Genomic DNA, 57,671 nt, shown 5'->3' on the forward strand with positions numbered 1-57,671 from the left:
AAAAAAGAGGTGTTAATCAATGAGTGCTTTACATATAAACGAAGTGATTGATAGGAGTCGCTTTAGCGCCTTCCATCTCTCCATTATCTTTTGGTGCTTTTTTATTATTCTTATGGATGGATACGATGTAGTCATCTATGGATCGGTTATCCCATCTTTAATAGAAGAATGGGGGATTTCAACTGTTACTGCGGGGGCCATTGGGAGTTATTCAGCCGCTGGGACAGCAGTAGGAGCAATTATTTTTGGACTTTTAGCCGATAAAATCGGCAGAAAAAAAGTAATTATCATTTGTACCGTAATGTTTAGTCTCTTCACAGCAATATCTCCTTTTGCAGGAGGTCCTGTCCTATTTGCCATCCTTCGCGTTATTGCGGGTCTTGGACTAGGAGGCGTTATGCCGAACGTCATTGCGCTATCTACGGAGTATGCTCCTAAAAAAATTAGAGGGGCCATTGTTTCATTTATCTTCTGTGGCTATTCGATCGGGGCGATTGCAGCAGCTTTATTCAGTAAGTCTCTATTACCGACAGTGGGCTGGAAACCAATTTTCTGGATTGCCGCTCTTCCACTTTTAGCATTGCCATTTCTAGTAAAACAGCTTCCAGAATCGGCAAACTTCCTTTTAGCGAAAGGAAAAGAAACAGAAGTAAAGAAAATCCTTGGGAAACTCAACCCTGAAATGTCATTTTCTCAAGACGTAGTACTAGCAAAACCAGCAGCAAAAGCACCAGGCTCTCCACTTGTGAAGCTTTTTGAAAATAAATTAGCACTTAGTACGGTCATGTTTTGGATATCTTGCTTTTCTTGTTTCGTCCTTATCTACGCGATGAACGTATGGCTGCCAAAACTAATGGTTGAAGCTGGCTATAGTTTAAGTAATAGTCTTTTATTTGTTGTTGCTTTAAATATGGGAGCTATTGTAGGTACGATTGCGTTCGGGCGTTTAACGGATAAATTTGGCTTTAAAAAAGTAATGGTACCACTCTATTTCGGAGGGGCACTTGCACTAGCTGCGGTTGGATTAACAAACAACACAGTACTTGCGTATGTATTAATTGGGATTATTGGCGCAGCATCAATTGGTGTGCAAAATATTAGCAATGCCTTTGTATCACAGTTCTATCGACCAGAAATTCGTTCAACCGGTGTGGGAGCGGCCATGGCATTTGGACGAGTTGGCGGTATTTTCGCACCAACATTTGTAGGAATTCTCTTAACAATGAACCTGTCTGCTCAAATGAACTTTACTCTTCTTGGCACAGCCGCTCTTTTAGGAGGAATCGCTATTTTATTTGTTCAGGAAAAACATGCTTTTTATCGCCCAGGTGAGGCTATTGAAGCAGAAAGTTCTTCTCAATCATCAACGGCTGAAATTACCCATTCCGTTTAATTTCAGATAAATTCACATGCACCAATGGCTATCTGATTTTTTCAGATGGCTTTTTGCAGTCTTTATTCAATGACGGTTTGCAGTTCTAATTTCTCTTATTTTATCGTACACTTGCCATGATGCATATTCTTTAATAGGAGGTAAAGATTTGTCTGAACCATTTGAATTCAAGGTATCTGCAGACAAAATTCCACAACCGATACGTGAAGACGGAGCAGGTGCTACTGATCCTGGGCCACGTGATATTTTACGCGCATTAGAAAACCCAAATATGCTTGTACCGCCGGAAACGGATGCGGGAACGGTGCCAAATCTACGCTTTTCTTTTTCTGATACAAATATGACCTTAAAATTTGGTGGCTGGTCGAGACAAATATCGATGCGTGAGCTGCCGGTGGCTACGACGATCGCTGGTGTTAATATGCGTTTAACTCCCGGCGGCGTAAGAGAGCTACATTGGCATAAAGAGCTAGAATTTTGTTTTATGACTGTAGGTAGAGCAAGAATTACAGCGGTCGATCAAAACGGAAAAAACTTTATTGCCGATGTAGGAGTGGGTGATTTATGGTACTTCCCTCCAGGTATTCCCCATTCCATTCAAGGACTTGAAGAGGGCTGTGAATTTTTATTAATGTTTGATAATGGAATGTTTTCAGATTTAGATACGTTCACAATTTCCGACTGGTTTGCCCATACCCCAAAAGATGTTCTATCTTCTAACTTTGGGGTACCAGAGAGCGCCTTCTGAAATATTCCAAAGCAGGAAAAATACATTTATCAAGGTGAGGTTCCTGGTCCTATTGAGGAAGTGGCAATTCCAGATCCATTCGGCACAAGAAATTTCACACATAGTTTGCTTGATCAAGAGCCAATTCTTTCACCGGGAGGATCAGTTCGTATTGCAGATTCAACAAATTTCCCAGTGGCACATGAAATTTCAGTGGCGCTCGTTGAAATTCTACCAGGGGCAATGAGGGAACTACACTGGCATCCAAATAATGATGAATTCCAGTATTTCTTATCTGGTCAAGGTCGTATGACAGCATACGCCGCTAACGGAGTAGCACGGACTTTCGATGTGAGGTCAGGAGATGTAGGCTATATCCCTTTTTGCTATGGACATTATATCCAAAACACAGGCAATGAAACCCTTTGGTATTTAGAAGTATTTAAAAGTCCTAACTATGAGGATATTTCATTAACACAATGGATGGCGCTAGTTCCTAAACAAATCGTAAGTAGCAATTTAAATGTAGGACCAGAATTAATGGACTCGTTACGTAAAGAGAAATGGGCTGTTGTTAAATTCCCTGGGTATACTTATCAAGATTTTGAGTAGTTCATACACAAAGGCGGTTTAGAAATATCTCTAAACCGTCTTTTTCTAGTTACATCTATTTTATTTCAATCGCCAAACGCAAATTCGAGATAACTCCAATAAGCAATACTAACGAACAAACCATTTTTTCAAAAGGCGTTCCAAACAATCGTTGTATAAATCCAAAGGACCAAAGTACAACAAAAAACCAACATATAAAGGTTATTCCTCTTTTGTATTTATTTAATTTAATTCTCCCGACAATCAATGTAAAAACTACTCCAATAATAGAGATAACGATATTTATAACAGTTATTGGTAGCTGTTCAGCGAATGATTCAGACCTTCCGCCATTAACCCATGTGAATGGAATAATTTTGTTTAAAATAAGAAGGTGGATTAAAATCGTCAAAGAGTAAAAAATAATCCCCATAAATACAGCAGTTTTCATATTGATTTTCCTGAGTTTTTCTAAAATAAATTCACCTCAATTTCTTCCTGCTTTCATTTTATTAATCCAGTAATATACTATGCCTATAAATAATTATTTTATTTTTTAGTAAGACATTAAACGAATCTGTTCATTTAGTGCCTTTTGAGTTAACATAGCGTCAATTTGGAACAAATCTTATTAATGCTACAACAGATAAAGCAGAAGATATAAAAAAAGAGTAATACAGACCAGCTGTTTACTCTCTAAATGAAGAAATTAATATTATTTTTAAACATTCACAAGCTTCATCTCGAATTTAACTCAATTGCTCATAAGCCTCTTCAAATTCACGGTTAAACATATCTTTAAATTCCAATGATTTGAAAAACTGAACATCCAATCGAGAGTTTACTATGAGTAAAATTACTTTTAATGAACATCAACGCATAGATTATTAAGCCTTTTTCTTAAGTAATCCAATCGAAACAGCTGCTACTGCTGAACCTATCAAAATAGCTGCTAAGTAAAGTGCTGCTTTCCCAAGACCACCGTCTACAAGACCCATTACGAAAATACCACCATGCGGCGCGCGTAATGCGATGTCAAACATGATTGTTAATGCCCCCGCGATTGCAGAACCAAGTACAAATGAAGGAATCACACGAACAGGGTCTGCTGCCGCAAATGGAATGGCACCCTCGGATATAAAGCATGCCCCAAGAACATAAGCCGTTTTCCCTGCCTCACGCTCTTGCTTCGTGAAACGGTTTTTAAAGAATGTTGTTGCTAAACCTACTGCTAATGGAGGAACCATACCGCCGGCCATTACTGCAGCCATAATGTTATAGTTTCCGCTTGCCAGCATCGCGATTCCAAATGTATATGCGGCTTTATTGAGCGGACCACCCATATCAATTGCCATCATCCCGCCTAATAATAAACCGAGAAGAATTGTGTTCGTACCACTTAAGCCTTCCAGGAAACTAGTAAGCCCCGTGTATAGTTTCGTAAGCTGAGGGTTTACTAGCATCATCGCAATACCTGTTAATCCAATACCAAACACCGGAAGGAATAAAACTGGTTTTAATCCTTCAAGCTGTGAAGGTAATTTTTCGAATACCTTTTTAAGACCTAATACAATATAACCTGCTAAGAAACCAGCAAGTAAACCACCTATAAAGCCTGAGTTGGCCCCTGCATCATTTGTCACTGTAATGGCCAATAAACCACCAACCATACCTGGTGCAAAACCTGGACGATCGGCAATACTCATCGCGATAAATCCTGCTAAAACCGGCACCATCAGGAAGAATGCGTTACCGCCGCCGATTGTGTTAAGCATTGCTGCTAATTCGTTGTACGAAGGGTCGTTCGGATTCGATGAGTTGATGCCCCAAAAGAATGAAAGTGCGATTAAAATACCGCCACCCACAACAAATGGAAGCATGTTCGATACCCCATTCATCAAGTGTTTATAAAACTCGAAACCGCCCGTTCCCTCTGAATGCTCATTTGAAACGTCTCTGCCACCTTCATGCGAATATACTGGCACATCGCCAGAAATTGCACGGTCAATTAATGCATCAACCTCGTAAATTGCTTTACTCACTTTTGTTTGAATGACTTTTTTACCATTAAAACGTGCCATCTCGACTTTCGTGTCGGCTGCAACGATAATTACGTCAGCATCTGCAATTTCTTGCGATGTCAGACGATTTTTTACACCGCCTGAACCATTAGTTTCCACCTTCATTGCAACATTTTTTTGTGCAGCCGTTGTTTGAAGCTTTTCTGCTGCCATAAATGTATGTGCGATGCCTGTCGGGCATGCTGTTACAGCTAAAATACGCTTGCCTATTGTAGTTTCTATTGGCGTCGTTGCTTCTACTGGAGCATCTTCTGCCACCTCGACACCTTCTTTTGCTTCAATTGCTGATAAAATTTCTTCTTTTGTGGAAGCTGTCATCATTTTTTCGTTGAATTGTGGGTCCATTAAAAATGTTGCAAGTTTTGATAACGTTTCTAAATGATCATTATTTGCACCTTCATTTGCCGCAATCATGAAAAACAATTTTGCTGGTTGACCATCCAGTGAATCATAATCAACCCCTGCTAATTGGCGCCCAAATGCAATCGCTGGTGCAGAAACTGCTTCTGACTTTGCATGTGGAATGGCTATGCCTTCCCCAATACCTGTTGAACTCTGTGCTTCTCGCGCTTGTAAATCCGCAACATACACTGCTTTGTCGCTAACTTTGCCGGCATCTACTAGTACTTGTGCTAATTCTTCAATGATTTGATCCTTTGTCGCTGCTTGTATGTTTAATTTAATCGTGCTTGCGGTTAATAAGTTTGTAATTCGCATAAAACTATCCCCCTAAAGTTTTTTAACAATCACCTGTTTTACTAGAGCTAAGATATCTTGCTGCTTGCATAAATCTAGTTGAAAGGCTGTTGCACTCCCCGCTGCAACGCCATGCCTGAACGCCTGCTGCCAGTCCCCCGTATTACAATACATCGCGATTGTAGCCGCTACGACTGAATCACCCGCACCTACAGTATTTACAACCTTGCCCCTTGGTGCAGCTGCATAATACACATCCTCGGCACTAACAAATAAAGCTCCATCGCCCCCAAGTGATACGATGACATGGTGTACACCTAATTCAATGAGCTGCTTCGCATAAGGAATCGCTTCGTCTACCGTTAATAAAGTAGTATTAAAAAGGTCGCCAAGCTCTTCTAAATTTGGCTTCACCAATACAGGTCGATACGGGACGATTTCATGCAACACCTGACCTGCAATATCTGCAACAAGCTGGATACCTTTGCTGGAAAGTACATTAAGTAACGCCGTTAAATCAAAGCCAGCTGGCACTGTGCCTGATAGGACAAACCAGTCATTTTCTTCTAATAACTCTACCTTCTTCAATAATTGCGCGTACATGTCACTAGTAATTGTCGGTGAAGGACCATTAAGCTCGGTCTCTACATCCGATTTAATTTTCACATTGATACGCGTAATTTCATTTGTCTCTATGAAATCGGTCCTGATGTTCTGCTCATGCAAAATTTGCTTTAAGTAAGCACCTGTAAAACCACCAACATAACCGAATGCTGTTACTTCTGTTTGAAGTCTGCTTAATACGCGTGCAACGTTAATACCCTTGCCGCCCGGTAAATAATTCACTTCAGCTGTCCGATTTAATTTCCCTGTTTCGAAATGATCGACATAAGGCGTGTAATCAATCGCTGGTGCAAACGTACAAGTATAAATCATGCGCGCAACACCTCCGTTTTTCTATCGATTTGCTCGTATTCTGCATCTGTTAATCCTGCTGTAATTAAAATCGCTTCATGTAAATCGCCGAATTTCACAAATTGACTAAGTCCAAATTTCGAACGATCGGCAACAACATACGCCTGCTTTGACTGCTTAATCGCAAGTTGCTTTAATGTCGCTTCCTCTAAGTCTGCTGTTGTATAGCCTTGCACCTCTGAAAATCCATTAGCTCCAATAAAGGCCCGGTCAAAATAATATTCCTGAAGCTGAGAAATTGCCTTAGATCCAATGATAGCTTGCGTTTTCGCCTTCACCTGACCTCCAATGATAACGGTTTCAATATTTTGTTCGATTAAAAGTGGCACATGCATTAAACCATTAGTCACAACTTTAACCTGTTTATTCGCGATATGAGGTATAAGATGTAATATCGTAGAACCTGCATCTAAATAAATACATTCACCGTAACGAATATGCTGTGCTGCAAGCTGCATAATTTGCTGTTTTTCAGCTAGCGATTCAACAGACTTCTCAAGTAAGCTTTTTTCACCAAGCATCGGGTTTCGCAAAGTAGCTCCCCCGTGAAAACGATCAATGAATTGCTTCTTATCAAGCTCAGTTAAGTCACGACGTATTGATGATTCCGATGAATGAGTAAAATCAACAAGTTGTTGTAAGGTAGCTGTACCATATTGCCGCAAATACGCTAAAATTTGCTGTTGACGTTCTGTAAAAATAATCGTATTCACCTTCTCACTAAACACCATAAAAATGTAAAATATGGAGTTTTTATTGGTTTTAAGTTGATTTTAAACGAAAAATTCTGTAAAATCAATCACATATCATTCACAAACGTTCAAATTGTTAATGTTATACCAACAAAACAATCAAATTCATTCAAATATGGAGGTTTTTATTATGTCACAAAAAACATTTACAATCAAAAGCAATGAAGGTTTACACGCACGTCCAGCTAGTGCATTGGTAAAGGTTGCATCCGGTTTCTCTTCTGAAATTTACTTACAATACGGTGAGAAAAACGTGAACTTAAAATCAATTTTAGGCGTTATGTCACTTGGCGTACCTGCAGGCGGAAATATTACAATTACAGCAACTGGTTCTGATGAAGAAGTAGCTCTACAACAATTAGACGCAATATTAACAGAGCAAGGACTGATTTAATGAAAATCCAAGGAATTGCCGCTGCAAGTGGAATTTCGATTGCAAAAATCGTAAAATTTGAATCTGTTGCAATACTTGACCAAACAGAAATTGGCACAACTGATCAGGAGTTAGCTAAGCTAACGCAAGCAATAGACGATTCAAAAATCGATTTACAGCAGCTTGAAGCCCAAACAGCTGAACGTTTAGGAGCATCTGAGGCAGAAGTTTTCGGTGCACATTTACTTGTATTACAGGACCCTGAATATATTGGTGCGATTGAAGCACTTATTCAAGAGGGAAGTGGTGCTACACAGGCGATTGAAGCGGTTCAAAATCAATTTATGGCGCTTTTCTTAGCACTTGATGATGAGTATATGAAGGAACGTGCAGCGGATGTAAACGACGTTTCTCAACGATTAATGCGTAAAGTTACAGGTACAAATGAAAGCGTTTCCGATTATATAGAACCCACTATATTAGTGGCCCATGATCTAACACCTTCAGATACAGCAAAATTGAATGCAGAATTCACACGTGGATTTATCACGGAAAAGGGTGGTAAAACTTCGCACTCTGCCATTTTCGCACGCTCATTGCAAATTCCGGCTATCGTCGGTGCTACTGGCATCATGTCTGAAGTGCAAAATGGTGATATCGCGATTATGAATGGTGAGACAGGGGAAATTTTCATTAACCCAACGGCCGAGCAACTTGAACATTATGAGGCGCTTAGCAAAGCACAACTTGAAAAACGCCAAGGTTTACAGGCTTTATTGCACGAAAATACAGTAACGAAAGATGGGCATCATATCGAACTTGCTGCAAATATTGGGAGCTTAGACGATGCTAAGAAAGCACTTGAGCAAGGTGCAGAAGGCGTTGGCTTATTTCGAACAGAATTTCTGTATTTAGAGCGAGACACTGCGCCTACTGAACAAGAACAGTTCGAAATTTATCGTGATGTTTTAACTGTTATGGGTGAACGCCCAGTCGTGGTACGCACACTTGATATCGGTGGCGACAAAGCGATCCCTTATTTAAATATGCCAAAAGAGGACAATCCATTTTTAGGCTTACGTGCAATTCGTTTATGCTTCGCAAACGAAGAACTATTCCGTACACAGCTTCGAGCATTACTACGTGCGAGTAGCTTTGGTAACTTAAAAATTATGTTTCCGATGATTTCGTCGATCGATGAATTCCGACAAGCTAGGCAGTGGCTGGATGAGGAAAAAGAAGCATTAATTGAACAGGATGTAGAAGTAAGTGACTTCGAAATCGGCATCATGGTTGAAATTCCGAGTGCAGCAATTTTATCACCTGTTTTTGCTAAAGAAGTTGACTTCTTCTCAATCGGCACAAATGACTTAATCCAATACACATTGGCAGCTGATCGAATGAATGAAACCATTTCACATTTATATGAACCATTCCACCCTGCAATTGTCACGCTTGTGAAACTTGTAATTGATAGCGCCCATGCACAGGGGAAATGGGTTGGCATGTGCGGTGAAATGGCCGGAGACTTTGCTGCGATTCCTTTACTTGTCGCACTTGGTCTCGATGAATTTTCAATGAGTGCCCCATCGGTTTTAGCTGCGCGCAAGCAAATTAACAGCTTATCGAAGGATGCGCTACAAGAAAAATTACAGCAAACATTCCAGCAATCTACCGCAGAAGGCATACGCGCTATTTGGCACTAAACAAATCAAACCCATCTCGGTACATTTGTGTACCTGGATGGGTTTTCAATTTCACGAACAATTAGTGTGGAGACCCCTACTAAGGATATTTCGAGCTTATGATTTCTTGACGAATCATATCATTAAGGTTTTTAGCTTGGGGACTTTACTTTCTATCTGCCGGTGTCAGGTACTTCATTCCTAATATACGTTTCATCTCCTCGCTCACCCAGTTGCGTAAAGCAATGTTTCCATAACTTCTTGTTTCATCGTATCCCCTAAACAATATAAAATAGTAGGTCATATAATCATCAGATTTTTGCTTTTCAATTTTACATCCTTTCCTATATAAAAAGTCCCTTAACTTTTTAAATTCATGAAAGGTTTCATTTATTTTGGAATCGTACCACTCTTCCAGTACGTCCCTCATTTTTAATTCGGAAATGCAATCTCTATCACGCTCGAGTGTTTTTAAAAATAATTCCAGTACAATGTACCGGTGAATGTCATCGCTAAGTTTCATGAATTCTTTATGCATATAGACCACTCGCTTTACTGATTGATGGATATACCGCTATTTCTATTCTATACAAGAACACTTGTTTGTATGCGTTAAATTATTGAATTTATCCATCTGGTGGAAAAACTTTCAATCGAATAATTGAGTATTTTTCATCGCTGTTTAAGCCATTCTAACTTTTGTTAAGGAGGTGAACAGCTGTGGAAAATAATAAACTTAATATTAAACGTCAGCGAAATAACAACAACAACAATAATAATGAATTTGAATTCGGTGAAGATTTCAACTTCGAAAATTTAAATAATCATAATCAAAATAATCGCAACAATAATAACAACAATAACTTCAATAAGAATAACAAAAATAATAACAAGAATAAGTAATAATACGGACTCCCTTTAGTGGAGATTGTATTATTATAACGATCCCCCAACATATATATATTAACTAAGCAGCCCTTTACCTCCCCACTGGTAAAGGGCTGCTTAAATATTGAAATAAAAATCATTTTTATAGTTGTACGAGTCCCTCTATCTGAATAAGATGCACAGACATCATTTTAAGGAGGACGATTATTGAACTCAATAGCTGCTTACATTTTTTTAGGTGTATCTTTAGCTGCGCCTATCGGTCCTGTCAACGCAGCGCAGCTTGATACAGGGATAAAAAACGGGTTTTTACATGCACTTATTTTTGGCATCGGCGCTTTAACCGCCGATATTTTGTACATGATATTGGTTTATTTCGGAATTGGCCAAGTGATTGAATACTCCCCAGTAAAAGTATTTCTTTGGTCATTTGGCTGTTTTGTACTAACATATACCGGGATAGAGAATTTACTTTCTCTGCATAAAATTGAGTTAGCTTTAAAATCCAACAAAAAAACTACTCGTCTTAGACAGTCATTATTAACAGGCTTTCTCATGTCATTATTGAATCCGCTCACTATCCTTTTTTGGCTTGGAATCTATGGCTCAGTTCTTGCAGAAACAAACAAAGTCAGTACGGAAAATCAAATAATTATTAATAGCCTTGCCGTCATCATTGGAATCATGTTGTGGGATACGATAATGGCCGCTATCTCCAGTGGAGCCCGTAAATTATTATCTACCGGGTTTATAAACATCATTTCCATCATCTCATCGTTTGCAATGATTGGGTTCGGTATTTACTTTGGGATTCAGGCTTATAACGCATTATTTTGAGGTTCTTCCTTCTTCCATCGTTTTCGCATAAAAAAGACGATACTCCCGATTACTGCGAGAAATACTAAACTGATAAAAAATCCTGGACGACTTGTCTGATGGAATAGTGTTCCGCTAACCGCTGAACTGATTAGTAATATTCCAATAATTCTTTTCACTTTATCGAAGGTAGTCGTCTTAACCAACCTCGGGTATATGAATAAAATAAAGAGCCAGTTATAAAGTAGCATTAATGCCGCTGCAGTCGTTATATATTCGTATACTTTGTCCGGCAGTAATAAAGACGTAATGATAGAAAGTACAAGCCCCAAAGTTGTTAAAGTAATTGTAATGGCATTTTGAGCTTCTTTTTCTTCTGTTTACTGAAGATTTTAGGAGCGTCTCCGTCCTCTGATATTGTCACAAGTATTGTCGTAACTGAGAACAAGGATGCAGACATGGTTGAAAACCCGGCAATAATAATAGCTGCTATAAATACATGAGGGAAAAATTCAATATTATGGGCACCTGATAAAGCCTCAACAAAAGGACTCTTGCTCTCCTTGAACTTATCATACGGCTTCAGTAATAGAGCTAATATAAGTGCCGTTACATAAATAATTCCAAGCAGCCCCAGCATCACTTTACCCGATTTAGGGGCATCCTCTTTATTTTTAAGATGAATCGCCATTATACTCATTACTTCGATTCCGCCATGGGCATAAAACGCAAATATAAGAGCGCTCCAAAACCCGATGAAGCCTTTCGGGAAAAATTCATTCACGGATTGCGGGATGTCAGGAGTTGACTTTCCACCAATTACTCCTGTCAGCGCTAATATTGCAATGATTATAAACATAAAAATAGCTGCAATTTTCATCACAGCAAATACGCTTTCCAATTTCCCAAATGCTTTCGCTCCTATAAATAGAACAATGAGACCGAGAACCGCATAAATTGCTGCGAATATCCACAATTTAATATTAGGAAACCAAAACTTAGTTAATAATGAAATTGCGGTAAGTTGGCTACCAATAATTAATATTTCTGAACACCAGTAAACCCAACCGCTGCTAAAACCCGCCCAACGTCCGTATGCTTTTTTCGCATAGGTACGAAAAGATCCTTTCTGTGGATCAGATGCAATCATTTTAGCAAGAGCCTCAAAAACAATATACGTAGCAGTAGCTGCCATTATAAAGGCTAGAATAACAGAAGGACCTGTCATTTTAATCGCTATACTTGACGCAAGGAAAAAGCCTGTACCAATCGTACAACCTACCCCAATAAGCGATAACTGCCACCAAGTAAGATTTGCTTTTTCATCGTTAGCACCCGACGCTTTTTTTCCCATTTCTTCACCTCCACATGAAAATAGCCTTCCACAAAAAAGTGGATTTATGTGCTATTGAGATGATGAAAGCACTTCTAATAAGGTAATAAGTTGGTCATTCCTAAAACCCTATAATTGTATAAAAAGAGTGAGTGTTGAGTAGAATGAATTCGCTTAATACTTTCTTGTAAAATTTTGATACGACAATTGGAGTTGATATTAATTAAGGTAATTTCTAGTATGAGCAACTATCTTGAAGAATGACTTAAACAGGAATAATATAGTTATTGTAACTTAATCTCACTATTCGGAGGGGTTTAATATGAATAAAGCACCAATAACAGTTAACGCTATTATTAATGGCGAAAAAATACAAACAGATAAAAAAATTACGCGTGAAAATCCAACACACCCTGAGCAAATTGTTGGTTACGCTCCAAATAATACGAGAGAGGAAACAATCCAGGCAATCGACGCGGCATATAAAGCCTTTAAAAATTGGGCTTGGAGTGATGTGGAAGATCGTATCGCAAGAATGCAACGTGCCATTCAGAAAATAAAAGACGCAACACCTGAAATCGCTGAGTTATTATCTCGCGAACATGGGAAAGCGTTATATGATGCCCAAGGAGAAATTGCTGTTTCACTTATGTGGATGGAATTTGCCGTTGATAATGTGAAAAAAGTGACAGCTCCCGAGGACAGCAAACATGAAACTGGTCGAACAATTATTACACATGACCCAATCGGTGTTGTATCAGCGATCACGCCTTGGAACTACCCGATTTCTCTTTCAACAATCAAAATCGCTCCTGCTTTGTTAACAGGTAATACAATGGTATTAAAACCAAGTCCATTCGCTCCTTTAGCGGTAAGTCGTGTAGCCGAAATCATTGCTGACGAATTCCCTGCAGGTGTACTGAACTTAGTTAACGGAGATGCAGAAGTTGGAATTGAACTTACATCTAACCCGAAAGTTGCGAAAATCGCTTTTACAGGTGGTACAAATACTGCTAAACATATTATGAAAGCAGCATCTGAAACGATTAAAAAAATGACCCTGGAACTTGGCGGTAATGATGCAGCAATCGTATTAAATGACTTTGATGTTAACGATGAACGTGCATTACGAAGAATGGTTATTGCCAACTTCCTAACAGCTGGTCAAATTTGTATGATTGCAAAACGTGTCTATGTCCACCGTTCAATTTACGATGCGTTTGTTGAAAAATATATAGAAGCCGCGAACAAATGGATTAAAGTAGGCGACCCATTCCATCCAGATGTTACAGTCGGTCCAGTAAATAACAAAAACCAAGTAGAATATGTAAAAAGTTTAGTGGAAGATGCCAAAAATAAAGGGGCAAAAATTATTCCATTAGGAACAATTCTAAACCCTGAATTAATGGATAACGGTTACTTCTTACAACCGACACTCGTGTTAGGTGCAGATGTTCATGACCGTGTAGTAGTGGAAGAACAATTTGGCCCTACTGTACCAATCCTTCCATATGACGATGAAGAACAAGTTATTCAATTACACAATGAAAGCATATACGGTTTAACAAGTTCTGTTTGGGGCGAAGAAGAACATGCTATAAAAGTGGCTCGTCGTATTGAAGCAGGTACAACGATGATTAACACTGCCGCAATTCAAGGGTTAGATGTTCGTTTCCCATTTGGCGGAGTTAAACAATCAGGCGTAGGTCGCGAATACGGATTAGATGGCATCAAGTCTTATACAGAAACTCATGTCATCAACCTGCCAAATGACTTAGAATTACCTTATATTCCTGAATAAAAGTATTTCAAAAGAAAAGAGCATTAATCCCCAATTGGTTAATGCTCTTATTTTTGTCTATTTACTTATCTGTGCCCTGTGCTTTCAGGATCTGATATGGGAAATTTAATTTTAAGCACCCTGGCTTAACCATTACTGCTACCCTTCACTTCTTCGCCTGCTTCTTTGACTTTCCCTACAGTCTTAGCTTCATCACCAATTTCTTCTGCAATTTTGCGTATGCAGGGTATGGAACATCAACGAAATATGGGATTGATTCTATTAATGGTGATGTATGAGGATGTGATAAGCATGCATAGCCATTTTCAGAGAGATATTTTGCGAATTTTCCATTTTTATCAATTTATGAGGAATATCTATAAATCTCTATCCAAAATTATTTGATTTTTATTATATTTTTATATAACAGTTTTCACTACATAATGTTTGTTTATCTATATTTTATTTGCATATTTATACTTTTAATCGATATTTATACTGAATTTTCTAAAAACTTTGTTTACAAACGTAGTCTTCCATTACTATAATTTGAGTTATCAGAAATATTGGAGGAAGATATATGTATACACTTCTTGGTTCGATCGCTCTATTAATTGTAGGGTATATCGTATATGGAAAGTTTATTGAAAAGGTGTTTATTGTTAATGATGCAACGCCGACCCCAGCTTATACAAAAGCTGATAATTTAGATTATATGCCCATGCCTGCCTGGAAGGGCTGGATGATTCAATTATTAAATATCGCAGGGCTTGGACCTATTTACGGTGCCATTGCAGGTGCACTGTATGGACCCGTTGCCATGATTTGGATTGTATTTGGTTGTATTTTTGCCGGTGCCGTTCATGACTATTTTGCAGGGATGTTATCATTACGTCATGGAGGCGCACAATTCCCAGCACTTGTTCAACGTTATTTAGGTAAAGTAATGCGTGTCTTCACTGATATCGTTTCAGTAGTATTAATGGTTTTAGTAGCAGCTGCCTTTACTGCAGGACCTGCTGCTGTGCTTTCGTCAAAATTAGGAATTACATTTATGACAGCACTTATTGCGATTTTCATCTACTTCTTATTAGCAGCAATTTTACCGATCAATCAAATTATCGGTCGTATTTATCCAATATTTGGTGCAGTATTAATCATTATGGCCGGTGCGGTATTAGTATCACTAGTCACTTCAGGTATTGCGATTCCTGAAGTATCTTTAACTAATATGCATCCGAATGATTTACCGGTTTGGCCATTATTAATGATTACGATTTCTTGTGGCGCAATCTCTGGCTTCCACTCTACACAAAGCCCGATAATTTCAAGAACAATCAAGAAAGAATCGGAAGGTCGTAAAGTCTTCTACGGTGCCATGATTGGTGAAGGTGTCATTGCATTAATTTGGTGTGCGGCTGGTATGAGTTTCTATGGCGGTACAGATGGATTATTACCAAAAATCTCCGAAATTGGTGCAGGTGGTGTAGTAGACGAAATTTCAATTGCATTACTTGGTACATTTGGTAGTATTTTAGCAATATTAGGGATTGTAATTTTACCAATTACAACAGGTGATACTTCATTACGTTCAGCACGCATGATTGTGTTAGACTTTTTAGGCTCTCGTTTTTCAAAAAATAGTACAACACCAATTTTAGCAACAGTTGCAGTTGCAGCACCCGCATTTTTCCTATCAACAATTGATTATCAATTCTTATGGCGTTATGTAGGGATGACGAATCAAATGGTTGCAACAGTTATGCTTTGGGTTGCAACATCGTATTTATTGAAATCAGGCAAGTTCCACTGGATTGCAGGTTTACCAGCCCTATTCATGACCTCTGTAGTATTTGTATACTTAATGGTAGCGCCAGAAGGATTTGCGCTTGCTTATGAAACAGGTGTCGTCATTGGTTTAAGCTTTACAGTCCTAATTTCTTTCATTTATATTTATCAAATCTTTAAGCATAAAGCTTTTACAAATCCGGTATTTTTAACAGAGAAATAAGGGATTCAGACTTTTGCTAACTATAAAATCTCGCATTTTTATAATTCCTAAAAATGCGAGATTTTTGTTTTGAGCATGCTTTCGATTTTATACTAAATGAATTCAAAATCTAAATTAATTTTACGTTAATCATTTAAAATTTCACGGAAGCTAAGCACCTTGGCTTTACCCATTACTGCCACCCTTCACTTCTTCGCCTGCTTCTTTCACTTTCCCGCCAATATCTTTTAAATCCGTTGTGGCATCTTTTGCATGTGAAAGAATTTCACTTGATTCTTCCGTTACCATAGTAACTGGTTGAATAATGTTGTTGTTTACTTTTTCATAAAGATTTTGAGCATCGCTTATCGCTTCTTTCAGTACGGAAGAAGCCGATTTTAGACGCTCCTGCAAGTCATCTTTTACTTCAGAAGGATTGTTTTTGACTTGGCTATACATATCCATTGTTGAATCTTTCATATTTTTTGTTGTCTCAGTAACTTTATTTCTAGTAGTTGAGTCAAGCATTGAAAGCGCACCACCGATAACTGCCCCAATTACCATTCCTCTTAAAAGCTTACCATTATTATCATTTTCAGTTGTTGTCGATAAATTATTATACGAATTTTGTGTCATAATGAATGCTCCTTTTTGTTTGAATTTGTTAACTTATACCTTAGTTGCCCGATATTTTTTTCATTTAAACATTTTCAAAACCAGGATATTCTAGGATTTATAAACTATATGAGAATATATCATCCATAAGGCACCTTAACTCGATCGTTCATATTTATCGTTTTCACTAGTATTCAGCCACTACTGAAAAGGCACATTTCTTGTTAAGAAATACGCCTCATGCAAACCCTTATTTGAGCAAGTTTTATGTATTGCAATTTTTGTTACTGCTTAAATTCTTTAATAGCTGGGAAAGTTCTAAATAATCATCAATTATTGCATCAACTTTTACATCAGTCCCTTGATCATCTTTTTTCCAAACACTTGTCATTCCTACATTTTGAGCAGCTTTCACATCATTATCAGGATGGTCTCCAATAAATAGACTCTCTGATGGTTCGACATTTAATTTTTCTAATGCGTTTAAAAAGATTTGGGGATCAGGTTTCTTGATCCCTTCCCATTCGGATACTAAAATCACGTCAAAATAACTTTCAATATTCAAAGCTTTAATGTTATCCATTTGGAAATGACCATATCCATTTGTAATCATACCTAAAGCGATTTTATTATTTTTTAACTCCTCCAGCATTTCATTAATATGAGGAAATCCTACACAATGGTGACTGAAATTGTCCAAATAATCTTCGAGAAGTTCTTCCCAAGTTACTGAAGATATATTAAATTCCTCAATTAGTTGTTGGTACACTTTATCTTTCCAAACATATCCATGATTATCAAGTTCAATAAATCGTGAAACATACTGCTCTTTTGGAATATGAGAAAGTATCTTATTCAGTCTTTCATATTGGTGGTTAATAAAAAGATCTACTGACTTATCGCGATTCAGTAACGTTCCATCTAAATCAAATAATACAGCTTTAAACATGTTGAACTCCCCCAATGCGTATTAACTAATGTTATTCCACTATATAACTCTATAATTGAATAAAGCACTTATCTTTTTTACGAAAAGCGCATGATTGCGGAAATCTGATTCTGGGTATCAAGATATCAAGCTACTACTTGAGAGCCTATTTCTCATGTAGCATTAATGAAAAACCTTCCTTTTGCAGCTTTAATCTCAAAGAAATATTTTTCACCATTCTTAAGCCCTTCTAATTTCGCACTTTTTCCAGGTGTTATCTGAAATTCATTTACTACTATTTCTCCATTTATATCTTTTACCCTCATGAGTATATTACCTGCACTGTTTGCGTCATTCGTAACTTCCTTTCTCCAAAAAATGCTATTATAGGTCATGTCTTTTTGGGCGTTAAAACTTATACGTTCCCACTCTTCCATTCCATCTGACGAATCCACAATAGCTGTAACCATTGGAAAAAATATTTGATTGACGGAACCTACATTTTGAATAACTAAACTACAAGTAATTACTACTACTGTCAGTGCAAATGCAATAATAGAAAATAATAAACTTTTCTTCAATTTCATCAAGTACCCCCATTCATACTTCATCTCTTTTATTTCAATAAAGAATGGTCTAAATCCTTCTTAACTCTTCACTGGTTATAGCAATCAACGTCTATGAACACTCTATTGCTAATTAAAATAAATATTCGATAACTAGTTTATCTTACAAAAAAGCACAATTCTTTTTTCAAGAATTGTGCCTGGTATGTCGTTATTTTGAAGCCCGGTTATGTAATTTATATTATGTATTATCGAGCAGTACCTCGCCATTTTTGTAAATGCCCCTCTACTGTATACGTACTATTAACAAGATCCAATACTTCTGAACTCATTGCTAATTCTTTTGCTTGCACTACTTTTTGAACGGACATGGTTACTTCTACTTTTTGATTATTTTTCTCTTCTACTATCATTGCTTTGATTGTGTGTGCTTCTACACTGTTAACATTCATGTGACGTTAGTTCCTCTCGATTACTATCATTTTCTTAATATTCATACTTTTAAAGTATAGTCCCCTAACACGACTTTTGTCTCAGTTATTTCTGTGTATATTTTCTCACTTATGTATGTTTTTCAACTCATCCGCCAATCAGTTAGGTTATATAAACTACTCATAGAATTTATATCACCAAATTTTGTGTAATATTTTAATTCGAAAGAAGTGATATAAACCGGTATTTGGCAGAACATAATTCCCCCTCCTATAGACCACCCATTTCATTTCAGTTATTCAACAGTATAAATATAATCACTTTGGTAAAAGCTTATCTAAAGTTGGAGAGATTAAGAAGAACGTAGACAAGGAGAGCTTGCTATTCAAGCGATGAGTAACTATGAAAAACTTGTTCAAAATCAAACATATGTTGTTGGTTATTTTATTATTAAATCTAATTGATGGCATTTGTACGGCTTGGGGACTCAGTAATGAATGGATTGAAGAAGCGAACCCACTGATGAGTTCGTTTTCACCCTTAACAATCCTTGGAATAAAAGTCACTTTATCTGGTGCCATTTTGTTACTGTGGAAATCAGATTTCCCTACAAGATTAACGAATGTTTGGCGAGTAGTTCTTACTTTCGTCATGTTCTTATATACTGGGATCTTTGTTATGCACATAACCTGGATTTCAATGTTGTAGTATGTCTTCAAAAAAAAGAAAAGTGCTGCAAACCCTTAATACTAAGGAATTTGCAGCACTCTTTAATTTATTGTTCTTTCTTTATACTTTCTTGTGCCATTTTAATAAGCTCCTTAACCATGCTGCCACCAATTTTCCCGCCTACTTTTCCAGCTTCAAAAGAAGTAAGTTCGCCGTTATATCCTTCATTTAGAGAGATGCCTAATTCCTTAGCTACCTCTAGCGCTGTTACTTCAGGATTGCTAGAACCGGTTACTTTCGCTTTTAATAGATCTAGCTCTTGTCTAGCTTCAGGTACAAGAATTTTATTTCGATTTTTCTTTGCCATTTGATTGCTCCTTTTAAACTAGCATAGGCAATTACAAGCAAAAAATACTAGCAGATAATGTTAATGATTAATTCACTTTAAAAAGGAATTCTCAAATTCTTCAATCGGACATGGTTTGCCAAAGTAAAAGCCTTGAATATATCGGCAATTTTCTTTTAGAAGGAAATCCAGTTCTTCTTTTGTTTCAACACCTTCAGCGATCACTTCTAACTTTAAAAGTTGCGCCATTTTTATCATTGCAGATGTAATGGTGGCGTTTTCAGGTTTGTGGGAAATATCCCGGATAAACGATTGATCTATCTTTACACCGTCTATTTTAAATATCTTCAAATAGTTGAATGATGAATAACCCGTTCCAAAATCATCGATAAAAATTTTAACACCCATTTCTTTTAAATCCAAAAGTGTTTTCTGAACATTTTCTTCATTGAGCATTATCGAGTTTTCGGTAATTTCGATTTCTAACCATTTGCCTTCTAACTCGTATTGTTCTAATAATTCACTGATTTCTTCAGCAAACCCTTGCTGTAAAAATCGCTTGGAACTAATATTTACACTTATCGGAACAAGCGGCAGCCCGGCATTTCTCCATGCAACTAATTGTTCACAGACTCTTTTCTTCATCCATTTTCCGATTGCTATTATTAAACCTGTTTCTTCAGCAATCGGAATGAATAGTCCTGGCGAAATTAAACCATGTTCCGGATGATTCCATCGTACAAGCGCTTCTGCACTCACGATTTTGCCTGTTAATGCGTCTACTCTTGGTTGGAGATAGGCAACAAATTCTTCGTTCATAATTGCTTTCCTTAAATCTCGCTCCATCACGAATGACTGGTAATTTGCCTGGTTCATCGAAGAATCATAAATTTGATACATATTTCGACCGATCTCTTTCGCCTTGTAAAGTGCAACATCCACCCTTTTCATCAGTTCCGTTACATTTGCATCATTCGATGGGTAAAAGTCAATTCCGATACTTGCTGTCAAAAGCAATTCAGAACCTTGAACATAAAAGGGATTTTTTAAGCTTTCTAATATATTTTGTGCAATATCAATTACTTCATCTTTCGTTTCGACAGTCGGGCAAAGAAGCATTAATTCATCACCGCCCATACGAGCTACATGAAACTTGTCTTTATACGTGTTGGCATTTAATCTCACTGCGATTTGCTGTAATAACTCATCGCCTACAGCATGTCCTAATGTATCATTAATTGATTTAAATCGGTCCAAATCTAGAGATAATATCGCCATCTTCTTTTGATTTTCTTCTGCCAGTTTTAGAGAATCCCGAATTTTTTGTTCCATCCATCGACGATTCGGTAAACCCGTTAATTCATCATGATGAGCTAAAAAGGCATTGCGTTCTTGCACAAGTTTTTCCTCTGTAATATCTTTCCCAATTGAATAGATCACGTCTATTTCATTATCCATAACCATTGGAACTAATGTTACATTTAAAAATCTTCTTTGCCCGTTATTCTTAACTTCAAACTCAAAAAATTGAACTTCTCCGTGTAATGCCTTCTCAAAGTAGGCTGCAATAAGTGGGCGTTCTTCTTCAACAGTAACATCGATAATACTCATTTTTCCAAACACGGTTTCCTCTATTCCGAGCAGCTCCAATGTTTTCGCATTCATATGTACAATGGTACCTTCTTTATTCAGCATTGTAATATATTCATGACTGTAATTCATTAAAGACTGGTATCGTTCTTCATTTACTTTTAATTGCTTTTGAACTTCTCTAAATTGTGAAAAATCGTGAACGGTTCCAACGATCTCTGTTACTTCCCCGTTATGCCGAATGGGCTCGATATCGACGAAAATAAGTTTGCCGCCTAACTCTATCTCATACTGTACTTTCTTACCTTTGAGCGCTTTTGTATACATTTTTTCTTTCATTTTTGCAATGTCTTGTTCAAATACATCAAAAGGCGATTTGGATAAAATCAGTTCTGCACTCGCGCCAATTTCATCCATTAACTTGCCTTCTGACATGATATATTTCAGAGTACCATCTTGATCTTTTCGTACTTTGAAAATTCCATTTTGCAGGTTTTGAAATGTTCGAATAAAATTCATTTTAAACTGAGTTTCCATCTGCTTATTTTCTGTAATATCAGTTTGGAAACTAATGAAATAATACGGCTGTCCTTCCTCATCAAGGATTGGCACGATGATTTCAAATACCCAGAAAACAGTGCCATCCTTGGCTCTATTTTGAATTTCACCGCGCCAAGTATTACCGCTCCTAATCGTTTCCCATAGGTGTATGAAAAACTCTTTCGAATGAGATTCAGAATTGACTATTCGATGGTTTTGCCCTATGATTTCTTCCTTTTCATATTTTGATAGTCGGCAAAAATTATAATTCACATAAAGTATTGTGCCGTCATAATCTGTAATCGTTATATTTGTTGTTTCATTCATAGCATTTAAAATATCATCCAGCATTTTATGGACTATATTAGATTCGCTGATCTTTTTGGAATCAAAAGAGGCAATGAAAAAATCGCTAATTTCCTCCCTGATATTTGATATTTCTTTTGTATTAACACTCATCTCATCACCTATTGTTTCGCAATATTTCTAATTTACTATATTATTCTTTATTATTTTACTTAATTTAACCTATTAATGCATTAAACAATTTAGTAATTTATTACGTAAGACATTACAAATAAAAAAACTGTACCCCAATTGTCAAATGTTCCTAACAATTGGGGTACAATTCACATGTACTCTATATTATGGCATTGTTAATTAATTATTTTTTCTTTCCAGTTTTCTCGTAATTGATATTTTAATATTTTCCCTGATACATTTCGCGGTAAAGATTCTACATATATAAAGTGACGCGGCAGTTTATAACCCGCTAAATGACCGCGGCAATAGGCTTTAATATCTTCTTCATCGATCTCAATCTCTTCCTTTTTAACGATTACCGCTGTTACTACCTCACCCCAGTTCGGATCAGGTAAACCGATAATAGCACATTCTACAATGCCTGGGTAACCATTTAAAATTTGTTCAACTTCTACCGAATAAACATTTTCTCCGCCTGAGATAATCATATCCTTCTTACGGTCTACAAGTGTAATATAGCCCTCGTCATCTATTGTCGCTAAATCACCCGTTAAAAGCCAACCGTCTCGGAATGTTTGCGCTGTTTCTTCCGGTTTTTTATAGTATTCTGTCATAACCGATTCTCCGCGCATAATGAATTCTCCAACTTCACCAGGCATTACATCTTCCATATAATCATTTACTACACGAACGTCCAGAAAAGTCATCGCTTTTCCACTCGCACCAAGCTTTGTCTTATGTTCTTCAGGCGTGAGATAAACCCCTCCTGGTCCACCTTCCGTTAAACCACACGCATTATAGAACTGGTCTGAACCTAAATACTCTACAGCTTTTTCAATCATACTTGGTGACATTGGTGCCGCTCCGTATACATAACCCCGAACTGTTGATAAATCATACGAACCTTTGGGAACCATGAAAAAGGCATTGTACATAGCAGGCACACCAAAGAATAGCGTTACTTTATGCTGTTCTATCGCCTTTAAAGATTCTACAGGATGGAAGTCTCGCATCATGACAACCGTTGCACCGGCAAAGAAGCAAGATGTGAGCACCATATTTAAACCCGCAGAGTGGAATGCTGGCGCTACGAGTAAATAAACGTCATCATAGTTTAATTTCATCATGACGGTTTGTGCACTATTCAAATTTGTAACATTACCATGTGTAAGGAGTGCCCCTTTTGGCTTGCCTGTTGTACCTGATGTATATAGAATTTGCGCAGCATCTGCAGCAGTAATTGGCACAACCGGGTTTTCGGTTTGTGAAGTATATATTTCTTTTATAGAGACAATTCCTTCCTCAGCATCCCCAACACTGTATATGACCGGCTTTGCAGTAATATCAGCAATGGCGTTTTTAACTAATTCTGTTTGATCCTCATCTGTAATAACAGCGATTGAATCAGATTGATCCACAATATAATTGAGTTCTTTAGCCGTTAGACGGAAGTTAATAGGAACAATGACACCTCCTGCTTTCATAACGGCATACGCACAAATGACAAACCAATGGGAATTTTTTAAAAATAGACTGACTTTATCGCCTTTTTTTAAACCTTGATTAATGAACCCATTACTATATCGATTAATCTCATCGTTTAACTCTTTATACGTGTACGTGTAATCTCCAAATACTAGTGCTTTTTGATTTGGCATTCTACTTGCGTGCGATAAAATCGGTTTTATTAAATCCAAATACTCATCCTCCTAATACTTTCTTTGGAATAATATATTCTCCCGAAATTTATTTATAACTAATACCTTACAAAGTATATTTTCTAGATCAGTTCACCTTATAGTTACTAGCAATCGCTTTATATCGATTGCTACTTAAAATATTCTGGTCAGTAAATGAAAACAAGCGCTGATTCTTATTAAAGAATCGCGCTTTATTAACATTAAATATAAGTAGAATTCCTAAAATAGATTTAACAAATACCTGAACTTTCAATTATTCGTTTACCAATGCATTGATTGTATGGGTATGTTTAATCTCATTAATAGATAAAAATAATTCATAGTTTCCATATTCTAAAACCTTATCTAATAATGCATTTAATTCCTCCTGTTTACCTACTTTTACTTTTAGATGATAACAGCCCCCGCCCGAAATACGATGGGCTTCAGTGATTTCTTTTTCACCTGCAATGAATTGTTTGAATCGATTATGGTCCGTTGTTTTCATAAAAATAATAATAAAAGCGGTATACGTAAGTCCTAGCTTACTTTCATCTACCATGACCGAATAAGCTTTAATCGCCCCACTATCCTCCAATTTTTTAATTCGATTCCCTACTGCCTGGCCCGACATGTGAATTATTTCGCCGAGATCCTTCCACTGAATCCGAGCATTTTGCGAAAGCAATTGAAGGATTTGAATATCAATATTATCTAATTTCATAATAACTCCTTTCACCGTGAAACAGGGATGACTTAAACTCTTTCACGAACTTATCGAAACTACTTTTTTTATTTAGTATCCTTTAATTAGTTATAGTTTACTATAACAATAATACAATGAGGTGATTTCAATGAATACTGCATTACTTATCATTGATATTCAAAATGATTATTTTCCGAATGGAAAAATGGAGTTAAACAATCCTGAACAAGCTGCAATAAATGCTGCAAAGGCATTAACTTGGTTCAGACAAAACAACAAAGACAATATTTTTCATATTCAACATCTTGCACATGACCCTTCTGTAGGCTTTTTCCTGCCTGAAACAGAAGGTGCTGAAATTCATGCAAGTGTAGCACCAATAGCTTCTGAAGATATTACCGTTAAATATGCACCGAACAGCTTCTTAAACACAGATTTAGAAAATAAGCTAAAAGATAAAGAAGTTACAAAATTAGTAGTTGTCGGTATGATGACACATATGTGTATCGATAGTACGGTTCGTGCAGCTGCTGACCTAGGTTTTGAAGTTACAGTACTAGAAGATGCATGCACTACACGCGCATTAAGCTATGACAATATCGAAGTAACTGCTGAACAAGTTCACTATTCATACATGGCTGGCATTCATGGGGTATTTGGACAGGTTATTAAAACAGATGATTTTTTAAACCAGAACAAGAACTCATAATTAAAAGACTGGAATAAAAACAGCCAGTATAAGTCGGAAAGGATACCGAGCTTATACTGGCTGTTTTGTTGTATTTAAAATTTTTATCGATCATTCGAAAATTGCTGTTCGATTCTGAATCAATATTTCTATGATTTTTAAATAGTTTTATTTCTTGATAAACATTTGTGTCCAGTAGTTACCATCTTCAACGTAGCCTACACCAATATGCGTAAATTTCGCATCCATAATGTTTGCTCGGTGGCCTGAACTATTCATCCATGCTTCCATTACTTGCGCAGCCGATTTTTGACCTTTTGCAATATTTTCACCTGCTGCTGTATAGCTGATACCGAATTTTTTCATCATATCAAATGGTGAGCCGTATGTAGGGCTTGTATGGCTGAAGTAATTTTTGTCGTGCATATCTTGAGATTTATATTTCGAAACACGTGCTAGCTCCCAATCGATTTGAAGTGGTGCTAACCCTTGCTGTGCGCGTTCTTTGTTTACTAGACTTACTACTTGCTCTTCTACTGCTTGTTGTTCATTTTCTGAAATAGTAATTTTATCTCCGACATAGATCATATCCGGATTTTTTAATGTAGGGTTTAAAGCAATTAATTCGCTTAGACCGATTTGATTTTTAGAGGCAATCTTCCAAAGCGTGTCCCCACTTTTTACTGTATAAGTAGCTGCAGATGCAGTAGCTGGTAGCGCAAATAGCATCATACTAAAGAACAACACGATACTTTTTTTCAACATTATTAAATCAATCCTTTCTAGATGTCTGTTACAAGCTTACTAGAGAATTGTGGTGATTTCATTAGGGAATGAATGGCGCTTCTTTTGCAATTCCATAACAAACATTACAAATGTGACAATTCCACTGTAATTAACCTCTGTTAAATAAAAAAAACGACATGCTGCGCATGCCGGTTTTTTCAGTGGATTACTAATGTTCCGGTTCCATTGACTTGTAAATACTTATATTCACAATGGAGCCGATTCGCTCAACCTTTACATAAATACCTAGCCAGACAATTATATAACAGTCTGTACCATCACAAGATTTTTCCGTTATTTTATGCTCGAAATCAATATCGACGATCCCTTCCTTCTGTCCGGACGCAGTGGCACGGAACACATTAGTTCCTGGATCTCTAGTAACTGTCACCATTTGCTCAGCATTTTTTGTTCTTGTTGTATGTTTGCCTATATTGTATTTGGCCCCCATATCAATTAAATCAGAAAGTTGTTCTTTAACAACTTTGATATCATAATTGAAGCTGGTCTGATTCGGTTTAGCTTCGATTCCATACCTCACTTCTTCTCCATCTTTAAAATAAACGGTTGCAATAAACTGACCTTGCTGTTTAATATCAAAACAAACCGAATAGCCATATTGGCAATCTTCGAACTTTAGACTTGAAGACACATGCTTACCATCCATTGTATAAAGAGTTATTTTTTCGACATCTTGACTTGACCGATTTCGTGATTCATCAAAAACTGATAACTCTACTGGAGTAGCATGGGAGGTATCTTTTTCCTCCAACGTCGGTTTCAATTCGCCGTTCTCTTTTTTTATATGAACATAATATTTTTTATTGACCGTTTTGTTTGCCTTTAATCCCCGGACAATTAGCGTACCCGTACCTTCTTTCAATGGTACTATCTGAATTTTATCTTCAGTTTTGCCCGAAGTTAGTACATTACCTTTCACCAGTATCCCGTGAAATACGGCAGAATCAATTTTATCATCTTCTATCCATTCTATCTCTTCCAAATCGATTTCAGCTGGCCCTATTGTCACCATTGGCGGTTTCAAATCTTCCGTAGCTTTCAGCATTTTTGCAGCTTGTCCCCTTGTGATAAAAGCATTTGGACTGAATTTGTCAGGGGAAGTTCCTCCAACAATGCCAAATTTATAAAGGATTAAAATATTATCGGCATGCGATCGTAAATAGTAATACGGTATAACGTCTTTGAATGGGTTGACCATATCATGCCCCGATATATTATAGCGTGGCAGATCGAACGCTTTGACAAGTATTGAAGCCATCTGTCCCCGTTTGATAGGATCGTTCGGCCCATATCGTCCATCCCCGTAGCCGCTGATTATCCCATGTTCAGCCATTGCTGCAATCGACTTATAGTAACCGTTTGAAGTTGTGACATCTTCAAAACCCGGATTCTTTACGTTGGAAGTGTCCAAGTTGATCATCTTCGTAATGATAGCGGCTGCCTGTCCTCTTGTAATCGTGTTTCCGGGTTTAAATGTACCATCCGGATACCCTCCAATAATGTTTCGTTCTGCCAATTCATAAACAGCTCCGGCGTAATATTTTGATGACGGTACATCTGAAAATTGCTTAGTTGATGCGGCAAATGTGCTGGCTAAAACGAGGTTACACGCTATAAATAGTACCGTGAATATGGTCGTTAATCGTTTCTTCATTCTCTCGCTTCCTTTCGTTTCGTAAATTTTATTATCCATTTCCCTGATTTATAGGGTTTCACTCGCTTCTACTGGTAACCTGACTGTTTTTTGCGTATTTTTGGCAGCGAGCAATTTCATCTTATTTTTTTACAGAGTCTCCCCCAATCAGTAATGTGCTGTACTGACGGAAAAAATGGAAATTAGTTTCACTTTTTTAACTTTTTAAATTGTAGGAAAGAATCATATCCAATTAGATTGTATGGAAAAAAGCGCTGATTCCTTTTACAAAAACCGCGCTCGCTTAATTTGGTATTTGCTATACCCCATAGCATCATTATTTTCATCAAAATAAAGGATAAATGCCTACTAGTTATTTATAGAACAAAAGCGCTAAAGCGCCCGTTCAACTCCGACAGTCATTGGAGGGCCGGACGCAAAAGTAAAGGCTTCACTACTTTTGCACGAAAGGGACCTAATGATGCGAGGAGTTGGCGCTTTAGCCTAGACGTAGTCAGTCGTTTCGTTCAAAGTGTTCCACCATGCCCAAATCTAAAATTTCCTTAACAACAAAAAACTGTATGAGCAGCTAATTCGCTACCCATACAGTTTTATGCTGACTATTCATTTGAAGAGCTCATGTTGCAAGAGTACCATGCAATATCCAAACGAATACCTACCCACCCGACTATTTAAAAGCCTGAGCTGCCTTAACCGCTTTGCCCCAGCCTGTGTATAAAGCTTCGCGCTCTTCTTCGCCCATTTCAGGCTCAAATTTGTAGTCTAAATTCCAGTAGTTTGAGATGTCATCTAATGTCTCCCAATAGCCTACAGCTAAACCTGCCAAGTATGCTGCGCCTAAAGCCGTTGTTTCGTTGACAACCGGGCGATCTACCGGCGCATTTAATAGGTCTGACTGGAACTGCATTAAGAAGTTATTTTTCACTGCGCCGCCGTCTACACGTAGCGTACTTAACGGAATTCCTGAATCCGCTTCCATTGCACTTAATACGTCGCGTGTTTGATACGCAAGTGACTCAAGTGTAGCACGTACAAAATGTTCTTTTTCCGTACCGCGCGTTAAGCCGAATACTGCACCGCGCACATCTGAATCCCAGTAAGGTGTACCTAGGCCAACGAATGCCGGCACAACATACACACCTTCTGAAGATGTTACACGAGCTGCATATGCTTCACTTTCCTCCGCTTTACGGAACATACGTAAGCCGTCGCGCAGCCACTGGATAGCAGAGCCCGCTACGAAAATACTTCCTTCTAGCGCATACGTTACTTTGCCGTCTAACCCCCATGCGATTGTCGTTAATAAACCATGATCAGATTTTACCGCTTTTTCACCTGTGTTCATTAACATAAAGCAACCAGTGCCATATGTATTTTTCACCATTCCTTGCTCGAAGCAAGCTTGCCCGAATAATGCTGCTTGTTGGTCGCCCGCAATACCTGCGATTGGAATTTCTTGACCGAAAAATTTATCTGCATCTGTATGACCGTATACTTCAGAAGAAGATCGAACTTCTGGAAGCATCGAAGCTGGAACTGTTAAAATATCAAGTAGCTCTTCATCCCATTTCAAATCGTAAATGTTGAACATTAATGTTCGGGATGCGTTTGAATAATCGGTTACGTGAACTGAACCATTCGTTAATTTCCAAATAATCCATGTATCGATCGTACCGAATAAGAGATCCCCATTTTCCGCTTTTTCACGAGCGCCATCTACATTGTCCAAAATCCATTTCACTTTTGTTCCTGAGAAATACGCATCAATAAGTAATCCTGTTTTATCGCGGAACGTATCATTTAAACCACGCGCTTTTAAATCTTCACAAATTCCCGCTGTTTGTCTTGATTGCCAAACGATTGCATTGTAAATTGGTTGACCCGTATTTTTATCCCATACGACTGTCGTTTCACGCTGGTTTGTAATACCAATTCCTGCGATTTGACTTGCGAGTACATTTTTCTCCGATAACACTGCCGCGATACATGAAAGCACGGAAGACCAAATTTGTTCCGGGTTATGCTCTACCCAACCTGATTCCGGGAAATATTGCGGGAACTCCTGCTGTGCTGTATGAAATACCGTACCATTTTTATCAAATAAAATTGCACGAGAACTAGTTGTACCTTGGTCTAGCGCCATCATAAATTTTTCTGTCATCCTCAAATCCTCCTACTCTTCTACTCTTCTACAGCCGATACTGTCATTTGTGCAGCTACGAAAACCGCCGCCACTACTACACTGAAAATCCAGAATAATGTTGCATCTGCTCCATTCCAGATGAAGCTGAAAAATACTGCTCCGTAAACACCGCCGATGATTGGGGCAACTACAGGTACCCATGCATACCACCAAGCTGAATCTCCTTTACCTGGAATCGGTAAAAGCGCATGTGCAATACGTGGACCTAAGTCACGAGCCGGGTTAATCGCATAGCCAGTTGGACCACCCAATGCCATACCAATTACAACAATTAAAATACCGACTAAAAATGGATTTAATCCTGCTGTCATTTCGTTTGTCCCTAACGCTAAAATCCCTAATACTAATGCGAATGTGCCGACCATCTCTGCAATCATGTTGGATGGAATATGTTTTACTGCTGGAGTTGTTGAGAATACACCAAGTTTTGCCCCTTTGTCTTTTGTGCCTTTCCAATGCGGTAAATAAACAAAGTACACTAACACAGCACCTAAAAACGCTCCAATTAGTTGTGCAACGATAAACAATGGCACATCTGCCCATGGAAAATTGCCAATTGTTGCGAATGCAATTGTTAATGCCGGATTTAAGTGTGCCCCGCTAATGCCCCCTACTGCATAAGCTGCCATCGCTACGGCAAAGCCCCATGCAAAAGTGATTACGACCCAACCGCCACCTTCACCTTTTGATTTGTGCAATGAAACACCTGCTACAACCCCGCCACCGAATAATATTAGCAGCATAGTGCCGACTAACTCGGCTGTAAATGTTGACATTCCATAACCTCCTTAGCTCATGTATATTCCGTTAATAAAATACTTAGAAGAAAAAAAAAAGTCCGCAAGTAACAATTGTTTTACGAATTCACGTAAAACAATGATACATGCGGACTCCTTTACTCAACCACGTATTTATCGACTTAGTAATCATAATAATTTGAAATTACTCATTAGTCAATAACTTTTTGAAAACGTTTCCACAATTCTTTATTAGAGGTAGTAATAGCAATTGCACCTGCATCAAATGCCTGCTTAATTTGCTCATCCGTCCGAATTAGGCCCCCAGTAATAACAGAAATACCTGTTTGCTTAGATACTTCCTTAATCATTTCGGGGATAACACCTGGAAGTAATTCAATAAAGTCCGGGGCCGTTTGTTCAAGGAGCGAATAACTTTTTTCAAGCGCAATTGTATCAATTAAAAAGACACGTTGAATCGCCAATATACCACGGGATTTCGCTTTTAAAATCATATTGGAGCGTGTAGAAATAATGCCTGCCGGGCGAATATCGTTACATAAATAATCCGCGGCAAAATTATCTGTCTTTAAGCCATGAATTAAATCCGCATGAATAATTAATTTTTTTCCATGACGATCGGCCTCTTGTTTTAGCGAGCGCAAATGGCTTAAATGCACTTCAAGCAATACGATATATTCGAATTCACTTTTTACTACTTTATCAAACTGTTTAATTGTTCGGGCAGCAGGAATAATTTTCTGATCATTAAACGGCATAACATCCTCCTAAATTTAGAAATCTGTTTATATTAATATGGCTCATCGGGTGCGTTAATTCAAATCTCCCACGCATCCGATGAGCCAAAATTATATCACAATATTATTTTACATTATTTTGCGGTTGTTGCACGCTTAATTTCAATGTTTAACAGTTCTGTAAACTCCGCTAATTGGGCATCTGTCCAATTTAACTCCCGAGCCATATGTGTAATGACTGCATCTTTATGTGCCAATACAGATGCGATATTAAAGAACATATTACCAGTACGGCGCACAAAGAAATCGACAGGTGTTGTCACAAGCTCATGCTCGATGCCATATTGGAGCTGTGCAAATAAAGCTTTAGGCATTGTGTCGTTTGCTTTCGCCACGTAGCTAAATACTTTTTCAACATTCGAGCCGTAATGCTGAGCCAAATACGCCGCTTCTTCTTTCGTTATGCCCGCTTTCACACCTAACTCTGTCTTTTTCGAAATAAATGTTTGGATATGTTTTGAGCCGCCTACTTCACCACCAGAAATCGGGATGTTTTTTGTAATACAAGGTTTGCTCTCTACACCAAACTCTGCTTTTAGACTCGCTGAAATTTTATTTACTACTGCTTCCGCCATTTTTCGATAGCCTGTTAATTTACCGCCCGCAATTGTAACTAAGCCTGAAGCCGATTCCCAAACTTCATCGTGACGGGAAATTTCTGATGGTCCTTTTCCTTCTTCATGAATTAACGGACGTACACCAGCCCAGCTTGATTCAATATCCGCATCCGTCACTTTTACATTTGGGAACATATAGTGGATGGCGTTCATAATGTAATCGCGATCGGATTGTTCGATGTCCATATTACGCGGATCCCCTTCATAAAACGTATCAGTCGTACCAACATACGTTTTACCGTTACGAGGAATCGCAAATACCATGCGGCCATCCGGTGTATCAAAATAAACCGCCTGCTTTAGCGGGAACTTCGATTCATCAAATACGATGTGCACACCTTTTGATAAGATTAGGTGTTTACCGCTTGTTTTACCTTCGATGCTACGTACATCATCTACCCATGGACCCGCTGCATTCACAACTTTTTTCGCCTGTATCTGAATTGTTTCATTAGATAGTAAATCTGTCGCTTCAATCCCAATAATTTTTTTCGCATCATTATATAAAAAGCCTGAAGCTTTCGTGTAGTTCGCTAAAACGGCACCTTTTTCAATCGCGACTTTTGCAACTTCAATTGTTAAGCGTGCATCATCAGTCCGGTATTCAACATAAACACCGCCGCCTAATAAATCGGCTTGCTTTACTAGCGGTTCTTTTTCCAATGTTTGCGCACCATTTAACATGTAGCGGCGCTCTGATTTTTTTACCCCCGCCAGGAAATCGTACACACGTAAACCAACAGATGTAGAGAATTTACCGAATGTACCACCTTTATGGAACGGTAATAACATCCATACAGGTGTTGTTACGTGCGGACCATTTTCATACACGATCGCACGCTCTTTTCCTAACTCGGCTACTTCTTTAATTTCAAATTGTTTTAAATAGCGTAAACCGCCGTGCACTAATTTTGTTGATCGGCTTGACGTACCTGCCGCAAAATCCTGCATTTCAACTAATGCGACTGACAAACCGCGCGTAATGGCATCAAGTGCAATCCCTACACCTGTAATACCGCCTCCGATAACTAAAACGTCATATTCCTTGCTCTGTAAATCATTCATGATGTCTGAACGTTGTAAAGATGAAGCTGTTGACATTATAATTCCTCCTTAAATGTAGACAAAAAAAGAGAGACCTTAAAGCACCACACAAATATCGCTTTGTGCGTTCTTTAAGGTCTCTCTTTAACTCAAACCGGTCTATTAACTTGACCTTATCTTAACGCCACATAAGAAAAAAAGCAAGACATTTACATTATTCGTTCTGATTTTGTTCATTTAGAATCCGGTAAGCATAAAGAAACTACATTTATTCCTTTTAACCAAAGAACAGGTCAAAAATATTCGAGGCTGAAGACGATTTTTTATTATAGAACTCTGAATATCCACAGTTATTGCAGTAAACGACGATAAACTGATTGTGCTGAACATCAAACATTTTGGATAACCCTGTACCAGTCATCGCCACTTCTTTCTTGCTCGCATCCTTACTTCCACATTTAATACAGCCTTTTTCAGACATATATATTCCCCTCTCCAACTAAACGATTTGTTATACTTTCATACGGTATCGGGGCGGAAAAAGTTTCGGTAATTGTAATTAGGTACAATAAATGGATTCCATCTATCCTTTAAAAACTTTTCTAGTCGGTGTCATTATAAATATCGAATTCAAATTCTCCATTTACTTGATTGGCAAATTCAATTGTCTTATTATTCATAACAAGCCCACGTGTTTGGTGACGATTAAAACAAATAACCGTAACTAATTTACATTTTAAATTGTAAGTATCTTTATATTTTTTAATAACCTCTATTGAGTTATATAGTGTATTTACAATGGTATGAATTTGTTCCTCTGGATGGTTTGTCATTTTGTAATCTAGCCCGTACTCCCATGCAGTTTCAAATCTTACATGTTTTGTTTTACCTCGAATCCATTCCTCACCTTTTCTGTAAGCTTCTGTTGGTATGATTCCTATTTCTTTAGTGAATTCCTCCAAAGGAAAATCCTCTCCAAATAAAGTAAAGTATGCCCTCGTTTCTGAACAAAAATCTTCCATTATAAAACACCTCAATTTTAAGCCCTTATAAGCTAATTTCATTGGTTTCTGAAGAGCATTTTTTTAAGACTTACATTCACTTCAAGTAGAGTTTCTCCAACTGATAATCCTCAATCAAGTCAATATTTCTTCTATTATCAATATAGTTCTTTATTTGCTGTGTTATATTGGGCAGCAGTAAGATTGAGTCCAATTCATCTATAGGAATCCATTTCACCGCCGTTTGATTAGGGTCTGGATTTTCGGGTAATTTCGGGACCGAGTGATTCTTTAAAGTACATTCAAAAATAAGGTGAAGTCCATGTTTGGCATTCTCATCATAATCCCCGGATTGCTTATGTGGGGGAAACTCATAAATTAATGCTAACGGCCCAACTTCAACATCTGCCGTAGTTTCTTCAAACACTTCTCTTATGACACCCTCAATTATTGTTTCACCGGGTTCAAGTCCCCCGCCTGGTAAATTATAATGGATCCCATTATCATCATACTCTACTAAAAGTACCGAATTATTTTCGATGATCAATCCTGTACATCGTATTCTTACATGTGACATTTTCCCACCCCGTTTTCTTCTATATAATTAGACATTCAGTTGTTTTTCAATAAGGTACATTTTTGCCATTGTGTAAGCATGTGCTGTGAACAGTTGTGTATTGATCTGCTTCGACTTAATCAGACTATCCATTTCATTAAAATCAATTAAATTAATTGTTAGCTCTTCAGTATCATCTAAATCTTGTTCGAATTTCTTAAAAGCATCAACCAAGAGAAAAGTAATTACTTTGTTATTTTGTGTAGCGGGGTTAACCATGAATTCTCCAAGTAAAATAGGCTTGCTATCTGAAATAAACCCGGTCTCTTCCTTTACTTCTCGGATTATCGCTTCCTCGTATGTTTCATTTGTTTCGATTTTCCCAGCAGGGACTTCAAGGTAAAATTCATTGCCAGCATAACGGTACTGTTCAACAAGGACCATCTTGTTTTCCTTTGTTAACACAACAGCGTTTACCCAATCAGAATACTCGTTTACATAATAATCATCAATCACTATACCATTAGGAAGCTTGCATTCATCTTTTCTAATATTGCCGAAAGGACTTTTATGTGTATACTCAGTTTTTAAAGTTTTCCATTTATCCATAATTACCTCCATAAATTCATGCCCAAATCTAGGCTTTTAAATTACCTATTACCACTCTTTATAAATATTAACATAATTAACCAATTTACTTCATTATAAAAAATGAGCATGATCCTTGTAGCAGGTTCATGCTCGAAAATTAGATATTGAAATTTTCTAAAGTCCTTAGTAAATTTCCCCTTTTGTCAGTATAGTAGCATTCCCACCTACCATAACTACTGGGTTATTTTTATTTACCAATTTCGTAATAATGTGAGAAGGTCTATCCATACTGTATCCTTGAAGAAAAGTGTATTCTTCGTTAAATTTATTTAACACATTATGATGAAAAAGGTAATAAGTTAAAGCTCCATTTGAAGTTCCTGTTGCCGCTTCTTCGTCAATTCCATAGAGCGGGCAAAAGTTTCTACTAATTGCTACACCTTCTTTTGTATCAAGCGTAAACGCATGGACACCTCCTACTTTATTGACCTTTGTATATTCAGCAAGAGCTTTAAAATCAGGTTTTAGTGTATTCAAAGCTTCAATTGTTTTTATAGGAAGCATAATATCCCAAAGTCCCGTGCTTGCAGCTTGAGGAACCAAGTTAAACCCTGCACTTCCTATTTGGCTTTTATCAATATTAAACAGGTCCGCTAAATACTCATAATCATCAAATGTTTTCCCCAGTTTAGGTTTCGCTTGCTCCATCATTATAAATGATTGATCGACCTCAACAGATAGTGTTCCAGCAAGTGTTTCCATCATATATGTATGGTTATTTTCAACAGCCTTGTTTTCCAACAATGCTTTAAAAGAAGCAATCGTAGCATGTCCGCATAATTCTACTTGTGAAGTCGGTGTAAAAAACTTTATCTCAAATGTTTGAGCGTGTATTTTTTTAATAAAAGCTGTCTCCGAAAAGCGAACTTCCGCAGCAAATTTCTGCATAAACCCTTCGTCTAAATCTTCATGGATTACTACACCTGCTGGATTCCCACCAAATTTTGTTTCTGTAAAAGCATCAATTACGTAATATAACAATTTCAATTCATCCCTCTATTAAATATTTAATTTCCTTAAATAATTATAAAGTAAAAAGACATAGATTAGCTGAACTAACCTATGTCTTTTATTTCGTTTATTTTGAAGCTCATTTATACGATAAATGCAAAGTATAAAAGGAATAACAGACAAAGCACATACATAATCGGGTGGATTTCTTTAGCACGCTTTTGTGCGATAAGACAAATCGGATACAGCACAAAGCCTAACCCAATCCCGATAACTACACTAGAAGTTAGTGGCATCATAATAATTGTTAAAAATGCCGGAATAACGATTTCTAGCTTTGTCCAGTTGATTCGACGGATTTCCATAGCCATCAGTGCACCCACAATAATTAATGCGGCAGATGTTACTTCCACAGAAATAACACTAACAAGTGGTGAGAAGAATAATGCAACGACGAAACATGCTGCAATAACTACTGACGTAAAGCCGGTTTTACCTCCAACTGCAATACCCGCAGAAGATTCAACGCTTGTTGCAGGTGTTGATGTACCTAATACCGCTCCAATTACACCGGCAGCTGAATCGGCAAGTAACCCTTTTCCGATATTCGGAATTTTATTGTCTTTCATCATGCCTGCTTGGCTTGTTAGTCCAATTAATGCACCTGCTGTATCAAAGAAAGCTACAATTAGGAACGTGAAAATAACTGTCAGGATTTCTGCTGTAAAAATTTCATCTAAATGACCAAACACAACACCAAATGTCGGTTCAAGGCTTGGGATACTACCAATGATTGAAGATGGTACTTCAATTTTACCAAACAGCATCCCTACAATTGTTGTAATGACCATAGCGTAGAAAATACCGCCGTTAATACCTTTTACTAACATAATAATTGTAAGGAAAATACCTAGAATTGCTAATAACGTCATCGGTGAAGTTAAATCGCCAATCGCCACAAATGTATCTGGATTACCAACAATAATGCCACCGTTTTTCAATCCGACAAACGTGATGAAAAATCCAATACCAGAAGCGATTGCGAACTTTAAATCACTTGGAATAATGTTAATAATTTTTTCACGAATTTTAAATAAACTTAAAATCAAGAAGATGATACCGGCAACAAAAACACCTGTTAAAGTAACTTGCCAATCAATACCCATTCCGATACAAACTGTAAAAGTAAAGAATGAGTTTAATCCCATACTCGGTGCAATAGCGATCGGGAAGTTCGCAAGTATGCCCATTAGCAATGTACCGATAATAGCAGTAAGCGCAGTTGCTGTGAATACAGCTCCATGATCCATGCCAGATTGACTTAGGATAATGGGATTGACGATCAAAATATAGGCAATTGATAAGAAGGTAGTGATCCCAGCAAGTGTTTCCGTTTTATACGAAGTACCCCGTTCTGCAAATTTGAAAAAGTTTTTCATGTTGTACTCTCCTAGTTGCTATAAGTTTAGCAATTAATTTATTATCCTAGAATAAAAAAAGCTTTGACCACGGATGGCCAAAGCTTCTCTACAAAATGGAATAAAAATAGAATTTAATTCCCATTCCTTGTAGTCAGCTATTATCGGTAGCTGGTAGAAACTTTCAAGCCATCTTCTTGAATTTATACAAGGCATATTAGATTTTCTAAAAACAATAGTAGAATAATATCAAGTTAAATTTAACTAGTCAATAGAATAAACAACAATATTTTTTTGTTTTAATAATATATAAATATTCAAAAAAGAGCAAAAAATCAGTACTCATTTTAAACTTGTCAGTAAGACCATAATTCTATTCGTAATGGCATGAATATGCATTAACTAGACCATTAAACAGTTCAATTTAAAAAGGCTCGATTCCAATTATAGAAATAGAGCCTTTAATGATTATTTAAAAGTAGTTAATTCTTTTGAGACTGCATTTAAAAACTCCTCATCAAACCTGTAAATATGTTTGCCTTCTGTATTACTAATTGTGATTGCATCATCGATCATTCCGCCGCTTAAGGATATTTGTTTGAAAGCTTTAATATCCTTCCCTAACAACTGTATATCGCTTAGTGAATTTGCTAATGATTCTTTTAACTTATTTGATGAAGTTTCATTTTCCGCTTTATCTATTACTGCTTCCATCAGCTTTAAAAGGTTCCCTTCATCAAGGTTGTTCGGTTCTGTAGCAGCCATCATTAATGCTACGATTCCTTCTCCGTTTAAATGATTAACGCCTTTTTTCAATTCCATTGTTCCTTGAGTTATCCCTCTTACTGTCATATCATCCTGCAAACGATACGCTACCCCACCAATCGAATCAATGAGAGAAGAAAAACTCCTCAGTTCAATCACTGCATGATAATCAATCGGTAGATCAAAAAGATTGGAGACAATGGTTCTCACATTTTTAGCGCCGCCATGATTATACGCAAATAACAATTTGTCGTTTAAAGTGGTCCCTTCATCTTGTTCAGCGACAGGTACATATGTATCATAAGGAATCGATACTACATTCACCATATTTTTGTCTGTACTGTACGAAAGTAAAAGATTGAGGTAAATTCGATCATCCATTTCTTCAGATTTAACCGTAATTAGAGTTGTTAACACTTTTGCCTCTTCTATTCCTGCAGTGCTTGCAACTGTTGGATTCGTTTCTTTACTTAAACTAATGCTGCTTATTTCTTTATTAATATTTCCAGGAAGCATTGATGGAAGGAATAAAAATAAACAGAGACCTACTATTAATAAAGCAGTTGTAATCGGAATGGTTTTACTAGATAGAATCAAAGATTTTTTTTGTATTTTACTTTTTTGTAAGTTATGGATTTTTTCGAATACTTCATTCCGATCCTCTTTAGTAAAATTTAATTCCTGATCTGTAATATTAACTTCCCCTCTGAATCGTTTATCTTCCATTAAGTTCCGCCTCCTTTATCATCGGTTCTAACCGTTGTTTCGCTCTTCTTAATCGCGTTTTCACAGTATTCACAGAGATATCCAAAACACCGGCTATTTCTTCGGTGTTTAATGAATTATAGTAGTAAAGATAAACAACTTCCCGATATATTTTTGGAAGAGATAAAATGATACCTTTTATTTCTTCATCTTTATATTTATCAATTACTGTTTTTTCTATTGATGGTAGTACAGCCTTGGTTGTTTCATTAATAAAACTTTTAACCTGTACCATCATGTAATGCCAACTTTTTAAGTAATCCTTGCATTCATTAATTGTTATTCGATAGAGCCATGTTTTGATTTGCGCTTCAAATCGATATGAATCCAGATTGTTATAGCATTTAATGAATGTGTTTTGAACAAGGTCCTTCGCAATTTCTTTATCTCTCACATAGGAAAATGCAAGCCGTACCAGTTCAGTCCCATATTCAATCATTATTTTCTCTAATAAATAATCCTTCTCTTCACTGTCCAATGTACTGCCCCCCTTACAAATAAATATCAATTCTGCTATTAGACGATTGTCAAATCAATACAGGTTCAAATTCCCAAAAATACTTATTTATACAATTATAATTAAAATATAAAAAACCTGTATCTTAGATTGTCGAGTAATCATAGATACAGGCCTTATAATATTCTGTTTCTTACTGTGACGCTAAAGAGTTCATAACGATTGAAGTTCATCCACTGTTACAAACCGATATCCTTCATTCGTAAGTTCTTTTAAAATCGTTTCAACTACTTGCAATGTCCCGCCGGTTTGATCATACATTGGATGCAGCAAGATAATTGAGCCCGGTTGAATGTTCTCCATTACATAATTGATTTTTTCATCAGCACTTGTATAATACGTTTCCGGATCCAACGACCACATAATAGTTTCCCTGTTAGTCTTATTTAAATAATACGGTAAGCCTACGAATTTTTTCCCGTAAGGTGGGCGAAAGTCAATTTCCCCCTCATACCCAATGCTTCGAATTAGCTCATCTGTTTTTTCTATTTCTTCTTCAATAAAAGAAGGAGATTTTAAAACCATTCTTTTATGTGAATACGTGTGATTCCCGATTTGATGCCCTGCTTCAACTAATTTTTTTGCTTCTTCAGGACGCTTTTCAATTTCATTTCCGATAAGAAAAAAAGTAGATTTTGCGTTGTATTCTTCCAGCAATGGCAAAAGCTGATCCACATTTTTTGTCGGACCGTCATCAAAAGTTAAAGCAATTATCTTTTCCTCTGTTTCCGCCTGGTAGGTTAACCCTCCAAATAATTGAAACGTTCTTAGTTTCGTAACTTGGAATAGCCCTGCGAATAATACAGCTATTAATATAACTGCAATTCCTCCAATTATTAATTTCTTTTTCATTAGTGGTTCCTTTCTTCAACAAGCTTTAAGCGGTATATACATTGCTTTTGTAAAATAAATCTTACTACCATACCAACAAACCAAAAAAGTCTGTCGAAAACACTGCGATTAAAAACATCGAGATTACCACTAATTGTACAGCAGTAAAAATGTAATCATTCTTGTTTGCCGCATATCTCTTTTCCATAACGATTCGAACTAGTTCAGTTACAAAAATTAAGCCAAACATAAGGATATGCGGTTGCAGCAACCAAATGTGCCTTGAAGGATCTTCGCTGACGTTAACGAAAAAACCAAATAACACAACGACAATAAAAGTAATTCTAATGGTCCAATCAATTTTTTTATGTTTCTGATTTACAAAGTTATTGGAGAAGAACTCTTTCTTTTCCACGTTTAGCCATTTTCTTAAAAACTTATTCATAAAAAATAGTACAAGTCCAAATATTGATGATATTAAAATTAAACTTGTTAAAACATTATCCACGATACTTACACCACCTAAGTTTCACTTCACAACTGCGAATTGTTTTCGAATTCATCTTTTAACAACCCATAGTAGGTCAGATCATAAAACTGACCAAAGCGTGATACATGTTGCTTTAATGTGCCTTCATATTTCAAACCGATTTTCTCCATTACCTTCCATGAACCAGTGTTCGATGTAAATGAAGCAGCAAATATTTTATTTAATTTAAGTTGGCTAAAACCATATTCCAACAATGCTTTAGCAGCCTCTGTACCATAGCCATTTCCCCAATACGGTTTTCCAATCCAATATGCTAATTCTCCTCTTAAATACTGTATGGATAAATTCAAATTTATTAGGCCAATTAACAGTTGTGATTCTTTATGAACAATCGCAAACATTACAATTTTATTATTTTGTTCTGCAGATTGGATGCTTTCTATAAATTGATAGGCAGAACCTTTCGGGTATGGATGAGGTATGTTTAATGTAGACTTTGCTACATCATATTCTCCTGCTAATTCCTCAATTCTGTCTGAATCATACAATGTTAATGGTCTTAATAGTAATCTTTCGGTTTCCAAATTGTGCATAAACATCCCTACCCTCTCTTTATATAGTGCTAGATGTAGATTTATCCATTACTTCGAATTTATATAGTAAATGAGATGATCTTTCCACTCATCAAATTCGTAAATAAACCCTTTTCTTATACATTCAAATTGCAGGCCGACACTTTCCGCTAACTTAATGGATGGGAAGTTATCCAGATTTATGTGTGCTTCGATCCGATGATAATTCAGTTTATTAAAAGCGAGCGTAATCGCAGCATTTACAGCTTCCTTTCCATATCCTTGCAACCAAAATTGGTTGTGGATCGTATAACCAAATCTTGCCCATTGAAATTCATCCCTTAACATTGTGGAAAAATCTACTGAACCTATATGCGCAAGATCCTCTTTTCGGAAAACCCCAAATATATAAACTTTATCTTCTGAAGCAAGCCTTTGATGACGATCTATCAAATCTCCAAACCAATCTTTTGTACAAATGCTCATATCTATTTTACCTTCATCGTATTGATGTTGTGATGGTAATCTATTTTCAAATGCGGATAACCACGATGTGTAATCTTCTTTTTCAAGGGGTCTTATTACTAGTCTATCCGTTTCTATGTAGTCATTGAATTTTCTCAAAAAAACACCTCAACTTCTCAAACATTTTTTATATGTTGCCCTGCTTATATGTTTCTAGTTTAATTTTTATACAATATTCCCCCTATAAATCCATTTAAGTTATAATTTTCTTACTATTCTACTAGAACGAGGTGCAAAATGTTATCTTTATTTAGATATAATTGGCAAGTACGTGAAGATTGGTTCAATTGGTGTGAATCATTACCTGAGGAAGAATTTCATAAAGAACGGGTTGGCGGTATGAAAAGTATATGGGAAACACTAATCCATGTAATAGACTGTGAATTGCTCTGGTTAAATTCATTAATTGATGAAAAAATAGTTTTTGAAAGGCGACAACTACTTACACAATTGAGTGAGATCAAAGAATATTCGACTTTTGTCCAATCGTATACCGAACAGTTTATTGAACGACTTCCTTCAGAATATGAAAATAAACTTATAGAAGTACAGCGACGAGACGGTTCAATTTTAGAATTTACGCAAAATAAGATTCTCGCTCATATGATAACGCATGAGATTCATCACATTGGGCAGCTATCCGTTTGGGCTAGAGAAATACAGCGAAAGCCGATATCTTCGGATTTAATTATTAGAAGTTATGAGTAATTCATTAAGCATTTTCCCTTTGCTCTTAAATAAATGGAAAATTTATGTTAAAATTTTTACAGGATGAATTTTAGGGTATATAACAGTCATGTCAGTTCGTGGAAAACATAACAGGGGGTAATTAAGTGGATGCTTTGATGTTAGACGGATGGACTCCTTTAATATTGTTAGGAATTTTATTTGCATTTATGATGTTTTTTATTGCCCGAAAAGTTTCAAAAAATGTTTTACTTTTAACTTCTGCTATAATGAGCCTACTTTGTTTAGGATTAGTACTTTTCAGCATATTTGTTGTTGGTGGTTGGGAAGGTATGGGTCTAGGCTTCTTTGCTTTTTCTATTTTTATAGGTGTTTGGATAGGTACTATTTTTGGAATTATTTATAAGAACACGAAGTAAGGGCTTTAGTTGAATAAGCATCGCTCAGGGATATTTAAAACCTGAGCGTTTTTTATATTCTTTACTGCCATATTACCGCTGACTTATATATGAAATTACATTACCAAATCTATAATTTCTTTTACCCACTCGGGGTTCTCATCAACTCCGTATTGCTCACATAATTTCTTGTGAATTTGAATAAATTCCGGAATAATATTTTTCATTATATTTAAAATTTCTTCTTGTTCTCTACTGCATTGCCACTGAATTAACAGTGATAATTGCCGATCACTTAGTTTGCTTCTATCCCCTTCTAATTTTGCCCAATCCCCAAAGGTATTCGGTTGTATGCCTGCTTCCATATACCATCCAGTTATCATGGATAATCTTAAATTATCTATATTGTGAAGTGCATAATAGATTTCTTTTCTCATCACTCTTCTGTACGCTTCATGAAGGTATGCAAAAAATTTAGTTCTCCAATGCTCTATTTCCTGAATAGATGGTCTATACGTTAAATCCGCTGATTTTGTTAATACATCATGGATCAAGCCTGTTGGATCATGAACAATTTTTAATTTCTGAGTCCAGATAGATGGCTTCATATCCACCTTTTTATAATAAAAGCTGTCCACTTTTATAAATGACCTGTAATGTGCCGTACTGTAATTTGCCCAATGAAAGTCTTCAAAGAAAAGAACATTTCCCCAGTTACTGGCCCGTTGCTTTTTGTTCACCCTATACTCCTCATATACTTCATCTTTTACAACAATACGGAGATCGATATCAGAATATAAAACCGTTTCCTCATTCCCGATGGATCCCCCGTAAAAAACAGCCAAAACATTCTCATCATTGATTAAATCAAGTTCAATTGCTTCCATTAATTCCTGACGATGCTTTGGAAGACCAACATCTCGTTTTTTATTTTTAGTTTCTAATCCCACACATTCTAAAACAGCTCCTTCGTTTATACGTCCTCTTATAAAGATTCGAAAATAGGGTTCAATTACCCTTTTTTTGTATGATGTCGTTTTTACAGCAATCGGGGCATTAGCCACCATACTACAATAAAAATGCTCAATACTCCCCACGCTGCTGTCCCCATGATCCACCTGATTATAATGGGTGTTGCTGAACTATCATGAATTTTGTCTTTCAAGCTTCTCATTTTGATTGCACATACAACTATTCCGGTGATGATGAGTACAATAACCAGGATTGATAATGCATCCATAATTTAACCTCCAATCTCCCTTTTAAAAGGAGTTAATATGTAGACGCAATGTTCATTTAAACTTATTGAAAATCTACTATTACGTTATAAATAAACGCTATATTTGCAAGCTCCCTGATACTTTTTAAAGCTTTTACTATTAATAAAAAGGGGTTAAGGATTTCGAAATAGAAATACTACTATACTAACGCTAAATTCGTTAGAAATTGAAATTATTAAGGAGTGCTATGTATGTGGGAACGGAGAACCACTTGCTATTACCCATTTTTATAGTGCTTTTAATGAGAAAGGTAATTGGTTTGCCAATCCATTTACTAAGCATTATCAAGTATTTTTGATCAATGTCAGAGGTGCAGGTAACTCCCCTGAAATTATTTATGACGAAGAGTTAAAATTACATAATATTATATTGGATTTAGAGGCTATTCGAGAAGCCTTATTTTTTGAGAGGTGGACATTCGCCGGACACTCTACAGGTGGAATGTTAGCACTACAATATGCAGTAGATAAACAACAATCTTTAACGAGTATTATATGCGGTTGTAGTGCTGCCAGCAAAGAATATGCAAGTCATCCGAAGAGTATTTACTGTACTCAAAATAAAAATTTTAATCGTATTATTGAAATTATGGAATGCTTGAATAATCCTGAAACACCGCTAGAACAGCGTAAATCCTTAGACTTTGAGTGGGCACTTATGTCTTTCTCGAGTGAAGAAAATTTAAGGAATGCCCTTGCAATACCTAATAGCGGGCGTATAGTTGGACGTGCGCTTGATTATTTCAGAAAAGTTGCTGTTCAACAATTTGATTTACGACCTTCTCTACAAAAAATCGAAATACCTAGTTTTATTTTTGGTGGACTTTTAGATGCCCAATGCCCGGTTGAATTCAGTTATGAAATCGCTGAATTGATCCCAAAATCATCCCTTACGATTTTTAATGATTCGAACCATTTCCCGTTTGTAGAAGAAGCACAAGCATTTAACGTTTTTGTGGAAGAAACGATCAATACGCTTAAGTATGTATAATCCTTTAATCAAATAAGAAATAATTCAGTAATAGTAGAATTAGCGCTAATGCAGAAAAAGATACAACGCTATGTTAGTTTTACTTATCTTTTTATTTTCCATTAATCATTACCTACTTTTGAATGTTTTTTGAACATAAAATTTTAACTTGGGAGGCGATAAAAATCTCCTCTCCCTTTTCATTTTATTCTTTATATTAATGAATCCATCTTGAAACAATACGATAAACAAAATAAGAAACACCACTTAAGCCTAAAATCCCGGTAAATGTCAACAGCGGAAAGTCGTCTACATACACCATGCTAAAAGCAAATATTAAAAAGGAAAGAATGATTCCAGAGGTATCTAAAAATAATTCCATATGCATCATAGCCAATCTTTCACATATGCAACCAATCCTAACACTCCACCTATCGCAGCCCCAATAAACCCAGGAATAATATAACTTTGCTTTTTGTATTCACTATTCTTTGAAATAATTTTTTCTTTCATTAAAATAACCCCCTTTATAAAGTTATACGAACAGATTCTATGGAAGTTTCAAAATTCTGTTAAAAAATTAAACTTCTTAATTCCCTGTAGCTTATTTTTTAATTTAGAGGATTTAACTTGAAAAATCTAGAAATAAGTTAAGGTGTACATAAAAAAGTTAGGTGGTAATTGTGATGATAGAAAATTTAAAAGAGCATTTACAGCAATTAGAGGAAAGTCATACCGGGTTAGAAGTTAGAAGGTGTAAAGAAAAGCTTGATGCCATTTTAGCAGATGATTTTTTTGAGATTGGCAGCTCCGGTTATATTTATGATAAAAAAGAGTGTCTTGAAACTGGTGTTGTTTTGACAGAAATGAAGCTGCACAACTACGAAATCTATCCGCTCGCTCATGACATTGTCTTAGCTACTTATTTTTTAGTTAATACAACTAGAGAAAGAAATACACTGCGCAGTTCGATATGGAAATTGATTGATGGGCATTGGCAGCTCTATTTCCATCAAGGAACGATCACGCCTCTTCAATTATCCAGTTTTACTAGCAGTTCATCAAAAGAGAATTTAAATGTATTCAAATTATGAAAAGATGGCTTTGGGTAACCTCAATCGGTGCTATTGTTTTAGGCTGGTTTATTTTTGATATGTGGCAAGAGTCTAGCAGAGATGCCATTATAGGAAAAGCTTTGAGTAGTAATATTGATACGATTTCAGTAAGAGATCCCAAAACAAATGAAGAAGTTTTAGTAATTACGGATTCGGACCCCGCTTTTACTCCTATGGTTGAAATTTACAGGTTCCCTTACGTACAGTTGGAACGGCCGGACAATAAAATCCTCAAAGAACAGCCAGTGCTTGAAATCGTATATTTACAGGAAAACGAAGTCAAGTATGTGGTGAGGGTCCATCAATTTGATACTATGCCAACAATAGAACAGCAATTAGAAGACAGTTACATATATTCTCCTGAAAATAACGATAACGTGTATCTTTTTGAAGTGAAAGGCAATGATCAGCTAGTAGAAGTGAATGACGGGTTAAAAACGCTAATGGATATCATCACTTCAAAGTAAAAAACAGCGACAATCACTCTTGTATAATGATTGTCGCTTATTATAATTTAAATATTAAAAGTTATGCTTCTACTTTAGACTCTACAAATTGACTAAAGAATGAAAGGATTTTTTGGTAAACCGCAATTTCATTTTCTTTTTTAGAGAATCCATGACCTTCATCTTCAAGAAGCATATATTCGACTTCACGGTCTTTATCTTTCAGCGCCTGCACAATTTGATCCGACTCTTCTTTTACAACTCGTGGATCGTTTGCTCCTTGGATAACGAGCATTGGTTTTGTCATTGTCTCTAAATACGTAATCGGAGAATATTCGATAAATTTTTCTTTGTCTCTTTCTGGATTTCCTACCCATTGATCCATCATGGGTTTCCAGTCTTCCGGAACCGAATTGACAAATGAAAACAAATCCGATGGTCCAAAGATATCGACTACCGCTTTGAAATAATCCGCATGACGTCCGTGAAGCAGTAAGGCCATATAGCCACCATAGCTTCCACCCATCAATAAAATATTACCCTTTTCTGCATAACCCTTATCAATAAGCCAATCAAGACCTGCGACATTATCAAGTCGCGGACCATATCCCCAATCTCAGTTTACCATTTTTGTGAAAGCTAATCCATAACCTGTTGATCCACGGAAATTTGGCGCAAATATACTATAGCCATTATTTAAAAAGAACTGGAACGAAGCTCTAAAGAATTTTCGCTCTGCAGCTTGTGGACCACCATGTGGCCAGAAGATGATTTCCCCATTATCATTTTCCTTTTTCGCTTTGAAGAATAAAGATTCAATTTCCAGCCCATCAAAAGAAGGATACGTAATAACTTCAGGCTCCACTAATTCGCTTTGGTCGACACCCGGAACTGCATATTGCGTAAGAGGAATCCATTCATTATCTGTCAATCGGTAAATATTATCCGGTTTAGTAGCAGTACCGCCTAAAACATATAAATTTCCTAACTTCGTGACAACAAGCTTATCGATCGTGCTACATGGCGTTTGTATTTTCTGCCAGTCATTTGAAGACAAATCATACATGTATACAGTATCTTCTACACCTTTTTCACTGACAATATATAAGCGCTGTTTATGTTGGTCATATTTCAGAGTAGTGAAGCCTTCATTCTCAATATCTTTTACTTTAATAAATTCATTTGTTTCTAAATTATACGAAGCTAAGTATGTAAAATCTGCGTTGTAGTCCGTTAAAAAATAAACAAGATCATCTGTTGCGAAACATGCATCACTAACCGTGTGCTGGGAATCGGTAGACGGTGTCAGCAAAGTATGGTCGTTCGCCCGTTTTGCATACAACAGTGTATGTGTATTTGAATACGCCGTCATATAAAGGAGCGTTTCTTCATTCGGGCTTAAACCAACTGTTAACGTAGGTGTCGTTTTTCCTTCTAAGACTAATTCTTCCTCCCCTGTCTCCAGGTCATATTTATACGTATTCAAAAAAGAAGGATTTCCTTTTGAAGAAGTGTAGTAAAGCTTTTTCCCGTCTTCTGAAAGGATCATTCCAGTATTGCGTGTTCCTTCTTCATGAATAATTGGTTGTAATGTACCGCCATGCAGAGGCAACCCGTAAAATTGTGTATTTTCATTGCCATCGTCATCAAAACCAGCAAGGATGAATCGTCCTTGTTTATCATACAGAAGACCTTGGCAGCTCTGGTTATTGAATGTCAGCTGTGTCGGGAATGTACTAGGCAGATTCATTGCCCATAAATTATACTTTCCGCTTAAATTTGTACTGAAAATGAGTTGACTTTCATCTGGACTTACCGCAAAATCTCTTATTGAAAATGTCCTTAAAAACTGCTCTGCCCCTGGTTTAGGAAATGAAACCATATTGAATACTCCTCCTTTATAATAAAAAACTGAATTAATACTAAATTACCATAAATATACTATTAGAGAAACAAATAAGTAATTCGCAAGGAAATTGTAAGCATTAATTCCTAATTACCAACTAAAAAAGCAAACCCGCACGTTGCGAAGTTTGCTCTTTGAATAGCTAATGAACTATTTATATTTCACATCAGTATGGATAGTATCTTTACTTATAACGCCTTTCGCTGGTAAATGCTGTTGGTAACAAACCAAGAACCAACATAGAGTGTGATGACGACAATTGTTGCTCCTGTATATAAAGCAGGGATGGATAAATTAATAATAACATCCTTTATAACGGTCAATTGGTCTGCTAAAAATATCACAATAGACGGTCCGACCGCTGTTAAAAGGAGAAAACTAATCAATACAGCCGGAAAAATATAACCTGGTTTAAATAAATAAAATAATGGGAAGGTAAAGGAAGCAAATAATAAAAATAAACTACAGCCAATCGCAATGTGTGTTAGTGTAAAAGGTTTATTGAAAACAAACAATGTGAGACTTGTCACACCAATTGCTAAAACCATATAGATAATAGCACCGATATAGCGTGATGCGATTATTTCCGAACGTGTATAAGGTAAGGAATTTAACAATATGTTCGTCTCTACTTTTTCATCGTAAGCATATGTGTTAAAGGGAATAAGAATACTGGCAACAAGAAAGATCATAACTGGATTTGCTTCCATTATAATAAAGAAAATGACAAAAGGAATAAAAAGTAATAGCTGTTTTTTCTGTAATATGACATCACGTCTAATTAGATTAAACATGTTGTATTCCCCCTTTCAAGTAATACATGATCTCTTCCAGAGAGGCTTGATCAATGGCAACGGTGTCTCCGAAAATTCTTTGTACTCCTTTGATATTATCCGTTAATGCTTCAAATCCTGTTAATGCACGGTGAACATGAATAAAAGCCTTTTCAGTGTCGCGATCCAGAAGTTCCAATCTTCCTTTAACAAGTGCATAGTTTTCAACTACATCAAGAATAGACTGATTAAATATTAATTCCCCCTTCTGAATGAGAGCGATATAATCTGCAATACGGTCTAAATCGGATGTAATATGTGTGGAGAAGAAAATGGTACGATCTCCATCCACCATTAACTCCTGTAAAAGCTCCAAAAGCTCTCGTCTAAAAATGGGATCTAAACCTGCTGTTGGCTCGTCCATAATAATAAGCTCCGCATGATGGGATAGTGCTATGGCCAATGATGCCTTCATTTGCATTCCTTTTGAAAATGTCTTTATTTGTTTATTCAGCGGCAATTCAAATTTTTCCAAGTATTGATGAAATAGTGATTCATCCCAGCGTTTGTATGCAGGGCCCACGATGCGCTTTATATCTTTTAAGTTCAGCCCTTCAAAAAACACATTGCCATCGTAAACAAACCCAATGCGCTCTTTAATCGCCTTCTCATGATTCATGTAATCCAAACCGAAAAGCTTAATTTCACCGACATCCGGTCTTAATAGATTCATCATCATTTTAATCGTAGTCGATTTACCGGCACCATTTGCCCCAATAAAGCCTGTTATAAAGCCTTTCTTCACTTCTAAATTTAGATTTTTAACAGAAAAATCTTTAAACTTTTTCGAGACATTTGTAAGTTCAACAACATTCTCCATTCAAATCACTCCTCATATAAAATTTTTAATAAGTCTTGTAATTCTTCAAGTGAGAGGCCAATTTCTCTGCTATTCGTGATGACCAAGCTCATTTGCTCCTCAATGACTTTCAATTTCTTTTCTTTTATGACTTCTAAATTTTGCTCTGCAACAAAGGACCCTTTTCCGACAATCGAATAGATAAAGCCCGCCTTTTCTAATTCCTCGTAAGCACGCTTCGTTGTGATTACACTAATTTGCAGTTCTTTGGCAAGATTACGCATGGAAGGTATTGCTTCCCCCTCATGCAATTCACCTGCTAAAATGGCGGATTTAATCTGATTTGTAATTTGTTCATAAATTGGTTCCTTAGAAATGTTTGAAATAATTATTTGCATGCCAATCCCTCATTTTTACTTATTAAAAATCAATTAAAATTGTGTCGTTCTTTATTACTTGTTTTAACAGTTAAGCCGTAATATAAAATGTGAAACATCCAAATAATCACAAACCTTTTTGTATAATGTATATATACTATAAGTACATTATATACACACCTTCAATATTAGTTCAACCATTTTTTGTAAACATAACTTGTCGCCACTGTAAAAAAATCTATAAAAAAGCCACATAACCTTGTTTTCACAATGTTTGTGGCTAATTCTTTAATTTACAAATTTTGAACGGATAAAAAAACAAAAAGAGTAACACAGATGCCTGTTTACTCTTTTGCTCGTAATTTGTCCATAAATTTCTTTTCGTGCATTGGCTAATATTTCTATAATTATATTCCCTTTTAAAAAATACTTCCGCTGAAGTTTCCATTCTTATATCCCATAGTGTTTGTATCTTTATTTATTCCATTTAATATCATTTCCATATAAGTACTCACAAGCTCTTCTTCTGTTACTTCTCCATCCGGATTATACCAATTATATGAACGGTTAACCATGCCGAGGATGCCAAAGATAACAATATCACTTCTAAGATCTTCTCTGAATTCTCCTTTTTCAATACCTTCATCAAAAAGCTTTTCGAGATTAATACGAAACTCTTTTCGGTAATCATTGATTAACTTTAATTGCTTATCATCCAGATGCCGAAACTCCCGATGAAATACTCTTGCGCTCTTACCATGTACTTTAATATTTTTTATAATTAAATGAATTAATTTATTTATTTTTACTATACTGCTTAGATATTCATCATTTAAAATCACTTCTTGTTCGGCTAATAACTCTTTAATATAATTTAAGTGAATATCCATTAATAATTCCTGTTTACTTTTAAAGTAATAATAAAAGGTACCCTTTGTCACACCGATCGTATCAATAATATCTTGAATGGAAGTTTTGCTGAACCCCTTTTTATCAAAGAGGTCTATACTTTCTTTAAGAATTCTTCCGCGCATTTAATTTACTCCTCAAGTCATTATTTTTTTACAATTTTAGTTCACTCCCTTTCGATTACTAAAGAGATTCCTTGGCCACCACCGATACAAGCTGTAATAAGGGCGAATTTCCCAGCCGATCGTTTCAATTCATATACAGCTTTTGTTATTAAAATTGCGCCTGTTGCACCTAATGGATGCCCATGTGCAATTGCTCCGCCATTAACATTTAGTTTTTCCGGATCGATTCCCAATTCCCGGTCACAGGCGATTACCTGTGCAGCAAACGCCTCGTTCAATTCGATAATGTCCATATCGGATAAAGAAAGATTCAACTTCTCTAATAATTTTTTCGTTGCCGGTACGGGACCAATTCCCATGATATTAGGGTCTACTCCTGCAACGGTTGATCCTTTAATCGTGGCTAATGGTTGAATCCCTAATTCTTCAGCCTTCTCCCGAGACATAATGACCATTGCTGATGCTGCATCATTCAGTCCGGAACTACTGCCTGCTGTGACTGTTCCATCTCTTTGGAAAGCCGGCGATAGCTTTGCCAATGCAGCTAACGTTGTATTCGGACGCGGATGCTCATCTTTGTTAAAAAGAATCGGCTCACCTTTACGAACAGGGATACTAATTGGAACAATTTGTTCATCAAAACGCCCTTCATTAATTGCAGTTGCCATTCTTAGTTGACTTCTTAATGAATACTCATCTTGTTCCTTTCTTGTAATATCATATTTTTTTGCAAGGTTTTCTGCAGTAGTTCCCATGCCCGGGTTTCCGATTTCTTCAGGAGCAAGTAATGTTTTACGATATCTTGGCGGGATTGAGCTGTATGCTTGTTCTGGACGCTCATATTGATATGGTGCACGGCTCATGCTTTCAATCCCCCCGGCAACATATATATCACCTGCACCAGATTGTATCGCTTGGGCAGCTAATGCAGCTGCATTAATACCTGAACCACATTGCCTGTCTATTGTTAACCCCGGTATGTTGACAGATAAACCGCCCTGTAAAGCTGTCAATCTAGCAATATTGCCGCCACCACTTAAAACATTTCCTAAAATCACATCATCTATCATTTCTGGATTAAGATTCACTCTCTTGATTGCTTCTTTAATAACTTCCCCTCCATACAGATGAGCAGGAAGACTTGCTAATGCCCCACCTTGTTTTCCAATCGCCGTACGAACAGCTGATACAATGACAGCATCTCTTTTCATATATGGTCTCCTTATTATCAGTTTATATATAAAGGATTTGCCCCTATCCTATTTGAAATCGAGACAAACCCTTTTTAATTAATAACGTTCAAATATTAATTTTCCCTTAACCACAGCTTTTTGATGCTGGTTTATTGCTTTCACATCAAAGATTAGTGATTGATCCACTTTATCCACTAAATCGGCTTTTAAAGTAAGAACGTCATTTAAAAACACCATTCCTGAAAATCGAATATTATAATCTTTTATATAGCCCTCTTCATAATAAGCCGTAAACAGCTTCGAAAGATTGCCCATCGTCCACATACCATGAGCAATAATTCCTGGTAGACCAGCTTTTTTAGCTTCTTCATCAATTGTATGAATCGGATTAAAATCACCGGAAGAACCTGAGTACTTGATTAAATCCATTCTCGATACTGGTTCTAGTATCGTTTCAAGAGATTCACCTTTTCTTATATCTGCTAAAACTGTCATACGTTTAAGGACCTCCTTACCGTTTCCGTGATGATTGTGATTGACTCTTCAGTGAATATTAATCTTCCATCTCTGTCTTCACCATACCGTGTCATCTTCAGGAAGCCCATTTTTCCGGTGCTGCCTTCTTTTTCATAGTAATTTTCTATTTTCGAGTAGCAATAGACTTCCTCTCCAACCAAAAGAGGTCGTTCATAATGATATATTTGTTCACCATGTATTAATCCTTTTAACGGTAATTTGAGACCATCGATATAGCCAGATCTTAGTACCCTTGGAAATGTAGGGGGAGCAATATTTGTACCATATCGTGATTGTTTACCAATCTCTTCATCAGTATAGATTGGATGATTATCTCCAATGGATTCAGCAAATCTTCTTACAAGCTCTCTTTCAATCACATTTCTCACTTTATTTGAAGTTAGTCCAATATACTCTGTATACAAAACTTCATTCCTCCTCTTTAATTTGTCGGTCCGCCAGCTACATAGAGTACTTGCCCGTTTACAAATGAGGAATTTTCATCGGCAAAGAAAGCAACTGCATTTGCGATATCTCTAGGCTTTCCAACTCTGCCAACAGGTATTTTACTGGCACCTGCCTTTAGGAAATCTTCAAAAGGTACGCCGATTCGCTCTGCAGTAGCTTTCGTCATATCTGTCTCGATAAAACCAGGTGCAACTGCATTTGTAGTAATGCCAAATTTCCCGAATTCTCTCGCCAGTGTTTTTGTCAGACCTTGCAACCCAGCTTTAACCGTTGAATAGTTTGCTTGGCCGGGGTTCCCTAATGCTGAAGTTGAAGAAATATTAATAATTCTTCCATACTTCTGCTGAACCATGTATTTTTGTGCTGCACGCGTTGTATTAAAGGCACCTTTTAAGTGAACATCGATTACCTGATCCCAGTCATTATCTGTCATTTTAAATAGTAAGTTATCGCGGATAATACCTGCATTGTTAACCAAAATATCAATTGATCCATATTCCTTCATTACCTGTTCCATCGCGGCCTCAACTTCATGTGAATTCACAACATTTGCCTGTAGAGCTAAAATGTCGAATCCTTTTTCTTTAAATTCAGACTGTACATTTAGTAATGCTTCCGTATCAATATCAATTATGGCTATTTTTGCTCCTTCTTCAGTAAAAGTTTCTGCAATGCTTTTCCCTATACCGCGACTACCACCAGTTATAAATGCAACTCTATTTTCAAATCTTCCAGTCAAATAAATTCCTCCTGCCTTATCTACTAAAATTTTGTGTCTTAACATTTTATTAGTAGTTTTAAAGAATTATTCAGACAAACGAAACATTATGCTTTTTTCACTAATTATTTACTAATCGGTACTTAAATACTCCATTTTGTTTTTCTGAAATGACAATATTCCGTTCTTCTAATAAATCCAGTACACTTATAATTTCAAACAAAAATGTAATTACAGCTTTCTCATACCTTCCCCGGTACATGTCTTGTATAATTTCAAATCCGGTTGCAGCACCATTTGCTTTTTTTAGTGTATTAATAACACGACTTACACGATGTTCTATATTGCTTATATGTCCGTCAATTGCTCCATTTAAATCGGAAATAATCGGGCCATGTCCTGAAAAGGTAAAGTTGGCAGAAAGTTTCCTACACTTTTCCAAATTTTTTAAATATTGGATTAAGGGTTTTGCACGCTTATTTCCGGGTTTAGGTGCATCCATCCACATTCCACCATGGACCCCTTTGATAATGTGATCTCCACAAACGAACAGTTGCTCATCTGCGCAATAAAAAGAAATATGATCCTGTGAATGACCTAACGTTTCTATAACTTGAAATGAGGGTAAACCCGGTACCATGTCTCCCTCCTCTAGTACCTCATGAACAGATGCATTTTGGAAGTAATCCCGGTGTCCCTTTCGAAACGCTGACTTGATAGCCATATCTTCTGTTAAACCAAATTCTATGAATAAGTTGTGAAAAAATTCAGAGCTCCATTCTATATAGCTTTCATCCTTTAAAATCATTTCAGTATCTTTATGCGCAAAAATCTTAATAGTAGGATTCTTCTCTAAAATCCAGTCGACAAGACCTGTATGATCATTATGGTGATGTGTTAATACAATTTGTTCAAGATCGGTTATTTCAACACCTAGTCGATGCAGGCCATTATTGAAATCATCCCAGCCCTGTTTATTTTTTAGGCCGGCATCAATAAGGGTTAACTTCTCTCCAAACACAACATATGAATTTACCGGACCAATCGGGAAGTTGGTTGTTAACTCTATTTTTTCTATCCTTTGCAAAGTACTCATTCCTTCTTTTATCGGAATTTTTCTCACATACCTTCCATGTGACGATATATTTTTAACACAAATAGTATCCAACCTTCTAAAATGATTAATATGTTATTTATCCAACCAAATATCTTTTAAATAGCCGTATCCGTAGGAAGCATGTGGATATGAATCTCTGACATAAGGCTGTATCGGAGTCTTCGTATAATAAGTAGTGATTGGAATTGGATTGACTACATTTTCTAAAACATAGCGTTGAATATCATAGACATATTTTTTTCTTTCCTCTACATCCAGTATTGTTCTCTGTTCATCAAGCATTTTGTCTAATTCAGGGTCACTGATGTTATACCAGTTTCTGGAACCATTTGTGTGTAGTTGTGTACGAAGCCATTCATCCGGCTCCTGGAAATATGTTTGGTAGCCTACACCCATGTCATAATCGACATTCGGCCATTTTTCCGAAAAGTAAGCAGCATATTCAACCAACTCTATTTCGACATTAATACCCACGTTTCTTAAATCTTCCGCAACCCATTGTGCGACACGTACAAGTTGTTCTCCGTAGCCATTTGTTACCATCATGGTCGTATCAAAACCATTTGGATACCCAGCCTCTGCCAGTAGCTTTTTTGCCTCTTCTGGGTTATATGATAATAATTTTTCTCTCTCTTCTAAAGGTAAGGCCCAATCACCTAATGAAGGATTGACTGGTCCACTCGTTTCACCGCCGCCGTAGATAGCCTTAACCATTGATTTTCGGTCAACAGCCATACTAATGGCTTTCCGTACCCGTAAATCCGTAAAAGGTTCTCTTTCCATATTCATATACAACTGTTCCTGCGTAGCAAACAGAGCTTCAAAAATTTTGATATTTGGATTTGTTTTTTGTAATTGTGTTATTTCTTCAGGGGATAGTCCACCTATAGAATCTGCCTGACCTGTACGAAATGCTGCTATCCGTGAGCCCTGTTCCGGTACGACTTTATAAATAATTTCATCTAAATACGGTTTGCCTTCTTCATAATAATTCGGATTTTTTTTGTAAGTAGCCTGCACGTTATCTTCCCATTTTTCTAACACAAATGGACCTGTTCCAATGGCGTCAGTTGCTAAATCAACTTTCCCATCAATCGCTTCCTTAGGTAAAATCCACATGAAATGGTTTGCCATGAAATTTAAAAATGGAGCAAATGGCTGTTTTAATGTAAAGACTACTGTTTGATCCTCTTGCGCCACGATACTTTCTACTACAGATAATAATGCTGCTTGATGACCAGGCAAATTGATGATTCTTTCCATTGTCGATACAACGTCCTCTGCCGTTAACTGTCTGCCATTTACCGGCTCTACATCATGCCAATATGCCTCTCGAAGATGGAACGTATAAGTCTTTCCATCATCAGATACTTCCCAACGCTCTGCAAGATCCGGCACAACATTATAATCTGTATAAGCAGCATCCGGTCCTGTTTCATAAGTAACTAGCTTGTTATAAACTAATCCTGCAAGCATATGTGTATAAATTGATGACTGACGATGAGGATCGAGCATATCAGGATCTGCAGGTGTAAGAATGGTATAGGTTCCACCACTTTTCGGTGCGGTTG

57 protein-coding genes, 3 pseudogenes and 1 riboswitch (1 of these 61 only partly in view) are annotated in these 57,671 nt (G+C 36.7%); of the genes and pseudogenes, 15 read left to right on the forward strand and 45 right to left on the reverse strand.

All coding sequences use genetic code 11. From position 1 onward, the window contains the following. Positions 1-19 precede the first annotated feature (19 nt). Positions 20-1,393, forward strand: a complete 1,374-nt coding sequence (locus AC6CH1_RS08435; protein WP_498317068.1) for an MFS transporter — start codon at positions 20-22, stop codon at positions 1,391-1,393. A gap of 148 nt (positions 1,394-1,541) precedes the next feature. Then, positions 1,542-2,732, forward strand: a pseudogene (locus AC6CH1_RS08440) (cupin domain-containing protein). Positions 2,733-2,787: 55 nt separating this feature from the next. On the opposite strand, the gene AC6CH1_RS08445 reads toward AC6CH1_RS08440, so the two are convergent. The 4 genes from AC6CH1_RS08445 to AC6CH1_RS08460 all read right to left on the reverse strand — a co-directional run bounded on the left by AC6CH1_RS08445 (position 2,788) and on the right by AC6CH1_RS08460 (position 7,176). Further along, positions 2,788-3,162, reverse strand: coding sequence for a hypothetical protein (locus AC6CH1_RS08445; protein WP_498317070.1), 375 nt, complete (start codon positions 3,160-3,162; stop codon positions 2,788-2,790). A 436-nt stretch (positions 3,163-3,598) separates the two neighbouring features. Continuing rightward, positions 3,599-5,509 (reverse strand): PTS fructose transporter subunit IIABC, encoded by a 1,911-nt coding sequence (locus tag AC6CH1_RS08450; protein WP_498317071.1) that lies wholly within the window; start codon positions 5,507-5,509, stop codon positions 3,599-3,601. Between the two features lie 12 nt (positions 5,510-5,521). Further along, positions 5,522-6,424, reverse strand: a complete 903-nt coding sequence (gene pfkB, locus AC6CH1_RS08455) for a 1-phosphofructokinase (RefSeq protein WP_498317073.1) — start codon at positions 6,422-6,424, stop codon at positions 5,522-5,524. Next, positions 6,421-7,176, reverse strand: coding sequence for a DeoR/GlpR family DNA-binding transcription regulator (locus tag AC6CH1_RS08460; protein WP_498317075.1), 756 nt, complete (start codon positions 7,174-7,176; stop codon positions 6,421-6,423). The genes pfkB and AC6CH1_RS08460 overlap by 4 nt, the downstream gene beginning before the upstream one ends. A 169-nt stretch (positions 7,177-7,345) precedes the next feature. Between AC6CH1_RS08460 and AC6CH1_RS08465 the strand changes: the two genes are divergently transcribed. Both AC6CH1_RS08465 and ptsP read left to right on the forward strand, forming a co-directional pair. Further along, positions 7,346-7,609 carry an HPr family phosphocarrier protein gene (locus AC6CH1_RS08465; protein ID WP_251687480.1) on the forward strand — a complete coding sequence of 88 codons (264 nt, stop codon included), beginning with the start codon at positions 7,346-7,348 and terminating at the stop codon, positions 7,607-7,609. After that, positions 7,609-9,294 (forward strand): phosphoenolpyruvate--protein phosphotransferase, encoded by a 1,686-nt coding sequence (gene ptsP, locus AC6CH1_RS08470; RefSeq protein ID WP_498317077.1) that lies wholly within the window; start codon positions 7,609-7,611, stop codon positions 9,292-9,294. The genes AC6CH1_RS08465 and ptsP overlap by 1 nt, the downstream gene beginning before the upstream one ends. A 145-nt stretch (positions 9,295-9,439) precedes the next feature. On the opposite strand, the gene AC6CH1_RS08475 is transcribed toward ptsP, so the two are convergent. Further along, complete coding sequence (locus tag AC6CH1_RS08475) at positions 9,440-9,811, reverse strand: YhjD family protein (protein WP_498317078.1); 372 nt, start codon at positions 9,809-9,811, stop codon at positions 9,440-9,442. 182 nt (positions 9,812-9,993) lie between these two features. Between AC6CH1_RS08475 and AC6CH1_RS08480 the strand changes: the two genes are divergently transcribed. Together AC6CH1_RS08480 and AC6CH1_RS08485 are read left to right on the forward strand one after the other, a co-directional pair. Then, positions 9,994-10,176 (forward strand): histidinol-phosphatase, encoded by a 183-nt coding sequence (locus AC6CH1_RS08480; RefSeq protein ID WP_498317080.1) that lies wholly within the window; start codon positions 9,994-9,996, stop codon positions 10,174-10,176. Between the two features lie 192 nt (positions 10,177-10,368). Beyond that, a complete protein-coding gene (locus AC6CH1_RS08485; RefSeq protein WP_498317081.1) occupies positions 10,369-10,998 on the forward strand; it encodes a LysE family transporter in 630 nt (209 codons plus the stop codon). On the opposite strand, the pseudogene AC6CH1_RS08490 reads toward AC6CH1_RS08485, so the two are convergent. Continuing rightward, a pseudogene (locus tag AC6CH1_RS08490) lies at positions 10,980-12,331 on the reverse strand (amino acid permease). The gene AC6CH1_RS08485 and the pseudogene AC6CH1_RS08490 sit on opposite strands and share 19 nt — an antisense overlap. Positions 12,332-12,632: 301 nt before the next feature. Here AC6CH1_RS08490 and AC6CH1_RS08495 point away from each other — a divergent pair. Continuing rightward, positions 12,633-14,111: an aldehyde dehydrogenase family protein gene (locus AC6CH1_RS08495; RefSeq protein WP_498317083.1), complete on the forward strand. Its 1,479-nt coding sequence runs from the start codon at positions 12,633-12,635 to the stop codon at positions 14,109-14,111. Between the two features lie 559 nt (positions 14,112-14,670). Further along, on the forward strand, positions 14,671-16,101 hold the full coding sequence (locus AC6CH1_RS08500) for a carbon starvation CstA family protein (protein WP_498317085.1): 1,431 nt from the start codon (positions 14,671-14,673) through the stop codon (positions 16,099-16,101). Positions 16,102-16,266: 165 nt separating this feature from the next. On the opposite strand, the gene AC6CH1_RS08505 is transcribed toward AC6CH1_RS08500, so the two are convergent. From AC6CH1_RS08505 to AC6CH1_RS08520, 4 genes are all read right to left on the reverse strand, one after another. Continuing rightward, positions 16,267-16,716 (reverse strand): YtxH domain-containing protein, encoded by a 450-nt coding sequence (locus tag AC6CH1_RS08505; RefSeq protein WP_498317086.1) that lies wholly within the window; start codon positions 16,714-16,716, stop codon positions 16,267-16,269. A gap of 244 nt (positions 16,717-16,960) precedes the next feature. After that, on the reverse strand, positions 16,961-17,644 hold the full coding sequence (locus AC6CH1_RS08510; RefSeq protein ID WP_498317088.1) for an HAD family hydrolase: 684 nt from the start codon (positions 17,642-17,644) through the stop codon (positions 16,961-16,963). A 152-nt stretch (positions 17,645-17,796) separates the two neighbouring features. Beyond that, positions 17,797-18,210 (reverse strand): hypothetical protein, encoded by a 414-nt coding sequence (locus AC6CH1_RS08515; RefSeq protein WP_339171329.1) that lies wholly within the window; start codon positions 18,208-18,210, stop codon positions 17,797-17,799. Between the two features lie 227 nt (positions 18,211-18,437). Continuing rightward, positions 18,438-18,641, reverse strand: a complete 204-nt coding sequence (locus AC6CH1_RS08520; protein WP_498317090.1) for a hypothetical protein — start codon at positions 18,639-18,641, stop codon at positions 18,438-18,440. 409 nt (positions 18,642-19,050) lie between these two features. Here AC6CH1_RS08520 and AC6CH1_RS08525 point away from each other — a divergent pair, with 409 nt between their 5' ends. Then, positions 19,051-19,329, forward strand: coding sequence for a DUF5658 family protein (locus tag AC6CH1_RS08525; protein ID WP_498317757.1), 279 nt, complete (start codon positions 19,051-19,053; stop codon positions 19,327-19,329). 67 nt (positions 19,330-19,396) lie between these two features. Here the strand turns inward: AC6CH1_RS08525 and AC6CH1_RS08530 are convergent, their stop codons facing one another. From AC6CH1_RS08530 to AC6CH1_RS08545, 4 genes are all read right to left on the reverse strand, one after another. Next, the gene (locus AC6CH1_RS08530; RefSeq protein WP_498317091.1) at positions 19,397-19,657 is read right to left on the reverse strand and encodes an alpha/beta-type small acid-soluble spore protein; all 261 of its coding nucleotides are present in this window, start codon (positions 19,655-19,657) and stop codon (positions 19,397-19,399) included. Between the two features lie 72 nt (positions 19,658-19,729). Then, positions 19,730-22,225, reverse strand: coding sequence for an EAL domain-containing protein (locus AC6CH1_RS08535; protein WP_498317093.1), 2,496 nt, complete (start codon positions 22,223-22,225; stop codon positions 19,730-19,732). A 197-nt stretch (positions 22,226-22,422) separates the two neighbouring features. Further along, positions 22,423-23,946 (reverse strand): class I adenylate-forming enzyme family protein, encoded by a 1,524-nt coding sequence (locus tag AC6CH1_RS08540; protein WP_498317094.1) that lies wholly within the window; start codon positions 23,944-23,946, stop codon positions 22,423-22,425. A 256-nt stretch (positions 23,947-24,202) separates the two neighbouring features. Beyond that, on the reverse strand, positions 24,203-24,652 hold the full coding sequence (locus AC6CH1_RS08545) for an Lrp/AsnC family transcriptional regulator (RefSeq protein ID WP_498317096.1): 450 nt from the start codon (positions 24,650-24,652) through the stop codon (positions 24,203-24,205). A gap of 130 nt (positions 24,653-24,782) precedes the next feature. On the opposite strand from AC6CH1_RS08545, the gene AC6CH1_RS08550 reads away from it, so the two are divergent. Beyond that, positions 24,783-25,343 (forward strand): cysteine hydrolase family protein, encoded by a 561-nt coding sequence (locus tag AC6CH1_RS08550; protein ID WP_498317097.1) that lies wholly within the window; start codon positions 24,783-24,785, stop codon positions 25,341-25,343. 147 nt (positions 25,344-25,490) lie between these two features. Here the strand turns inward: AC6CH1_RS08550 and AC6CH1_RS08555 are convergent, their stop codons facing one another. From AC6CH1_RS08555 to AC6CH1_RS08640, 18 genes are all read right to left on the reverse strand, one after another. Continuing rightward, complete coding sequence (locus AC6CH1_RS08555; protein WP_498317099.1) at positions 25,491-26,087, reverse strand: CAP domain-containing protein; 597 nt, start codon at positions 26,085-26,087, stop codon at positions 25,491-25,493. Between the two features lie 190 nt (positions 26,088-26,277). Then, the gene (locus AC6CH1_RS08560; protein WP_498317101.1) at positions 26,278-27,783 is read right to left on the reverse strand and encodes an S-layer homology domain-containing protein; all 1,506 of its coding nucleotides are present in this window, start codon (positions 27,781-27,783) and stop codon (positions 26,278-26,280) included. 667 nt (positions 27,784-28,450) lie between these two features. Next, on the reverse strand, positions 28,451-29,944 hold the full coding sequence (glpK, locus tag AC6CH1_RS08565; protein WP_498317102.1) for a glycerol kinase GlpK: 1,494 nt from the start codon (positions 29,942-29,944) through the stop codon (positions 28,451-28,453). 20 nt (positions 29,945-29,964) lie between these two features. Then, positions 29,965-30,762: an MIP/aquaporin family protein gene (locus AC6CH1_RS08570; protein WP_498317103.1), complete on the reverse strand. Its 798-nt coding sequence runs from the start codon at positions 30,760-30,762 to the stop codon at positions 29,965-29,967. Between the two features lie 173 nt (positions 30,763-30,935). Further along, positions 30,936-31,502 carry a glycerol-3-phosphate responsive antiterminator gene (locus AC6CH1_RS08575; protein ID WP_498317104.1) on the reverse strand — a complete coding sequence of 189 codons (567 nt, stop codon included), beginning with the start codon at positions 31,500-31,502 and terminating at the stop codon, positions 30,936-30,938. Between the two features lie 113 nt (positions 31,503-31,615). Further along, the gene (locus tag AC6CH1_RS08580) at positions 31,616-33,259 is read right to left on the reverse strand and encodes a glycerol-3-phosphate dehydrogenase/oxidase (protein ID WP_498317105.1); all 1,644 of its coding nucleotides are present in this window, start codon (positions 33,257-33,259) and stop codon (positions 31,616-31,618) included. Between the two features lie 220 nt (positions 33,260-33,479). After that, positions 33,480-33,683: a zinc ribbon domain-containing protein gene (locus AC6CH1_RS08585; RefSeq protein ID WP_008403962.1), complete on the reverse strand. Its 204-nt coding sequence runs from the start codon at positions 33,681-33,683 to the stop codon at positions 33,480-33,482. Between the two features lie 121 nt (positions 33,684-33,804). Then, entirely contained in the window at positions 33,805-34,224 is a 420-nt protein-coding gene (locus AC6CH1_RS08590; RefSeq protein WP_498317107.1) for a DUF4279 domain-containing protein, read from the reverse strand. Between the two features lie 76 nt (positions 34,225-34,300). Next, a complete protein-coding gene (locus tag AC6CH1_RS08595; RefSeq protein ID WP_498317109.1) occupies positions 34,301-34,780 on the reverse strand; it encodes an NUDIX domain-containing protein in 480 nt (159 codons plus the stop codon). A 27-nt stretch (positions 34,781-34,807) separates the two neighbouring features. Further along, positions 34,808-35,368 carry an NUDIX hydrolase gene (locus tag AC6CH1_RS08600; RefSeq protein ID WP_498317111.1) on the reverse strand — a complete coding sequence of 187 codons (561 nt, stop codon included), beginning with the start codon at positions 35,366-35,368 and terminating at the stop codon, positions 34,808-34,810. Positions 35,369-35,533: 165 nt separating this feature from the next. After that, positions 35,534-36,397: a PhzF family phenazine biosynthesis protein gene (locus tag AC6CH1_RS08605; protein ID WP_498317112.1), complete on the reverse strand. Its 864-nt coding sequence runs from the start codon at positions 36,395-36,397 to the stop codon at positions 35,534-35,536. Positions 36,398-36,504: 107 nt separating this feature from the next. Continuing rightward, positions 36,505-37,800, reverse strand: coding sequence for an NCS2 family permease (locus AC6CH1_RS08610; RefSeq protein ID WP_498317114.1), 1,296 nt, complete (start codon positions 37,798-37,800; stop codon positions 36,505-36,507). 110 nt (positions 37,801-37,910) lie between these two features. Continuing rightward, positions 37,911-38,010, reverse strand: a riboswitch (purine riboswitch). Between the two features lie 237 nt (positions 38,011-38,247). Then, positions 38,248-39,270, reverse strand: a complete 1,023-nt coding sequence (locus tag AC6CH1_RS08615; protein WP_498317115.1) for an LCP family protein — start codon at positions 39,268-39,270, stop codon at positions 38,248-38,250. Beyond that, positions 39,260-39,787 (reverse strand): sigma-70 family RNA polymerase sigma factor, encoded by a 528-nt coding sequence (locus AC6CH1_RS08620; RefSeq protein ID WP_498317117.1) that lies wholly within the window; start codon positions 39,785-39,787, stop codon positions 39,260-39,262. Before AC6CH1_RS08620 ends, AC6CH1_RS08615 begins: the two co-directional genes overlap by 11 nt. 192 nt (positions 39,788-39,979) lie before the next feature. Then, positions 39,980-40,678: a polysaccharide deacetylase family protein gene (locus AC6CH1_RS08625; protein ID WP_498317119.1), complete on the reverse strand. Its 699-nt coding sequence runs from the start codon at positions 40,676-40,678 to the stop codon at positions 39,980-39,982. 64 nt (positions 40,679-40,742) lie between these two features. Continuing rightward, positions 40,743-41,165: a DUF4181 domain-containing protein gene (locus tag AC6CH1_RS08630; protein WP_498317120.1), complete on the reverse strand. Its 423-nt coding sequence runs from the start codon at positions 41,163-41,165 to the stop codon at positions 40,743-40,745. Between the two features lie 26 nt (positions 41,166-41,191). Next, positions 41,192-41,740, reverse strand: coding sequence for a GNAT family N-acetyltransferase (locus tag AC6CH1_RS08635; RefSeq protein WP_498317759.1), 549 nt, complete (start codon positions 41,738-41,740; stop codon positions 41,192-41,194). 48 nt (positions 41,741-41,788) lie between these two features. Beyond that, positions 41,789-42,343, reverse strand: coding sequence for a GNAT family N-acetyltransferase (locus tag AC6CH1_RS08640; protein ID WP_498317122.1), 555 nt, complete (start codon positions 42,341-42,343; stop codon positions 41,789-41,791). A 138-nt stretch (positions 42,344-42,481) separates the two neighbouring features. Between AC6CH1_RS08640 and AC6CH1_RS08645 the strand changes: the two genes are divergently transcribed. Together AC6CH1_RS08645 and AC6CH1_RS08650 are read left to right on the forward strand one after the other, a co-directional pair. Further along, entirely contained in the window at positions 42,482-42,952 is a 471-nt protein-coding gene (locus AC6CH1_RS08645) for a DinB family protein (protein ID WP_498317124.1), read from the forward strand. 125 nt (positions 42,953-43,077) lie between these two features. Next, entirely contained in the window at positions 43,078-43,350 is a 273-nt protein-coding gene (locus tag AC6CH1_RS08650) for a YesK family protein (protein ID WP_498317126.1), read from the forward strand. A 95-nt stretch (positions 43,351-43,445) separates the two neighbouring features. Here the strand turns inward: AC6CH1_RS08650 and AC6CH1_RS08655 are convergent, their stop codons facing one another. After that, positions 43,446-44,426 (reverse strand): hypothetical protein, encoded by a 981-nt coding sequence (locus tag AC6CH1_RS08655; RefSeq protein ID WP_498317127.1) that lies wholly within the window; start codon positions 44,424-44,426, stop codon positions 43,446-43,448. A 324-nt stretch (positions 44,427-44,750) separates the two neighbouring features. On the opposite strand from AC6CH1_RS08655, the gene AC6CH1_RS08660 reads away from it, so the two are divergent. After that, complete coding sequence (locus AC6CH1_RS08660; protein ID WP_498317760.1) at positions 44,751-45,599, forward strand: alpha/beta fold hydrolase; 849 nt, start codon at positions 44,751-44,753, stop codon at positions 45,597-45,599. 366 nt (positions 45,600-45,965) lie between these two features. Here AC6CH1_RS08660 and AC6CH1_RS08665 read toward each other — a convergent pair whose 3' ends face one another. Further along, positions 45,966-46,091, reverse strand: coding sequence for a hypothetical protein (locus AC6CH1_RS08665; RefSeq protein WP_498317129.1), 126 nt, complete (start codon positions 46,089-46,091; stop codon positions 45,966-45,968). A gap of 173 nt (positions 46,092-46,264) precedes the next feature. Between AC6CH1_RS08665 and AC6CH1_RS08670 the strand changes: the two genes are divergently transcribed. Further along, complete coding sequence (locus AC6CH1_RS08670; protein WP_498317130.1) at positions 46,265-46,672, forward strand: nuclear transport factor 2 family protein; 408 nt, start codon at positions 46,265-46,267, stop codon at positions 46,670-46,672. Next, positions 46,669-47,160, forward strand: coding sequence for a histone acetyltransferase (locus AC6CH1_RS08675; RefSeq protein ID WP_498317131.1), 492 nt, complete (start codon positions 46,669-46,671; stop codon positions 47,158-47,160). The genes AC6CH1_RS08670 and AC6CH1_RS08675 overlap by 4 nt, the downstream gene beginning before the upstream one ends. A 61-nt stretch (positions 47,161-47,221) precedes the next feature. On the opposite strand, the pseudogene AC6CH1_RS08680 reads toward AC6CH1_RS08675, so the two are convergent. The 11 genes and pseudogenes from AC6CH1_RS08680 to AC6CH1_RS08730 form a co-directional block, all read right to left on the reverse strand. Next, positions 47,222-49,021, reverse strand: a pseudogene (locus AC6CH1_RS08680) (S9 family peptidase). A gap of 212 nt (positions 49,022-49,233) precedes the next feature. Continuing rightward, positions 49,234-49,839: an ABC-2 transporter permease gene (locus tag AC6CH1_RS08685; protein ID WP_498317133.1), complete on the reverse strand. Its 606-nt coding sequence runs from the start codon at positions 49,837-49,839 to the stop codon at positions 49,234-49,236. Continuing rightward, complete coding sequence (locus tag AC6CH1_RS08690) at positions 49,832-50,698, reverse strand: ABC transporter ATP-binding protein (RefSeq protein WP_498317134.1); 867 nt, start codon at positions 50,696-50,698, stop codon at positions 49,832-49,834. Before AC6CH1_RS08690 ends, AC6CH1_RS08685 begins: the two co-directional genes overlap by 8 nt. A 5-nt stretch (positions 50,699-50,703) precedes the next feature. Beyond that, positions 50,704-51,075: a GntR family transcriptional regulator gene (locus tag AC6CH1_RS08695; RefSeq protein ID WP_498317136.1), complete on the reverse strand. Its 372-nt coding sequence runs from the start codon at positions 51,073-51,075 to the stop codon at positions 50,704-50,706. 398 nt (positions 51,076-51,473) lie between these two features. Next, a complete protein-coding gene (locus AC6CH1_RS08700) occupies positions 51,474-52,088 on the reverse strand; it encodes a TetR/AcrR family transcriptional regulator (protein ID WP_498317138.1) in 615 nt (204 codons plus the stop codon). Positions 52,089-52,129: 41 nt separating this feature from the next. After that, complete coding sequence (locus AC6CH1_RS08705) at positions 52,130-53,299, reverse strand: thiolase family protein (protein ID WP_498317140.1); 1,170 nt, start codon at positions 53,297-53,299, stop codon at positions 52,130-52,132. Between the two features lie 78 nt (positions 53,300-53,377). Beyond that, positions 53,378-53,776: a MaoC/PaaZ C-terminal domain-containing protein gene (locus AC6CH1_RS08710; protein WP_427709446.1), complete on the reverse strand. Its 399-nt coding sequence runs from the start codon at positions 53,774-53,776 to the stop codon at positions 53,378-53,380. Then, entirely contained in the window at positions 53,773-54,222 is a 450-nt protein-coding gene (locus tag AC6CH1_RS08715) for a MaoC family dehydratase N-terminal domain-containing protein (protein WP_498317142.1), read from the reverse strand. Before AC6CH1_RS08715 ends, AC6CH1_RS08710 begins: the two co-directional genes overlap by 4 nt. Positions 54,223-54,239: 17 nt before the next feature. Then, positions 54,240-55,004 (reverse strand): 3-oxoacyl-ACP reductase FabG, encoded by a 765-nt coding sequence (gene fabG, locus AC6CH1_RS08720; RefSeq protein WP_427709443.1) that lies wholly within the window; start codon positions 55,002-55,004, stop codon positions 54,240-54,242. Between the two features lie 100 nt (positions 55,005-55,104). Continuing rightward, complete coding sequence (locus tag AC6CH1_RS08725) at positions 55,105-56,079, reverse strand: MBL fold metallo-hydrolase (protein ID WP_498317143.1); 975 nt, start codon at positions 56,077-56,079, stop codon at positions 55,105-55,107. A gap of 93 nt (positions 56,080-56,172) precedes the next feature. Next, positions 56,173-57,671: the 3' portion of an ABC transporter substrate-binding protein gene (locus tag AC6CH1_RS08730; protein WP_498317144.1), read on the reverse strand. Its footprint extends 124 nt past the window's final position; only the last 1,499 of its 1,623 coding nucleotides appear in the window; its start codon lies off the right edge, out of view — the gene reads right to left on this strand; the stop codon is at positions 56,173-56,175.

It is taken from the genome of Solibacillus sp. GQ1, assembly GCF_059758555.1.

Excerpts from the sequence above, each read along its gene's own strand:
- ptsP (WP_498317077.1), top strand. The coding sequence starts at position 7,609 with ATGAAAATCCAAGGAATTGCCGCTGCAAGTGGAATTTCGATTGCAAAA.
- AC6CH1_RS08500 (WP_498317085.1), top strand. The coding sequence starts at position 14,671 with ATGTATACACTTCTTGGTTCGATCGCTCTATTAATTGTAGGGTATATC.
- AC6CH1_RS08495 (WP_498317083.1), top strand. The coding sequence starts at position 12,633 with ATGAATAAAGCACCAATAACAGTTAACGCTATTATTAATGGCGAAAAA.
- AC6CH1_RS08635 (WP_498317759.1), bottom strand. The coding sequence starts at position 41,740 with ATGCACAATTTGGAAACCGAAAGATTACTATTAAGACCATTAACATTG.
- AC6CH1_RS08520 (WP_498317090.1), bottom strand. The coding sequence starts at position 18,641 with ATGAATGTTAACAGTGTAGAAGCACACACAATCAAAGCAATGATAGTA.
- AC6CH1_RS08570 (WP_498317103.1), bottom strand. The coding sequence starts at position 30,762 with ATGTCAACATTTACAGCCGAGTTAGTCGGCACTATGCTGCTAATATTA.
- AC6CH1_RS08555 (WP_498317099.1), bottom strand. The coding sequence starts at position 26,087 with ATGTTGAAAAAAAGTATCGTGTTGTTCTTTAGTATGATGCTATTTGCG.
- AC6CH1_RS08690 (WP_498317134.1), bottom strand. The coding sequence starts at position 50,698 with ATGGAGAATGTTGTTGAACTTACAAATGTCTCGAAAAAGTTTAAAGAT.
- AC6CH1_RS08510 (WP_498317088.1), bottom strand. The coding sequence starts at position 17,644 with ATGTTTAAAGCTGTATTATTTGATTTAGATGGAACGTTACTGAATCGC.
- AC6CH1_RS08695 (WP_498317136.1), bottom strand. The coding sequence starts at position 51,075 with ATGCAAATAATTATTTCAAACATTTCTAAGGAACCAATTTATGAACAA.
- AC6CH1_RS08515 (WP_339171329.1), bottom strand. The coding sequence starts at position 18,210 with ATGAAATTGAAGAAAAGTTTATTATTTTCTATTATTGCATTTGCACTG.
- AC6CH1_RS08710 (WP_427709446.1), bottom strand. The coding sequence starts at position 53,776 with ATGACAGTTTTAGCAGATATAAGAAAAGGTGAATCTCTTGAAACGATA.
- pfkB (WP_498317073.1), bottom strand. The coding sequence starts at position 6,424 with ATGATTTATACTTGTACGTTTGCACCAGCGATTGATTACACGCCTTAT.
- AC6CH1_RS08550 (WP_498317097.1), top strand. The coding sequence starts at position 24,783 with ATGAATACTGCATTACTTATCATTGATATTCAAAATGATTATTTTCCG.
- AC6CH1_RS08505 (WP_498317086.1), bottom strand. The coding sequence starts at position 16,716 with ATGACACAAAATTCGTATAATAATTTATCGACAACAACTGAAAATGAT.
- AC6CH1_RS08670 (WP_498317130.1), top strand. The coding sequence starts at position 46,265 with ATGATAGAAAATTTAAAAGAGCATTTACAGCAATTAGAGGAAAGTCAT.
- AC6CH1_RS08625 (WP_498317119.1), bottom strand. The coding sequence starts at position 40,678 with ATGAAAAAGAAATTAATAATTGGAGGAATTGCAGTTATATTAATAGCT.
- AC6CH1_RS08435 (WP_498317068.1), top strand. The coding sequence starts at position 20 with ATGAGTGCTTTACATATAAACGAAGTGATTGATAGGAGTCGCTTTAGC.
- AC6CH1_RS08525 (WP_498317757.1), top strand. The coding sequence starts at position 19,051 with ATGTTGTTGGTTATTTTATTATTAAATCTAATTGATGGCATTTGTACG.
- AC6CH1_RS08675 (WP_498317131.1), top strand. The coding sequence starts at position 46,669 with ATGAAAAGATGGCTTTGGGTAACCTCAATCGGTGCTATTGTTTTAGGC.
- AC6CH1_RS08595 (WP_498317109.1), bottom strand. The coding sequence starts at position 34,780 with ATGTCACATGTAAGAATACGATGTACAGGATTGATCATCGAAAATAAT.
- AC6CH1_RS08600 (WP_498317111.1), bottom strand. The coding sequence starts at position 35,368 with ATGGATAAATGGAAAACTTTAAAAACTGAGTATACACATAAAAGTCCT.
- AC6CH1_RS08530 (WP_498317091.1), bottom strand. The coding sequence starts at position 19,657 with ATGGCAAAGAAAAATCGAAATAAAATTCTTGTACCTGAAGCTAGACAA.
- AC6CH1_RS08560 (WP_498317101.1), bottom strand. The coding sequence starts at position 27,783 with ATGAAGAAACGATTAACGACCATATTCACGGTACTATTTATAGCGTGT.
- AC6CH1_RS08465 (WP_251687480.1), top strand. The coding sequence starts at position 7,346 with ATGTCACAAAAAACATTTACAATCAAAAGCAATGAAGGTTTACACGCA.
- AC6CH1_RS08665 (WP_498317129.1), bottom strand. The coding sequence starts at position 46,091 with ATGAAAGAAAAAATTATTTCAAAGAATAGTGAATACAAAAAGCAAAGT.
- AC6CH1_RS08705 (WP_498317140.1), bottom strand. The coding sequence starts at position 53,299 with ATGAAAAGAGATGCTGTCATTGTATCAGCTGTTCGTACGGCGATTGGA.
- AC6CH1_RS08450 (WP_498317071.1), bottom strand. The coding sequence starts at position 5,509 with ATGCGAATTACAAACTTATTAACCGCAAGCACGATTAAATTAAACATA.
- AC6CH1_RS08585 (WP_008403962.1), bottom strand. The coding sequence starts at position 33,683 with ATGTCTGAAAAAGGCTGTATTAAATGTGGAAGTAAGGATGCGAGCAAG.
- AC6CH1_RS08685 (WP_498317133.1), bottom strand. The coding sequence starts at position 49,839 with ATGTTTAATCTAATTAGACGTGATGTCATATTACAGAAAAAACAGCTA.
- AC6CH1_RS08700 (WP_498317138.1), bottom strand. The coding sequence starts at position 52,088 with ATGCGCGGAAGAATTCTTAAAGAAAGTATAGACCTCTTTGATAAAAAG.
- AC6CH1_RS08610 (WP_498317114.1), bottom strand. The coding sequence starts at position 37,800 with ATGAAAAACTTTTTCAAATTTGCAGAACGGGGTACTTCGTATAAAACG.
- AC6CH1_RS08590 (WP_498317107.1), bottom strand. The coding sequence starts at position 34,224 with ATGGAAGATTTTTGTTCAGAAACGAGGGCATACTTTACTTTATTTGGA.
- AC6CH1_RS08645 (WP_498317124.1), top strand. The coding sequence starts at position 42,482 with ATGTTATCTTTATTTAGATATAATTGGCAAGTACGTGAAGATTGGTTC.
- AC6CH1_RS08615 (WP_498317115.1), bottom strand. The coding sequence starts at position 39,270 with ATGGAAGATAAACGATTCAGAGGGGAAGTTAATATTACAGATCAGGAA.
- AC6CH1_RS08535 (WP_498317093.1), bottom strand. The coding sequence starts at position 22,225 with ATGAGTGTTAATACAAAAGAAATATCAAATATCAGGGAGGAAATTAGC.
- glpK (WP_498317102.1), bottom strand. The coding sequence starts at position 29,944 with ATGACAGAAAAATTTATGATGGCGCTAGACCAAGGTACAACTAGTTCT.
- AC6CH1_RS08725 (WP_498317143.1), bottom strand. The coding sequence starts at position 56,079 with ATGAGTACTTTGCAAAGGATAGAAAAAATAGAGTTAACAACCAACTTC.
- AC6CH1_RS08575 (WP_498317104.1), bottom strand. The coding sequence starts at position 31,502 with ATGCCGTTTAATGATCAGAAAATTATTCCTGCTGCCCGAACAATTAAA.
- AC6CH1_RS08475 (WP_498317078.1), bottom strand. The coding sequence starts at position 9,811 with ATGCATAAAGAATTCATGAAACTTAGCGATGACATTCACCGGTACATT.
- AC6CH1_RS08445 (WP_498317070.1), bottom strand. The coding sequence starts at position 3,162 with ATGAAAACTGCTGTATTTATGGGGATTATTTTTTACTCTTTGACGATT.
- AC6CH1_RS08545 (WP_498317096.1), bottom strand. The coding sequence starts at position 24,652 with ATGAAATTAGATAATATTGATATTCAAATCCTTCAATTGCTTTCGCAA.
- AC6CH1_RS08580 (WP_498317105.1), bottom strand. The coding sequence starts at position 33,259 with ATGTCAACAGCTTCATCTTTACAACGTTCAGACATCATGAATGATTTA.